The sequence below is a fragment of the Bacteroides sp. MSK.20.12 genome, from assembly GCF_019052435.1.
GTDB lineage: Bacteria > Bacteroidota > Bacteroidia > Bacteroidales > Bacteroidaceae > Bacteroides > Bacteroides xylanisolvens.
Window position 1 is genome coordinate 1 of sequence record NZ_JAHQVH010000035.1, and the last position, 57,671, is coordinate 57,671.

Consider the following 57,671-nt stretch of genomic DNA (forward strand, 5'->3'; position numbering starts at 1 on the left):
GTTAACTAACTTAGGTATAACAAACGAAGTTGTCAACTAAATCCAGTACAGTACAAACTATAGTTTCGTAGGCTTGAAACTTTTGTTTCTCTTGCTTGGAACTATTAGTTTCTTACTGATGAAACTATAGTTTCTCACCGATGGAACTGTAGTTTCTCGCCGATGAAACAACCTTTACTCTATAATAGCCTGATTATGTTGGAGTACTTTTGATAGTATAATAACATGATTGATTTCTTCAAAAATCATTAAAACAGAAAACTTTTCTTCGTTTGTATTGTCTTATAGCCATAAACTTTTAAAACGAGAACTTATGGATGATATGATTAACAGGCATGATTCGATAGCCGAAGAAAATATCGAACCGAATGGCCGTCCGGCCAAGGACCAGTTTGAAGAATGGAGCGGTGAGGTTGCCGACCGTGCGGATGACGTATTCAAGAATGACAAGAAAGACGGTCCTATTAAAGACCGCGAGAAACGTATAAAAGAAATGGACGAAGTGATAAAAAAGGACCTTGAGTAAAGGTCCTTTTCTTTTTTTCTTTAGTTTGCCGGAGTAACGATAGGTTCTTTGATAAAAATACTCCCTATCTCAATTGTTTTGTCATCAAATACATCTAGTCTAATATTTATCGATTCCTTTTCGGAAAGACTTATGAATTTTCCTTGAATATAATACTTCTGATTATCAATAAGATTGGAGGCTTCTTCCTCATCTAAAGCCGTTATAATTCTGAAAGAAATATTATACTTTCCGGTTTTTTGAAGGCTGCTACAGGTAAAGGATATAAGATATTTATATCCTTTATTATCGGTACTTTTAACTTTATCCATAGAAGCGAATTTGACTGCTATATCAGAAAGGAAATCAGGGTTATTCTCAAGTTCCTTTTCTAACAAAGAACGCAATTCTTTTCCTGCTTTTTTTCTTTGGATGTCATTGTTGAAACAATTAGGATGTCTAGATATATATGCGTCTAAAAAAGCATTTATTTTTTCTCCATCAGCGTTCCCTTCTTCTAGCATTGCGTTTACTGCTGCTATGCTATCATTGAGGCGTATATCATAGTCTGCATTGTTTGATTGTGTTGTTTTTGAAGACTTGTTTCCGTAGCAGGAAATTAAGCATGGGATGATTAGAAGAATAGTGGCAAATTTTGTGATGTTCATGTCCAGTACACTATTAAAGTTCAAAGTTGGGAGAGAAAAAAGTGGAGCGTATCGGACTCGAACCGATCACCTTAACACTGCCAGTGTTACGCTCTAGCCAGATGAGCTAACGCCCCTTTTTTGTCTTATATGATAACGTTTGTAAACGAATCCTTTTTTGTTGCCGCAAATATAATGCATTATTCTGAAATAATTGCTATGTTTGCGGTAAATAATAGTATGAAATTAAGATATGCTGATTTATAATACAACTTTTCAAGTGGACGATGACGTTCACGACAATTTCATGATTTGGATAAAAGAGAGTTATATCCCTGAAGTACAGAAACACGGTGCGTTGAAGGCACCGCGTATTTGCCGGATATTGAGTCATCGGGAAGAAGGAAGTGCGTATTCTTTGCAATGGGAGGTAGAAAGCAGTGGGTTATTACATCGCTGGCATTTGGAACAGGGGGTGCGACTGAATGACGAACTGGTAAAAATATTTAAAGATAAAGTGATCGGATTTCCGACCTTGATGGAGGTGATAGAGTGATTCAACCGGTAAAAGAAAAGATAATCCTGGGGATTGACCCCGGTACGACAATCATGGGATACGGGGTTCTAAGGGTGAGGGGAACCAAGCCCGAAATGATTGCGATGGGGATTATCGACTTACGTAAATTTGCCAATCACTATCTGAAACTTCGTCATATCCATGAACGGGTATTGAGTATTATTGAAAGTTATCTACCGGATGAGTTGGCTATTGAAGCACCTTTCTTCGGAAAAAATGTGCAATCGATGTTGAAGTTAGGTCGTGCACAAGGGGTAGCAATGGCAGTAGCGTTGAGCCGGGATATTCCAATCACCGAATATGCCCCTTTGAAGATAAAAATGGCTATCACCGGAAACGGGCAGGCATCAAAAGAACAAGTGGCGGATATGCTGCAAAGGATGCTACGATTCTCAAAAGATGATATGCCTACTTTTATGGATGCAACAGATGGTTTGGCAGCGGCTTATTGTCATTTCCTGCAAATGGGGAGACCGGCAGTGGAAAAAGGGTATAGTAGTTGGAAGGATTTTATAGCGAAGAATCCGGATAAGGTGAAATAAAGCATTTAATTTTATGGGGGGATAGATATGGTGTGTAGCATAGGGGGAGGTTTAGAATGAAGATAGGAAATAATTATTTAGCGATATTGGGTGTGACTACAGTGACAACAGTGATGAGTTGTTCCCCAACGAAGAAGGAATATACTTCTTTTGAATTATATCCGGTTCGTATGGGAAGCCTTACAGAGATGGAATATACGCCGTTGGCAACCAAATTTTTCCTTTGGTCACCGACTGCAGAAGAGGTGCGCCTGATGCTTTATGATGCCGGAGAAGGCGGACATGCTTACGAAACAGTAAAGATGGAACTCGGTGAGAATGGAACCTGGACGACATCCGTAGATAAGGATCTGCTCGGCAAATACTATGCTTTCAATGTAAAAATCAACGATAAATGGCAGGGCGACACGCCGGGGATTAATGCTCACGCTGTAGGAGTGAACGGAAAGCGTGCAGCTATCATCGACTGGAAGACTACCAATCCGGAGGGGTGGGAGAATGACCGACGTCCTTCTCTGAAATCTCCTGCTGATATGATTATCTATGAAATGCATCATCGTGACTTCTCTGTCGACTCTACTTCGGGAATAAAAAATAAGGGCAAATACCTTGCACTGACTGAACATGGGACGGTGAATTCCGGCAATCAACCAACAGGTATCGACCATCTGGTAGAGCTGGGAGTGACACATGTGCATCTTCTTCCTTCTTCTGATTATGCTTCTATCGACGAAACAAAATTAGATGAAAATCACTATAACTGGGGATATGATCCGGCGAATTATAATGTACCGGATGGTTCTTATTCAACTGATCCTTATCAGCCTGCTGTTCGCGTGAAAGAGTTCAAACAGATGGTACAAGCGTTGCATAGAGCTGGAATACGCGTGATAATGGATGTGGTTTACAATCACACTTTTAATACACTTGAAAGTAATTTTGAACGTACCGTTCCCGGCTATTTTTACCGTCAGAAAGAGGATGGCACATTGGCAAATGGTTCAGGGTGTGGCAATGAAACAGCAAGTGAACGGTCTATGATGCGTAAGTTCATGATAGAGTCTGTTCTTTATTGGATAAAAGAATATCATATTGACGGCTTCCGCTTTGACTTGATGGGGGTGCATGATATTGAAACAATGAACGAGATTCGAAAGGCTGTCAACAAAGTCGATCCTACTATTTGTATCTATGGAGAAGGTTGGGCGGCTGAAGCTCCTCAATATCCGGCAGATTCATTGGCGATGAAAGGGAATATTTCCCAGATGCCTGGAATTGCGGTATTCTCGGACGAATTACGTGACGGGCTTTGCGGTCCTGTATGGGAGAAGGACAAAGGAGCTTTCCTTGCCGGAGTGCCGGGGGGAGAAATGAGCGTAAAATTCGGAATTGTTGGAGCTATTAAGCATCCGCAAGTACGCTGTGATTCCGTAAATTATAGTCAGAAGCCGTGGGCGGAACAGCCTACCCAGATGGTTAGCTATGTTTCCTGTCATGATGGTTTGTGTCTTGTAGACCGATTGAAGGCAAGCATGCCGGGAGCTACTCCCGAACAGTTGGTTCGACTTGATAAGCTGGCACAAACGGTAGTCTTAACTTCACAGGGAATTCCTTTTATCTATGCAGGTGAAGAAGTGATGCGTGATAAACAAGGGATAGACAATAGTTATAAGAGTCCGGATGCCATCAATGCCATTGACTGGAGACGCAAAACGACAAACGGAGATATTTTCACGTACTATAAACGACTCATTGATCTTCGTAAGTCTCATCCGGCTTTCCGTATGGGAAATGCAGAAATGGTCCGGAAGCATCTGGAGTTCCTTCCGGTTGAAGGGCAAAACCTGATTGCGTTTCGCCTCAAAGAGCATGCGAATGGAGATAGCTGGGAAGATATTATCGTAGCCTTTAATTCCCGTACGACTCCTGCACGATTGGAAATTCCTGTTGGTAAATATACGGTAGTATGTAAAGATGGAGTGATAGATGTGCGTGGATTGGGTACGCAAACCGGACCGGAGGTGATTGTTCCCGGTCAGTCTGCGTTGATTATGTACAAGTAGTTTTTTTCTGTTTACTACAATTCCGAGATACTCAAGTTTTTTATGCAGTAGACTGGCTACCTGTTTCAGTCTAATGGAACAAATGAAATCATGTGCCGGCTGGTTAGTCGGCACTTTTTATTTATAGCATATATAACAACTCAACGTTGGTTGCCGGCATTTCTATCATCTTTAAATAGATAGAATGAATAACAATAACTACTGTAATCCGTTCTTTCTAAATCCTTCATTTTCCTCCTATTCATCGGCAATCTTAATTTGGATGTAACATTACGACAAGTATTTGTAACATACGTAAACGATGATGTAACAAGCGAGTAATGATTTGAATCAAAATCTTTGGGTAAGCGGAGAGAAACTTCCTAAGTTTGCAAAGTGGAATTCAGGATGGAGTGTTTTTCTTTCCGGATTACTAATAAAGACATAAAAGAAAAGATGGATAATGAATAAGTATTGGTTTTATAAGGTTGGGTTAGTAGTTGTGTTCCTTTGCTTCGCTCTGTTGGGTGAAGCAAAGGTTAAACTTCCCACTCTTGTTTCCGACGGAATGGTGCTTCAACGCGGGGAGCCTGTCAATATTTGGGGGACGGCTGATCCTGATGAAACTGTTAATATAACTTTTCAAAAAAAGAAATATAAGACCGTTGCCGATGCGCAAGGCAACTGGAAAGTGATCTTGCCTGCCTTAAAAGCTGGTGGTCCTTACACAATGATTATTAATGATATAGAGTTGAAGGATATTCTTGTGGGTGACGTTTGGGTATGTTCTGGCCAGTCGAATATGGAATTACCTGTTTTACGGGTTACAGACCGTTTTCGGGATGAAATATCTGCGGATAATGATTATCCGATGGTACGCTATATAAAAACTCCTCTATTGTATAACTTTCATGCTCCGCAGACAGATATTTCGGGAATCTTCTGGAAGGCTATGACTCCTGAAAATGTGATGTCTTTCTCTGCTTTGGTTTATTTCTTTGCTAAAGATTACTTTCAGAAAACAAAGGTTCCGGTAGGAATCATAAACTCCAGTGTCGGAGGTTCACCGGTAGAAGCGTGGATCAGTGAGGAAGGTTTGAAACCTTTTCCTTATTATTTGAACGAAAAACGTATCTACGAATCAGATGACTTGGTAGAATCAATGAAAAAAGAAGAGAGCAAGAAAAGCCGTGCCTGGAATGTAGCACTGTATCAGGGAGATAAAGGAATGCATGAAACCATCCCTTGGTATGCTGTCGGCTATGATGACAGTGATTGGACACCGACTGATTTGTTTGCTTCCGGTTGGGCTACTAACGGATTGAATACAATTAATGGTTCCCATTGGTTCCGTAAAGATTTTCAAGTGTCCGGGCAACAAGCGGGAGAGAAGGCAACTCTTCGCCTGGGATGCATCGTAGATGCAGACTCCGTCTATGTAAATGGTACGTTTGTGGGAACTGTTTCTTATCAATATCCACCACGTATCTATACCATTCCCGCCGGATTGTTGAAAGCTGGAAAAAACACGATAACCATACGTCTTTTCAGTTATGGCGGTTTCCCTCATTTTGTAAAAGAGAAACCCTATAAGATACTTTTCGGAAAAGGCCAGCCGGAAAAAGGAGAATCGGAGATTAGTCTCGAAGGTAATTGGAAATATCGTCTCGGTGCTCCCATGCCTGTTGCTCCGGGACAGACTGCTTTCCATTATAAACCCGTAGGACTTTATAATGCTATGATTGCCCCTTTGTTGAATTATACGGTATCCGGTGTTATCTGGTATCAGGGTGAATCGAATGTGTCTCGCAGAAATGAGTATAAAGACCTGTTGACGGCGATGATTGCGGATTGGAGACAGCATTGGAACCGACCTGATATGCCTTTCTATGTGATTGAACTGGCGGATTTCCTCTCACCCGAAGATAAAGGAGGGCGTGCTGCCTGGGCAGAATTCAGGAAAGTGCAGGCAGAAGTAGCCAATACAAATAAAAATGTCACTCTAATTAAAAATGGTGATTTAGGAGAATGGAATGATATTCATCCATTGGATAAAAAGACGTTGGGACAACGTGTTTCCCAGGCGGTCTTTCAACAAAGAGTCAAATAAATTAAAAAAGAGATTAGTACCATGAAAACACAGACTCAAAAAGTGTCGATGGCCGAGAAAATCGGTTATAGCTTGGGTGATGGTTCGGCGAACCTGATTTTCCAGATGATGATGATGTTCCAACTCTTCTTCTATACAGATGTGTTTGGAATCAAAGCAACAGCAGCAGGTATGATATTGCTGGTCGCACGCATTTTCGATGCGTTTGTCGATCCGGTGGTAGGTATCCTGTCCGACAGAACCAATACCCGTTGGGGTAAATACCGTCCCTGGTTGTTGTGGACAGCTATTCCTTTTGCCGTATTCTTCATTCTGGCATTTACGACACCCGATTTAAGTGAGCGTGGGAAGATTATTTATGCAGGTATCACTTATACCTTATTAATGTCTATTTACTCCTTCAATAATACCCCGTATGCCTCTTTGGGCGGTGTGATGACAAGTGACATCAAAGAACGTACCAGTATCTCGTCCGTCCGTTTTGTGACAGCTACAATCGCCACTTTTGTTGTGCAGGGGCTTACTTTGCCGTTAGTCTCCAAGTTCGGGCAAGGAGACGATCAACGTGGATGGTTCCTGACGATTACCCTGTTTGCCATCATCGGAGTTGTTCTTTTAGTAATCACATTCTTCTCTGCCAAAGAGCGTATCACGCCTCCCGTAGGTCAGAAAACTTCCGTGAAACAGGATTTTAAAGATATCGTAAGCAGCCGTCCATGGAAAGCGATGTTTATCTTAACTCTCTTTTTGTTTACGACATTGGCTATGTGGGGCAGCAGTATGTCTTACTACTTTAATTATTTCGTAGATAAAACAGCCCTTTTTGACTTCTTGCAAAATTTTGGATTAGTACGGATAGAAGGAGAAACTTATGGAATGTGGCACACTTTCCTTGATGCTTTCGGACTGATTGCGCAGCCCGATCATAGTAATGTGTTTGCTGTAGGTTTCAGTTTGTTCAATATGATTGGTCAGGTTATCACTTTGGCGGGTGTAATATTGCTTTCCGGATTTCTTTCCAATATCTTTGGCAAGCGGAATGTATTTTTGATCTGCCTGGCACTGACAGCCTTTTTTACAGCCCTGTTTTTTGTGGTAGATTCGACAAACATAAGTACGATCTTTATTATTAACTGTTTGAAGAGTTTGGCATACGCACCTACTATTCCATTGCTTTGGGCGATGATGGGAGATGTTGCCGATCATTCAGAATGGGTGAACCATCGTCGTGCGACAGGATTTGTATTTGCAGGTGTAGTCTTTGCCCTGAAAGCCGGACTAGGTATAGGAGGAGCTATTTGCGGTGCGATTGTTGATTCGTTCGGTTTTGTGTCTAACACAGTACAGACAGAAAATGCTATTTTCGGTATCCGTTTGACATCCAGCATAATTCCTGCTATCACTTTCTTTGTAGGAGTAATTGCTTTGTTCTTTTATCCTATTTCTAAGAAGTTGAATGAGCATATTCAGGACGATTTGGCAAAACGCCGTCTGGAAAACAATTGATTAATAACTATAACTAATAGATAGACTATATGAAGACTTCGACAAGAACAACCGTAGTTTCTTTGTTGGCTGCTGTAGCCCTGATAACTAGTACTTCGGTAGCTTTTGCACAAGAAACAAAGACTTTGAAAGAAGCTTTGAAGGATAAATTCCTGATAGGAACAGCAGTGAATACACGACAAGCATCCGGTCGGGATAAGGCAGGAGTGCGCGTAATTCAGGAACAATTTAATGCTATTGTAGCAGAGAATTGTATGAAGAGTCAGGAAATGCATCCGAAGGAGAACCGTTATAATTTCACACAGGCAGATGAATTTGTTGCTTTTGGAGAGAAAAATCATTTGGCAATCACAGGACATACGTTGATTTGGCATTCGCAGCTTTCTCCCTGGTTCTGCGTGGATGAGAATGGCAAAAATGTGTCTCCGGAAGTATTGAAGAAACGGATGAAAGATCATATCACCACTATTGTGAAGCGTTACAAAGGCCGTATTAAAGGTTGGGATGTGGTGAATGAAGCGATTGAAGATAATGGAGCATATCGTAAGACTAAGTTTTATGAAATTCTAGGTGAAGAATATATCCCATTGGCTTTTCAATATGCGCACGAGGCCGATCCGGATGCAGAGCTTTATTATAACGATTATTCAATGGCTCAACCGGGCAGAAGAGCTGCAGTTGTGAAGATGGTGAAAGACTTGAAGAAACGTGGTATCCGTATTGATGCGGTGGGGATGCAAGGACACATCGGCATGGACTATCCGAAAATCAGCGAGTTTGAAGAAAGTATGCTTGCCTTTGCCAAAGCGGGAGTGAAGGTAATGATAACAGAATTGGATCTGACTGTATTGCCATCACCCGACCCCAAGGTTGGTGCGGAAGTCTCGGCATCTTTTGAATATAAAAAAGAGATGAATCCTTATTCGGACGGATTACCGGAAGAAGTATCAAAAGCATGGACAGAGAGAATGAATGATTTCTTCCGTCTGTTCCTGAAACATCAGGATATCATAACAAGAGTTACTGTTTGGGGAGTAGCCGATCAGGATTCGTGGCGTAACGACTGGCCGATGAGAGGACGTACGGATTATCCATTGCTTTTCGACCGCAATCATCAGCCGAAACCGGTAGTTGATTTGATTATAAAAGAGGCTATGCAGAAATGATCATTTGGAGTTCACTTCACCACAGAGGACACGGAGGACACAGAGTTCTTCTCTCTCTCTTTCCGTAAGTAAAACAGAGCGATAAATATACGATTACGTGAGACTCTGTGTTACTCTATAGTGAATAAAAAGATTAAACCTCTGTGTCCTCCGTGTCCTCTGTGGTGAAATAGAAATTCCCATTTATAAAATTAATTTAGAACTGTTGCAATAAGAATAAAACCATGAAAACAGAAAAAAGATATTTAGTTCCCGGTGATTATATGGCTGATCCTGCCGTACATGTGTTTGATGGCAAACTTTACATTTATCCCTCGCATGATTGGGAGAGTGGTATTGCCGAAAATGATAATGGAGATCATTTCAATATGAAAGATTACCATGTGTATTCTATGGATGATGTAATGAATGGAAAGATTACTGACCACGGGGTTGTACTTTCTACAGGAGATATTCCTTGGGCGGGCCGTCAGCTTTGGGACTGTGATGTTGCTTTTAAAGACGGCAAATACTATATGTATTTTCCATTGAAAGACCAAAACGACATATTCCGTATCGGAGTAGCTGTGAGCGATAAACCATACGGACCTTTTGTTCCGGAAGCAAACCCGATGAAAGGAAGTTATAGCATTGATCCGGCTGTTTGGAATGATGGAGATGGTAATTATTATATGTATTTTGGCGGACTTTGGGGTGGACAGCTTCAACGTTACCGGAATAATAAAGCATTGGAATCAGCCATTTTACCCGAAGGAGAGGAAGAGGCCTTGCCATCCCGTGTCGTTCGTTTGAGTGATGATATGATGGAGTTTGCGGAAGAACCGCGTCCGTTAGTCATTCTGGATGAAAACGGTAAACCTCTGACAGCAGGAGATACAGAACGTCGTTTCTTCGAAGCTTCCTGGGTACATAAGTATAATGGGAAATATTATTTCTCTTACTCTACAGGCGATACCCATCTACTTTGTTACGCGATAGGTGACAACCCATACGGACCATTTACTTATCAGGGAGTTATCCTGACTCCGGTAGTGGGATGGACTACTCATCATGCTATTGTTGAGTTCAAAGGAAAATGGTATCTGTTCCATCACGATTGCGTACCTTCCGAAGGGAAAACCTGGCTTCGTAGCTTAAAAGTCTGTGAACTGCAATACGATGCTGATGGAAAAATCATCACGATTGAAGGACTGGATGAATAGTCGACAAATGATAATTTTGCGGAGTGCCCTGAAAGGGCTTAATTATATAGCGTAGGGCAACGCCCTACGAAAAAACGACAATCTGAATTTGCGCCCTGAAAGGGCATAATTTTGTATACGGTTCCGCCCTTTCAGGGCTTGTGGCTGGTGTGTCTTTTTCGTAGGGCGTTGCCCTACGCTATGTAATTAAACCCTTTCAGGGCACCCCAATAAATATATAATTGTAAGGCTTTCAGCCTAACTGCTAAATTCCCATTTATGAAACGAATTTTGAACTATTACTTATGAGGATTATATCTATATTGACATTTGTCCTGTTTTTCAGTCTTTTCTCTGTTTATGCAGAAGATGGGAGTGCTTTGTGGCTTCGTTATTCAACGGGAGCAAAAGCAATAATAATGAATAAGAAACAGTCTCCCACATTAAATATCGCCGTTTCCGAATTGCGGAACTTCTGGCAGGGAGGAATCCCCATAACGCTGGAAATACAGAAGAATAAGGAACTGCGTGCATTAGGAAATGACGGGTACATCATCCGCGCTTCTAAAGACGGTAACCATCTGACAATCACTTCTTCCGGTGAGCAAGGAATACTTTACGGAACTTATCATCTGCTTCGTCTGCAAGCCACCGGGCAATTATCCGAATCAACATTGAAGTCTTTAAATGTCTCCGAAAAACCGGATTACCGGATTCGCGTCTTGAATCATTGGGACAATCTAGACGGTACAATCGAACGTGGCTATGCCGGACATTCGCTTTGGAAATGGGACGAACTCCCGTCGGTTGTTTCTCCCCGTTATGAAGCTTATGCACGCGCCAATGCTTCCATCGGTATCAATGCTACTGTGATAAACAATGTCAATGCAAGTCCTAAGATACTATCTGATGATTATTTGCAGAAAGTCAAAGTTCTGGCAGACATCTTTCGTCCTTATGGTTTGAAAATATATCTTTCAATTAACTTTTCTTCCCCGGCAGCTTTAGGTGGTTTATCCACCTCCGATCCGTTGGATAAAGAGGTGATTGCCTGGTGGAAGAAAAAAGCCAAAGATATCTATTCGTTGATACCCGATTTCGGAGGCTTTTTGGTGAAAGCAAACTCCGAAGGACAACCCGGACCGTGTGACTACGGGCGTACTCATGCCGAAGGGGCGAACATGCTTGCCGATGTATTGAAACCTTATTGCGGCATCGTCATGTGGCGTGCTTTCGTTTACTCGCCCACGGACAGCGACCGGGCCAAGCAAGCCTATCTTGAATTTGAACCTTTGGACGGAAAGTTCCGCGACAATGTGATTGTACAGATAAAGAACGGCCCGATTGATTTCCAGCCCCGCGAACCGTTCAGCCCGTTATTCGGAGCCATGAAGAAAACACCCGTGATGCCGGAATTTCAGATAACACAGGAATATCTGGGATTCTCCAACCACCTCGTTTTTCTCGCTCCCATGTGGAAAGAATGTCTGGACAGCGACACTTACGTACAAGGCGCAGGCTCTACCATCGCCCGTGTGACGGACGGCTCCTTGTTCCCCCATTCATTGACGGCTATTGCCGGTGTCACCAATATCGGTGATGACATCAATTGGTGCGGACATCCTTTTGCCCAAGCCAACTGGTATGCTTTCGGTCGTTTGGCATGGAAACATTCACTTTCTTCCGAGCAGATCGGTGAAGAATGGTTGAGGCAAACTTTTCTTCCGCTTGCCTTACAGCCGTACAACGATTCCGTCAATGAAATATCTTCCAAAGAGAGACAACAACTTCACTCTCAACTCTCCCTTCTCAACTCTCAACTTCTCCAAGAGTCGAGGGAAGCAGTAGTAGATTATATGATGCCGTTAGGACTGCATCACATCTTTGCATGGGGACATCATTACGGGCCCGAGCCTTGGTGTGATATTCCCGGTGCCCGTCCCGACTGGATGCCTTCTTATTACCATAGGGCAGATGACGGCGGTATCGGATTCGACCGCAGCAGCAAAGGGAGCAATGCGACCGCACAATATCACTCTCCTTTATGCGAACAACTGGATAATGTAGATACCTGTCCCGAAAATCTGCTTCTTTGGTTCCACCATGTTCCCTGGAATCATCGGATGAAGAGCGGGCGTACACTTTGGGCGGAGTTGTGCTATGCTTATGACCGTGGGGTGCAAGAAACCAGAAACTTCCAGAAGTTATGGGCGCCTATGGAGAAATACATCGACCCGGAACGATTCCGTGACATACAGCACCGGTTGAAGATTCAGACACGTGACGCGGTGTGGTGGAAAGATGCCTGCTTGCTCTATTTCCAGCAATTCAGCAAGCAGCCGATACCTTATGAACTGGAACGTCCGGTGCATGAATTGAAAGATATGATGGAATACAAACTGAATATCACTAATTTTGAATGTCCGCCTTACGGATTTACTAAATAGACAAGAAAAGTGCTTATTCTGTGATAAAATTGTTACCTTTGCGGTCAAAAATAAAACAGAATATAAAAATATGAGCCAAAATACATTCTGCATGGCGGGGGGCGTAGCACGCAACCCGCTTGTGCGTTTAGCCAAACCTATCACGGCAACTATCGGAGCGAACGAACATATAGCCATTGTAGGTCCCAATGGGGGTGGCAAGAGCCTTTTTGTAGATACATTAATCGGAAAATATCCGCTACGTGAAGGAACACTCCAGTATGACTTTTCCCCTTCCGCTACTCAAACTGTTTATGATAATGTGAAATATATCGCGTTCCGTGATACTTATGGAGCGGCAGATGCCAATTATTACTACCAACAGCGTTGGAATGCGCACGACCAGGATGAAACGCCGGACGTCCGCGAAATGTTGGGAGAGATTAAAGACGAACAACTGAAAAATGAACTGTTCGAGCTCTTCCGCATCGAACCTCTTCTTGATAAAAAGATAATCCTTCTTTCAAGTGGTGAACTGCGTAAATTCCAGCTCACAAAGACACTGTTGACAGCCCCCCGCGTTCTGATAATGGATAATCCGTTTATCGGACTGGATGCGCCTACCCGCGAATTGTTATTCTCTTTGCTTGAACGTCTGACAAAAATGTCTTCCGTCCAGATTATTCTGGTACTTTCCATGATGGATGATATACCTTCCTTTATCACTCATGTTATCCCTGTTGATAAAATGGAAGTGTTTTCCAAGATGGAACGCGAAGCCTACCTGACTGCTTTCCGCAACAGAGACGCAGCTACTTCTTTCGATGAATTGCAGAAACGGATTATTGATTTGCCTTATGACGGCAACAACTATGACTCGGACGAAGTGGTGAAACTGAATAAGGTAAGTATCCGCTATGGCGACCGCACTATTCTGAACGAACTGGACTGGACAGTGCATCGTGGGGAGAAATGGGCGTTGAGCGGGGAGAATGGTGCAGGAAAGTCTACATTATTGAGTTTGGTTTGTGCGGATAATCCACAATCATACGCTTGCGACATCAGCCTTTTCGGACGCAAACGGGGAACTGGAGAAAGTATTTGGGAAATCAAGAAACACATCGGATATGTAAGTCCCGAGATGCATCGTGCTTATCTCAAAAACTTGCCGGCTATTGAAATCGTAGCCAGCGGACTGCACGACAGTATCGGACTGTACAAACGCCCCCAACCGGAGCAGATGGCTGTATGTGAGTGGTGGATGGATATATTCGGCATTGCCGATTTGAAAGACAAACCTTTCTTGCAGCTTTCCAGTGGGGAGCAACGTCTGGCTCTGTTGGCACGTGCTTTCGTCAAAGATCCTGAATTACTGATTTTGGACGAACCGCTTCATGGATTGGATACTTACAATCGTCGTCGGGTTAAAAAGGTGATCGAAGCCTTCTGCAAACGTAAAGATAAGACGATGATTATGGTAACACATTATGAATCAGAACTTCCGGATACGATTACAAACCGCATCTTCTTGAAAAGAAATGATACGTTAATATATTAGAATATGATTTCTAATATTTTTTAATGAATTGATTGCTTTTTGTGTTATTTGGCTATCTTTGTGCTTAATTAAATGCAAAAAGTAACCACAAAGATATGAATAGTAGCCAAAATGCCATAGCTGTATTGTATAGGAAATATTGGCAAAAGCTCTATATTCATGCATATAATCTGCTGAATGACGGAGAAAGCGCAAAGGATGTATTGAGTGATGTGTTTTGCTCAGTACTTGAAAACAGCGAGCAGTTTGAAGGGAAGACTGATTTGCTGCCTTTATTTTATGTCATGGTGAAAAACCGTTGCATTGACCACATACGTCATCAGAATGTAGTGAACCGGAATGCGGAAAGATACTTGGAAGAACTTTATAGCGGTTGGACTGCCAAAGAGTATCGGGACTACGAAGATAAAATAGACCGGATGCAGGAGAGTATCCGCCAGATGGCGCCGCAAATGCGCATAGTAGTGGAAGAGTTTTTTCTGAATGAAAAGAAATGTGCGGAAATTAGTGAAATATTAAATATCAGTGATAATACAGTCAGAACCCATATTGCCCGGGCTTTAAAAATACTCCGTAAACGATTGAGTGTCTTTTTACTTATTACAGTTTAATGTTGAATCCTGCTCTTCACTTGTTTTACACTTTAGCTGAATGGCTATAAATCAGATGTTTATGGTGAATGGAAGTAGGAAAAACAAAGTAAATAACCCTTCACACCCTTCACGCACTTATATGGATTTGTTGGGCATATATGTCTGACGTGTTGGATCTATATGTCTAGCATATTGGATCTATATGTCCAATACGCACGGCATATATCTCCTGTAAACAAGATATTAATACCTGATAATTTAAGAGTTAATACCTTATAGCTCAAGAGTTAATACTTGATAACTCAAAAGTTAATACCCAACGGGTCATTTGCTATAAGCTAATTTGTTTTAGCTTATAGCATATTCTTTTTTGCTTATAGCATATTTACTTTAGCTCATAGCATATGAAAAAAGAGGTGAAGGATGTGAAGGGTTGTTTGCTTTGTTTTTCTGCTTCCCTTCACCATAAATGTCTGATTTATAGTTGTTCATCTCAATGGTGAAACCTGTGAACCGTTGGAATAGTGCATTTGTGTGTTATCGTCATTGGTATACAGGCTTCATCTTTTGTTCTTCTGAATTTCCATCAAGAAAAAAAATCTCTCATAGGTGTCATTAATTTCGGTTGGCTCTACGTATTAAGATAAACAGTTGATTATTATGATGGAAAATCCAGACCAGAATTCAGATTATGCATTGCGTGCGATACAGGAACCGCGACTAAGGGAGACGGAAGAGTTCAACCAGTGGATTAGCGTACCTGAAAACAAGGAACTATTTCTCGACCTGATGGCTTGCAAGGAAGCTGTGATGCGTGAAAGCTTGGATAGGAGACGCAAGGCAAAAACGAAAACACGTATTTGGGTAACGGCTTCTGCTGTGGCTGCCGTTTTGGTTTTGACCTTTCTTATACCTTCTTTACTTCCTTCTTTCTTTATAAAAAAAGAGGAACCGGTGCGATTCTTTGCCGCAACTGTCAGTGGAGAACATGTGATGCTGCAAATGGACGGTCATCATGAACAACAACTGTTGGAAGACAGTGTGATGGACATCAAAGAATGGAAAACATTGACGCCGGATACCACCTGCTGCCAAACGTTGACTACACCACGTGGAAAAAGTTTCCTATTGGTACTGTCCGACGGGACTAAAGTGTGGATAAATGCTGAAAGTAGCCTGCGCTATCCTGTCGCATTCAACGGGAAGGAACGACGGGTAGAGTTGAAAGGTGAAGCCTGCTTTGAAGTGGCAAAGGATGAAAAATGTCCCTTTATCGTAAGTGCGGACGGCATGGATACCCATGTACTGGGTACTAAATTCAATGTACGTTCATACACAACAGAAGACCGCCACGTGACATTGGTGCAGGGAAAAGTGCAAGTGACCAACACGAACAGCCTTTCATCCGTAGTACTTCAACCCGGACAGGACTTGACTTATACGGAAACCGGAGAAGAGAAAATATCGCGTGTCAACATAGCTACCTATACGGCATGGACAGAAGGAATGTTCTATTTTGAAGATTCGTCACTGGAAGAAATTATGAGTTCTCTGGGCAGATGGTACAACGTGAACGTTGACTTTGAACGGGTGGAACTATACAATATCCGCCTGAACTTTTGGGCGAACCGCAACGCTCATTTGGACGAGGCGGTGGAACTTCTGAATAAACTGGAAAAAGTACGTGTAGAATATCAGGACGGGACTATTACAATTAAACATATATAACTTTACAAATACAACTCTTATGAAAAAGCAACAAATTACATTGTCTCGCAAAAAGGCAATGAGAAAGGTCGTATGGATGAAAGCCGCCTTCTTATTGCTGATGTTTGTAATTGCCCTGCATGGACGGGCACAAAATACGGACAGCAAATTGATTTCTTTGGAACTAAAGGAAGCGCCATTGGGAGAGGCTTTGAAGCAGTTTAGCAATGTGTCCGGTTATAAGGTGAATTTTCCTAGTGAAGATGTCGGAGCGTACCGGGTAAGCGTAAGCATACATCAGTTGGCACCTTTGGCGGCACTCCAGAAAATACTGGAAGGGAAACCTTTTGAATATGAGGTGAAACAACATTTTATCACTGTCCGTAAAGTGAAGCCTGCATCGACTACTCGTAAAGTCAGGAACATCGAAGGGCAGGTAGTGGATGAAAAAGGGGATCCGCTGCCGGGTGCGAATATCCGGGGAATCGACAGCCCGTTTGGAGCTATTTCCGATATCAAAGGAAATTTCACTTGTAAAGTGATGGAGGAAACCCATACACTGGAAGTTTCTTTTGTCGGTATGCAAACTGAAAAGGTATCTATTAAAGGGCGTACTCATGTCAATGTGGTTATGCATGAAGATAAACAGCAATTGGGAGATGTTGTAGTGACGGGTTATCAGCGTATCAGCCGTGAACGTTCTACTGCCTCTTTCGGCTTTATAGATTCCGAACAACTGACAAGGCAGATGCACACTGACCTGACTTCATCTCTGGAAGGACAAATAGCCGGCCTGCGTATGGATATCAATCCGAATAACGGGGATATGAGCCCCATTCTTCGTGGTATAGGTACATTCTCGAAGGAAGTAGGCTCACATCCGCTAATCGTAGTGGATGATATGCCGACTGACTTGACCCTGAGTGAGATAAATCCCTATAATGTAGAGAGTATTACTGTCTTGAAGGATGCGGCGGCAGCCAGTATTTATGGTGCTTTGGCTGCAAACGGCATTATTGTGGTAGTTACCAAACAGGCTAAAGAAGAGGGTGCGCATGTGAATATCAATGCTGATTGGTTCATCACCAGCAAACCGAATTTCAATAGTTTGAACCTGGCTTCTACAAGCGACATTATTGATTATCAAACAGCTGTGTTTGATGCGAATGTAGCCGAATCAGGCAGTGCGTCCGGTTTTTTGTCCAGCTATAAGGCAGGCTACTATAATCCGTTGTTCCAACTTTATCTGGATCGGGAGAATGGTACACTAAGTAATAATGAAGTCGAAGCTACATTGAATCAGTGGCGTAATAATGACTATTATAAAGAATATCGTGACAATGCCTGGCGCACGGCTGTAACTCAGCGTTATAATGTGTCCGTATCGCAGAAAGTCGGAAAAAACAATCACTTCCTTTCGTTCAATTATGAAAATGACAAGGGGCGTACGATAAATGATAAAAGGAATAAATTCTCCTTGTATTATAAGTCGAACTATGCCATAACCAGTTGGTTGAATGTGAATGCCGGGGTGGACGCCCGTCTGGGAAGTAGCGATACACCGAATACCCTGTTTACCAGTTACACTATGCAACAACGTTATGAAAGAATAATGGATGCCGATGGTAACCGTTATAATTCTCCTTATGTGAATGTAAGCGGATATTCGGGTGGAGCTTACAATGGCAGTGTCGTGAGCAAGGCGGAAGGTGTTTCACCTTATAAAACATTTGGTTTCAATGTGCTTGACGCATTGGGTGAAGGCGGTACCAAATCACGCAATGTCAGCATCCGCCCGTTTGTCAGTTTGCAGGCACGATTCCTGAAGATGTTTAAATATAACTTCATGTATCAGTATGAATGGAATCATAGCAAGAGTGAAGTGTTTGATGCGGAGGACTCCTATTTGATGCGTATGACGTACAATTCTATGATTGATACGAATGGAAATTCGGCAATGCCGAAAGGCGGACGGTTCTTTCAAAATGAGTTGAGCAGTAACCGTTATACTGTACGTAATCAGATAGACTTTGACAAAAGTTGGAAGAACCATGCAGTAACCGCCATTGCCGGACTTGAATTTAGGGAAAATAAGATTCCGAAACCTACCCGGCAATTAATGTATGGATACGATCCTCAGACACTGACTTCTGACATTATAGATTGGCAGGCATACCGTGACGGTGTAGGAACCAGTGCACTTTCCGGCAATACGATTACTTTGAGTAGCCTGTCGCCTACGTTGCAAGAATCACGCCATCGTTATGCATCTTTTTATGCCAATGCAAGCTATTCTTATCTGTCCCGTTATAATGTATCCGGAAGTATCCGCTGGGATCAGGCGGACTTGTTCGGACTTGATATCCGTAACCAGCGTCATCCCTTGTGGTCTGTCGGTGCGTCCTGGATTATGTCGGAAGAGCCATTTATGAAAGATATTGTTTGGCTCGACTTCCTGAAAGCACGTATGACCTATGGTATCAACGGTAATGTGGATCAGAGTTCGACTACCTATTTTGTAGTAAAGCAGAAGACCCAGAGCAATCCGATCAAGACGACTTACCTGACTTATGATGATGATGATCTTCCGAACCCGAAACTCCGTTGGGAGAAAACAGCCACTTATAATGTGGGACTGGATTTCCGTCTTTTTAATAATTTAGTCAATGGTAGCTTGGAGTATTACAACCGCCACTCATCTGATTTGCTTGTACGCCGCTACATGGATCCTACATTGGGAGCTAAATCACGTGTAGTGAACAACGGTGAGATGCGTAACCGGGGTATCGAATTTTCTCTTACTGCCAATCTCATCAGGAAGAAGGACTGGAACTTTGCCGTTGATTTCAACTTTGCCCATAACAAGAACAAGATGTTAAAGGTGGATCATAGTGATTCGGACACTTCGACAAGTTTCATTATGAGCCCGCAGAACTACTTTATGGAAGGAACCAGTTATAATACGCTTTGGGCTTACCGTATCGACCGCATTGAAAATGGATATCCGGTAGCGGTGGACAAAGATGGGAATGACCTGGTGACGTTCAACGAGGATGGTACGGTTGCCAATATTACTACCGGATCGTCACTGAAAGGTACTGAGAATCTTGTAAATCTTGGCTCGCTGACTCCGAAATTCAATGGAGCAGTGTCCTTGAGACTTAGCTACAAGGGAATTGCCTTGAATGCTTTCTTTGTGTATGCAGGCGGTAACAAACTGCGTAATAGTGTGGTAAGTATGAGTGACCAGGTGGGAAGCCAGACGTTGAAAGACATAACCAACCGTTGGAGTGCGGATGCGCCGGATGCAAATGTACGTATGTATATTGATATGCCCACAAAGGTTAAAACTTACGCAAGTACTTTCCAGGATTGGTGGCAATATGGTGATATCAATGTGAAAGATGCTGGTTATGTGAAATTGCGTAGCTTGAGTCTGGGGTATAGTTTGCCGTCTGGTATCTGCCGTCAAATCCGGCTTAATTCATTGAATTTGAAGTTGCAAGTGAACAACCTGTTTACTTGGTGTAAGGCAGGAAGCGACATTGACCCGGAAAGCTACGGATTGAACAGCGGCACACGCGGCATGGCTTCACCCAAGACTTATTCTATCGGATTATCAACAAGTTTCTAATTTATTAAAAAGAATATAGGATATGCGTAAATTGCTTTATATATTGTCGGTTCTGCTTATCTTGGGATTTGCAGCTTGCGAGAATTACGTGGATATTACCCCTACAGGAAAGAAGACTGTGGACTCTACCGAGACTTATTATGAATTGGTGGCTTTGCCGAACCGGAGTTATTATCCGTCGTCTTTTGCTTTGTTGAGTGATAATGTCTGGTCAAAAGAATCGAATATTATCGGCAAGGAATATCTTTCCTCTGATGGAATCAATATGACTTTTAATGAGGATGCCGATCGTAAAGAATTAAGTGATAATAATCTGTATGCCAACTGTTATCAATATATCTTACGCTCTAACATCGTGATTTCATTGGTAGATCATAGTACAGGTGACAAGGATGTGAAGGAACTGGCTAAAGCGGAAGCAAAAATCATGCGTGCGTGGGATCATTTTATTCTGGTGAATACATTCGCTAAAGCCTACAATCCGGAGACAGCAGCCACTGACGGTGGTATTGCTATTGTCAGCGAATATGACTTGGAAGCGACTCCTACCAAAGCTACTGTTGCCCAAGTCTATGACTTTATCATCAAGGATATCGAGGATGCGTTACCTTATCTGCAGGAAGAACCGGTGAATGTATATCATCCGTCGAAAGCATTCGGCTATGCATTGGCGGCACGCGTTTACTTGTTCCACCGTGACTGGAAAAAGGCTAAGGATGCGGCGGAGGAATCTTTGAAACGGAACAATGCCTTGATAGATTATATAGCTTTGGATGCCGTAGGGGGGCCGACTAAGGTTTCAACTTATGCCAAAGGTGGCAATCCGGAAGTGTTGAATTATGCTTATATGGGTAGCACTTCGGACAATCCTGCTTATACCTATGGCATGATTAGTCCGGAACTGGTACAGCTTTTCGGAGATAATGACGAGCGTTTGAACCTGTTCTTCAAAACGACCGGTAATCTTGAGTATTATTTTGACGAGGGTTCTGGAGCTGCTTTATGGAACACTGCCCTTACCTATTCTAAGTTTCAATACATGGCTGTAGGTATGCGTACAGCCGAAGTTTATTTGATTTTGGCAGAGGCGATGGCACGTTTGAACGATTTGTCCGGATCCGTTGAAGTGTTGAATCAGTTACGTGAAAAACGAATCAAAGGAAGTGAAGCTGTGCTTCCGGAACCGGCTACACAGCGTGAGATGATGCAGGAAATCATTAACGAGCGTCGTAAAGAGTTGCTCTTCGGATTCAGCCGTTTCTGGGATTTGAAACGGTTCAATACGGAAGCCGACTATGCAAAGACGATTACCCGTACTTTTCCGCTGGTAACTACGACCGTAGAACAGAAAATATATACATTGAAACCGGATTCACGTTTGTACATTATCCCGTTCCCGGTAGCTGCCCGTGAGAAGAATCCCAATTTGACACTAAATACTAACGAATAAAATAGATAGAAAAGCGATGCGAAAAATTTTAATGATGGCGGCATACATACTCCTTACACTGCAATGTGTTGGAGTGTATGCCGGTGGTAAACTTCCGCTGGAGTATGGAACCAAAAATCTGGTAGTTCATGAAGATACGGTCAAAAAAGACACTGTCAAGAAGGCTACCGCTTACGAGAAACTGTTGAAAGATGGAGGAAGTGAATGTGAGGGTATGTTTACGATCCGTCACATCAAAGATGACTGGTATTTTGAAGTACCGGATTCTTTATTGGGACGATTGTTATTGGTTGTTACCCGCTTTAAAGCTGTTCCGCAAGGATTTAAAATGCTTAGTGGAGAAGAAGTGAATCGAAGTGTGGTCTATTGGGAACAACATAATGATAAAACTCTCTTCTTACGTGAATATGTGCAGTCGCAGTTTGCTCGCCCGGGTGATAAGATAGCAGAGGCGTTGAAGCAGTCTACTGTAGATCCGGTTATCGGTAAGTTTGATGTTATCGGTAGAAATCCGGAGACCCGGGCACAGCTTGTCAACGTCTCCAAGTTCCTTTTAAGTGATAACAAGACCTGTGGCTTTACATCAAGTGACCGTTCTATTCTTGGTATTGGTTCTTTAGTTCAGGATCGTACATTTATGGATACTATAAAGACCTATCCTATTAATGTGGAAGTAGTAACTTTGCGTACTTACAACATAACTTCCGGCAAACTGCCGGCTGCGGCAACAGGATCAGTGACTGTGAAACTGAATACCAGTATGGTAATGTTGCCTAAAGAGCCGATGCAGCCGAGACTGGCAGATGAACGGGTCGGCTTTTTTCAGAATCCGGTGACAGAATTCTCTGATGAACAGCAAGTCACATCGCGTGGAGCTATCATTCAGCGTTATCGGTTGGAACCGAAAGACCCGGAACGTTATCGTCGAGGGCAACTCACTGAACCGAAACGCCCTATTGTATACTATATAGACCCGGTGACACCCAAGAAATGGATCCCTTATCTTAAAGCCGGTGTGAACGATTGGAATGTTGCTTTTGAAGCAGCCGGATTTAAAAATGCCATTATTGCCAAAGAGTGGCCGGACGATCCCACAATGAGCTTGGATGATGCACGTTATAGTGTATTGCGTTATTTGCCTTCGGAAACAGAGAATGCCTACGGACCGCGTATTGTAGATCCGCGTAGCGGAGAAATAATGGAAAGTCATATCTGTTGGTATCATAACGTGATGAACCTACTTAAGAAATGGTATATGGTGCAGTGCGGACCTTTGGATAAACGTGCGCAATCAATGACCTTTGATGACAAATTAATGGGAACTCTGATTCAGTTTGTCTCCTCGCATGAAGTAGGACACACACTCGGTTTGCGTCACAATATGGCTGCCAGTTCAGCTACTCCGGTAGAGAAGTTACGTGATAAAGCCTGGGTGGAAGCGAACGGTCACACGGTATCAATCATGGACTATGCACGATTCAATTATGTGGCACAGCCTGAAGACCGGATTTCAGAAAAAGGACTTTTCCCTCGCATTGGCGATTATGATAAATGGGCTATAAAATGGGGATATCAATATCGTCCGGAATTTAAAGACCCCTTTAAAGAGAAAGCGGCATTACGCGCCGAAGTTACCAAGAAACTGAAAGGAGACCATCGTTTATTGTTTATCGGTGATGAAGGAAAAGGCTCTGACCCGCGCAGCCAAAGCGAAGATTTGGGCGACAATAATATGAAGGCTAATGAATATGGTATCAAGAATCTGAAAAGAGTGATGGAGAACATTCTGACTTGGACGGCGCAACCTGACGGTCAGTATGACGATTTGAATACTATCTATAATTCAGTTCGCGTCCAATATCTGAAGTATACGCTGCAAGTACAGAAAAATCTGGGAGGCCGTTATACCAAAAATGTGCCGGATAGCAAAGGGCGTGATTATGTGCCGCGTAGTATACAAAAAGAGGTTGTTGAATGGTTGGGACGTAACTTGTTCGTAGCTCCCCTCTGGCTCTATCCGAACGAAGTGGTAAGTCGTGTAGGCCTGAAAGCGGTAGATGAAATTAGCGACCGTCAGAGTTCTGCGTTAGCTTTGTTGCTTGCGCCGGGAATGCTTCACAATATCTATTCAACTTCCTTCAGCGTACCCGAACCGTATTCACTGGACGAGTATTTGAATGACGTATTTGTCGCTGTATGGAAACCGTTGAACGATCCTAATGAGTTGGAGAACAATTTCCGTCGTCAAACACACCGGACTTATCTGTCGTTTGTAGAGCGTGTGATTAAACCTAATGAGAAAGATAATACAAGTTTGAATATGACAGTCACCCGTTCTGATATTCAACTCTTTATGGAGAAACATCTGGACAAGATTGAAGAGCATGTGAAGGAACAGTTGGCGACTTGTAAAGAAGGAGATATGAACTATCGCCACTATTCATCTTTGCTGCGGAACATCAAAAAAACGAAAGAAACCTATTATGGAAAAGATGCTGATGTGTAGACTTCAACAGTGGAACTTTTTAAAAAGAACAGAAAAGTAGAACAGATTTTCTTGTATATATAAACTCTCTCTTTTTTACTTTAACAGACTTACTCTTCTCTAACGATAACCTTGCTTTGATGAATCATCATCCATAATGCAAGCTTAGAATTAGAGGAGGGTATTTTTTATGTCCCTGATTACTGCATCCCGCTTCTTTGCAGAAAGAATCATTATTTCTAGGTATTGATAACTATTTATTTTCTAGTGAACTTTGTGAAGAAACAATCTGTTGTATATATAAAAAGAAGAAAGGAGAATTTTAGAAATGAAAAAGATAGTATTACTTCGTCACGGAGAGAGTGCATGGAATAAAGAAAACCGCTTCACGGGCTGGACAGATGTCGATCTGACAGAAAAGGGAGTTGTCGAAGCTGAAAAAGCCGGAGAGACATTGAAAGAATATGGTTTCAATTTCGATAAGGCTTATACTTCCTATTTGAAGCGTGCGGTGAAAACCTTGAACTGTGTTCTCGATAAGATGAATCTGGACTGGATACCTGTAGAGAAAAACTGGCGCCTGAATGAAAAGCATTATGGTGAATTGCAGGGATTGAATAAAGCCGAGACTGCCGAGAAATATGGAGAAGAACAAGTGCTCGTGTGGCGTCGTAGCTATGATATAGCTCCCAATCCGCTTTCGGAGAGTGATTTGAGAAACCCGCGTTTTGATTACCGTTATCATGAAGTGCCCGACGCCGAGTTACCTCGTACCGAATCATTGAAAGATACCATTGAACGTATCATGCCTTACTGGGAAAGTGATATATTCCCCAGTCTGAAAACGGCCCATACTTTATTGGTTGTGGCTCATGGTAATAGTCTGCGGGGTATTATAAAACATTTGAAAAATATCTCCGATGAAGATATCATAAAACTGAATCTGCCTACTGCCGTACCTTACGTTTTTGAGTTTGATGAAAACCTGGACGTGGTCAACGACTATTTCTTGGGAAACCCGGAAGAGATCAAAAAACTGATGGAAGCAGTAGCCAATCAGGGAAAGAAAAAATAGAAAAGTTACACATTAAAAAATGAAGTTATGAGTAAAGTAGTAGAATTATTAAGAGATAAGGCCTGTTATTATCTGGACCACACTTGCGAAACCATTGATAAATCACTGATTCACGTTCCGTCTCCCGATACAATAGATAAAGTATGGATTGATTCGGACCGGAACATCAGAGTATTGAACAGTCTGCAAACGCTGTTGGGACATGGCCGCCTGGCAAATACCGGTTATGTATCCATACTTCCTGTCGATCAGGACATCGAACATACTGCCGGAGCATCATTTGCTCCCAATCCGATCTATTTCGATCCGGAGAATATCGTGAAACTGGCTATTGAAGGAGGTTGTAATGGAGTCGCTTCTACCTTTGGTATCCTTGGTTCCGTAGCTCGTAAATATGCCCATAAAATACCTTTCATCGTCAAGTTGAATCACAATGAACTACTTTCTTATCCCAACACTTTCGACCAAGTACTGTTTGGTACAGTCAAAGAGGCCTGGAATATGGGAGCAGTAGCGGTAGGGGCCACCATCTATTTCGGTTCGGAACAGAGCCGCCGTCAGCTCGTGGAGATTGCCGAAGCTTTTGAATATGCTCACGAACTGGGGATGGCAACCATTCTTTGGTGTTACCTGCGTAATAATGATTTCAAGAAAGGTGCTGTCGATTATCATGCGGCTGCCGATTTAACAGGACAGGCCGACCGTCTGGGAGTGACTATTAAAGCTGATATCGTAAAACAGAAACTTCCTACTAACAATGGTGGTTTCAAAGCCATCGGCTTCGGCAAGGTAGACGAACGTATGTATACTGAACTGGCTTCCGAACACCCGATTGACCTTTGCCGTTACCAGGTTGCCAATGGCTATATGGGACGCGTTGGTTTGATTAACTCCGGTGGAGAATCTCACGGAGAATCAGATTTGCGTGATGCTGTCATTACAGCCGTTGTCAACAAACGTGCCGGTGGTATGGGATTGATTAGCGGACGTAAAGCGTTCCAGAAACCAATGAACGAAGGGGTGGAATTATTGAATGCCATTCAGGATGTATATCTTGATTCGTCAATTACGATTGCTTAATCAGGGATGAATAAAAATAAATTCTTATCTTTGACTATTAGATCGTTAACCATTAAAAATTAAAAGTATGAAGTTTTTTATTGACACAGCTAATCTGGAGCAAATCCAGGAGGCTTATGACCTCGGAGTACTTGACGGAGTGACTACCAACCCTTCGCTGATGGCGAAAGAAGGTATCAAAGGAACGCAGAATCAGCGTGAGCATTATATTAAAATATGCGAGATCGTCAACGGAGATGTAAGTGCCGAAGTGATAGCAACCGATTATGAAGGAATGATTCGTGAAGGCGAAGAACTTGCCGCGCTCAATCCGCATATCGTAGTAAAAGTTCCCTGTATTGCCGATGGCATTAAAGCTATCAAGCATTTTACGGAAAAGGGAATCCGCACGAACTGTACATTAGTCTTTTCAGTAGGGCAGGCATTGCTGGCAGCTAAAGCCGGAGCTACGTATGTTTCACCTTTTGTCGGCCGTCTGGACGATATTTGTGAAGATGGAGTAAGGCTTGTGGGAGATATCGTACGTATGTATCGTACGTATGACTATAAAACACAGGTATTGGCTGCTTCCATCCGTAATACGAAACACATTATCGAATGTGTAGAAGTAGGAGCTGACGTTGCTACTTGCCCGTTGAGCGCTATTAAAGGATTGCTCAATCATCCGCTGACTGACTCGGGATTGAAGAAGTTCCTGGAAGACTATAAAAAAGTCAATGGTTGAGTAAGCAATGAAACTTGCAATATATTAAAATGTTAGGCACGAATTACACGGATTTCACGGTTTTAAAAATGGTAGTTATCATAAAACAACTATAAAAAAAACGTGAAACCAGTGTAATCCGTGCCTAAAAAATATTTATTTTCCGGGTAGCTTCTTATTGCTCTTTTTTCCTTTCCTGTTTCTGCTTTTCTTTGTATTGAGTCGGCGTTTCTCCAGTATATTGTTTGAAAGCCGTACTGAAATAGCGTGAAGTAGTAAAACCGACCTTCTCGGCAATTTCCGTGAACGACAGGTCCGTACTGGTGATTAACGTGATTGCTTTTTCCATCCGGAATTTATTAATGTAATCATTGGCTCCCATATCGGTTAGAGCTTTCAACTTATTGTAAAGGGAGGCTCTGCTCATACCTATCTCTTTGCAGATAAAAGTGACATCCAGATGGCTGCTATCCAAATGCTCCAGGATAATTTTATTCAGTTTCAACAGGAATGTTTCATCTGCCTGGCTAAAGGTGCTTTCTTCCGGCGCAGGGACTAACCCTGTATTCAAATATCTCTTCTTGATAGATTCGCGGTTCTTCAACCGGTTGCGAATGATTTCCATCAGCATTTCTATCTCAAAAGGTTTAGTCAGATAAGCATCCGCCCCGTTCTTGTAACCACTCAACTGGCTTTGTTTATCATCTCTTGCTGTCAGCAGAACGATAGGAATGTGACTGATCGTAATATCTTCCTTTATATTTTTGCATAGTTCATATCCATTCATTCTCGGCATCATCACGTCACTGACAATAATGTCCGGAACATGGCTTTTGGTCAGTTGAAGGGCTTCCACACCATCCGAAGCAATCACTATCCGTTTGAAATATTCTCCCAGTGACTTTTTCAGGAAGTCCGTCAAGTCCGGATTATCATCCACTACTAAAACACTGTAAGGAGTCGTGTCGAAATTATCTTCCTCCGGTTGTTGTTCTTTACTATCGTCACTCATCAATTCGTTCAAATATGCTTTCGGTTGGCAGATAATCTCTTCCGATTGTTGTCTTAAGGGCAGTTCAAAGAAGAATGTCGCACCGGCATCCTGATTATCTTGCGCACCAATGGAACCTCCGTGTAGTTCCACCAGAATCTTGGAATAAGACAATCCGATCCCTGTGCCGCTCTGTTCTCCTGTACCCTGATAGAAACGGGTGAAGAGTTTCTGTGTATTTACTTGTTTCAATCCGTTTCCCCGGTCAATGATGGAGATACGTACACGATTCTTTTCGGAAAGCAACTCCGACATAATTATTATTTCTGCATCCTGCGGACTGTGTTTCAAGGCATTGATAAGCAGATTGCTTAGAATAATCTCACACTTATCTTTATCAAAACTTACAGTATCGATATGTGGATCAAGCAGATAACGGATATGGACGTTCTTTGCTTCCCCTTCACTGATGAAATCTTGGGATACATGTTCAATCCATTGATTGAGAGCATACGGTTGTATCTGTAATTTGCTTTCGCCAACCTCCATCTTGCGTACATCGAGTACCATATTAATAAGGTTTTTCATTCGCTGCGCTTGACGGTAGATCGCTTTTATTGGCAAATACTGTGTATCTTCGGTAGAAAGGGATTTCAACATCCGGTTAAGTGGTGCGTATATTAACGTTAAAGGTGTACGCAACTCATGACTGATATTAATAAGAAAACGTACTTTTTCTTCATATACCTGTTGCTCATGTTCTTTCATTGCCCACTTTAACTTCTCTTCTTTACGTTTCCATGCTCTTCGGAAAGCTTCGATAATAGCGACAGCAATAAAAACGGCGCAACAAAGAATAAACCACCATGTCCGATACCAGGGAGGAAGGATGGTCAATTCCAGTACTTCCTGACTGGGAATCCAATTACCATCCTTGGCGGTACAGGACGCCATGATTTTATAACTTCCCGGAGGAAGTGAACGTATGGCCAGTTCGGGATTGTATGATTCGATTTGCTGGTCATTCAGCCCCTCTATTTGGTATCTGTACACTTTCTGTCGAAAAATATCTTTCTCTTTCGACATGATTCGAATAGTGATATTACTATTCCAGGGAGCAGAAATCCCTGTTGGATGATTCGTTAATTCGTTATTTACTGACTCTCCATTAATGATGACATCTGATAATTGGAGTTGGGGAAGTTCGGAAGTGGTTAATGGTATTTTGCTGTTAATATGCAGTAACCCTTTCACTCCACCCATGTAGACGTCTCCCCGCATACTTAATAGACGAGGTTTGGAAAGATATTCGTTTTGGATTACACCGTCTGATTCACCGAATAGAACGAATTTTTTCTCTTTGATGAGCCAGGCGAAAAGCATACTGTCGGCTCCTATCCATACTTTTCCTTGCTGGTCGCATGCGATCAATGTGATTTCACTAAATAGAGAGGTCGGGATTGGTGTCTGTATTTTGGTGGCAGGATTGTAGTGTACCAATCCGTAGTTGTTTCCAATCCAGAAATTTCCCTCTTCGTCTCGTGCAACAGAGTTGATCGTTGTATCTTTCCAACATCTGTATAGGGCTTTCAGCCGGTTGGTATGGTTGTCCAGTTCATATATGTGCTTCGTATCATTTAGATAAGTGATATTCTTATAATTGTCGATCGGTAAGAGAGCACCGATAATTTCCTGCTCTTCTTGTTCTATAACGGTACTGAAAGTACGTGTATTCAAATCATAGATATAGATATGTTCTCCAAGGAACAGAATATTGTGATGAGTGTTCCGAAGTAGATTTACAGCCTTGCCTCGATTGCACAAGAGTGCTGTCGTTTTAGCGTCAACAATGGTGAAAGGCTGTTTTTCTCCTGTTGCCGGGTTGAAAATAAATACTCCCTGTGAGAAAAGAGAAATTAATAATTTGCCGGGAGTAAACTGGCAGATAGAGGCTACTTTGTCTTCCCAGGTGGAAGGGTAATGGATAAATTTCTCTGTGAGTGGGTTAAAGCTGTTGATGCCTCCTCCGTCTGTACCGACCCAAATTTGGTCTTGGGATTCTTGGAAAAGACTTAGAACGGTATTGTTGCTTAGTCCGCGGTCGTTGCCGGGAGGTACATCTGTATACGTTTTCATGGAAACTTCCCGGATGCTGATTAGTCCGTTACGGATGCTACCTGCCCACATATTATTGTTGCAGTCGTTGTACAGACATAAAATAGAGTTAGCGGGGAGTGAGTAGTTGTCACTTCCGGGCATATGCTCCAACAGCGAAAAACGTCTTGTTTCCGGGTCGAGAATATTAATGCCTCCTCCGTCTGTTCCAATCCAGATTTCTCCTTCCCGTTCGGCGAGACTTAGTATGACATTGTTGCTTAAAGAGGAGTTGTGGGTAGTATATGTAGCCAGTAGTTTACCGTCGCGTGTCAGACAGTTCAGCCCTCCATTGTAGGGAGCTACCCAGATTCTTTTTTGTGAGTCTATGAGTACATTCATGATTTCTTTTCCGCAATCGAAAGGAGGACGTCGGCATTTTCCGGTATTCAGGTCGAGCAGGAGTAGTCCTTGCCACCGGCTGCAACAGAGTAATGTGTGTTTGTCCCATAGATTTAGTAGAGTCACATTATAATTGGGTTCTAAGTCAAATGTTTGTAGGAGGCGTAAAGAGGTATCCTGATAATTATAGAAAAAGATTTTATTTTTTGAACCGAATAACACTCCGTCATCAGTCAGGCAGGCGGAATAGGCGATGATATTATTTCCTGTCTCATCAGTCGGTATAAAAAAGTCATCGCTTTGCCTCTGATAACGTGTCACTCCTTTGTCTGTCAGAATCCAGATATTGTTTTGTTCGTCTTCTATCATCTGGTAGATTAAATTGTGAGGAATGGAATGAGGGTTATTTGCCTGATGAATATATTTTTTAAGTTCGTGTCCGTCATATCTCCCTAATCCGGAACGGGTTCCAATCCATACAAAACCTTGTTTGTCCGTTAAAATACATCTCACGGTGGAAGGAAGGCCATCTTTTAGGGAGATTTGCTTATAGTAATAATGACCGGCTTGAAGAGTGGAAACGCCGATAAACAGTGTGATAAATGCAATGCATAGTAGTAAAAAGGTTTTTGTTCTCATGAGATCAGGTCAGTTAAACTGAAACAAAGATAGTGTATTCGGATGAATATTAGTTAAATCCCCTCTCTTATTTTTTGGTTTTTATGCTTATCTTTGCTCGAAAATATACGACTATGATTACCGAAGAACTACAGAAACTTTATCAGTCATATACGGGCGTTCCCGCTGAAAACATAACAGAATTACCGTCTTCCGGTTCCAACCGCCGTTATTTTCGGTTGGCGGGTATAGAAACATTGATTGGAGTCTACGGGGCTTCTATTGATGAGAATGAAGCTTTTCTTTATATGGCAGGACACTTCCGCAAATGTGGACTGCCTGTTCCCGAAGTGCGCATTGCCTCGGAAGATAAAACCTATTATTTGCAGGAAGATTTGGGCGATACTCTGTTGTTCCATGCCATAGAGAAAGGACGTGCTACCAGTGTTTTTTCCGAAGAGGAAAAAGAGTTGCTTCGCAAAACGATCCGTCTGCTTCCTGCTATTCAATTTGCCGGGGCGGATGGATTTGATTTTTCCCGTTGTTATCCTCAACCGGAGTTCAACCAACGCTCCATTCTGTGGGATTTGAATTACTTCAAATATTGCTTCCTGAAAGCTACCGGTATGGAGTTTCAGGAAGACAAACTGGAAGATGATTTCCAGAAAATGAGCGATGTCCTGCTCCGCAGTTCTTCCGCTACTTTCATGTATCGTGATTTTCAAAGTCGTAATGTGATGATAAAAGACGGGGAACCGTGGTTTATCGACTTTCAGGGCGGACGCAAAGGCCCGTTCTATTATGACATAGCCTCTTTCCTGTGGCAAGCGAAAGCGAAATATCCTGATAGCCTCCGTAAAGAACTGCTGCAAGAATATATGGAAGCTCTTCGCAAATACCAACCGATTGACGAATCCTATTTTTATAGCCAGCTTCGCCACTTTGTCCTTTTCCGTACGCTGCAAGTGCTGGGAGCCTACGGTTTCCGTGGTTACTTTGAAAAGAAACCGCATTTTATCCAAAGCGTTCCTTATGCCATCGAAAACCTGCGTGAACTGTTGAAAGAAGAATATCCGGAATATCCGTATCTCTGTAACGTTTTGCGGGAGCTTACTGGACTGAAACAATTTACGGACGACCTGAAAAAGCGGCAGCTAACCGTCAAAGTAATGAGCTTTGCCTATAAGAAAGGAATTCCTGATGACTCTACCGGCAATGGAGGAGGTTATGTATTCGACTGCCGTGCCGTGAATAATCCCGGCAAGTATGAGCGTTACAAACCTTTCACCGGACTGGATGAACCTGTAATCACTTTCTTGGAAGAAGATGGCGAAATACTTCGTTTCCTCGATCATGTCTATGCTTTGGTAGATGCCTCCGTGAAACGTTATATGGAACGCGGATTCAGCAATTTGTCCGTCTGCTTCGGTTGCACCGGCGGACAGCATCGTTCTGTTTATTCTGCCCAGCACCTGGCAGAGCACCTGAATCAGAAGTTTGGTGTGAAAGTCGAACTGGTGCATCGGGAACAGAACATTGAACATACGTTTGAGGCAACAATCTAAGAAGAGTAAATATAAAGAAGAAAGTGACCGAAAGAATGAAAGCAATGATATTTGCAGCCGGTTTGGGTAGCCGGCTGAAGCCACTCACCGATACCATGCCGAAGGCTTTAGTTCCCATAGCCGGACGTCCGATGTTGGAACATGTGATTTTAAAACTGAAAGCTGCCGGATTCACAGAAATAGTGATTAACATCCACCATTTTGGCGAACAGATACTTGACTTCCTGAAAGCCAATGAAAATTTTGGACTCATCATACATATTTCCGACGAACGCGACTTGTTGCTCGACACCGGTGGGGGAGTTAAGAAAGCCCGTTCTTTCTTTGAAAATTCCGATGAACCTTTCCTGATACACAATGTAGATATTCTTTCAGACGTGAACCTGAAAGAACTATATGACTATCATCTACAAAGCGGTGCTGTTGCCACTTTACTGGCCAGCCAACGTAAAACCTCCCGCTATCTTCTTTTTGATACAGACAAAAGACTTTGCGGATGGATAAACAAGGATACGGAACAAGTGAAACCGGAAGGTTTTCAGTATGATCCTTCTCTTTATCGGGAATATGCATTCAGTGGTATCCATGTACTTTCGCCCGCCATTTTTCAATGGATGACCTCTCCCCGTTGGGAGGGTAAATTCTCTATTATGGATTTCTATCTTGCCACTTGCCGGCAAGTAAACTATGGTGGTTATTTGAAAGAAAAGTTACACCTGATTGATATAGGCAAACCGGAAACATTAGCGAAAGCAACAGACTTCTTATACCAAAATGCGAAATAAAGATACTGAAAGAGGCTAAAAAGCCTCTTTCTTGCTATGTAACAAAATATTTAAGTAACTTTGCTTGGATAAACAATCAATATTGTAATACTATACAAATTTTGCTGCATGGAACAGACTTTGGAAAATGGGATAGCTGACAACTTATTGCACAACATCTTTAATGACCTGTCTGTAGGCTTGGAGTTGTATGATAAGGACGGTCTCATGATAGATGTCAATTATTCGCGGTTGAGATCAATGGGGATAAAAGACAAGAAGGATATTCTGGGCTATAATCTATTTAATTACACTAGTTTCTCTGATGAAATCAAAGAACAGGTCAGAAAAGGAGAAACAGTGCGTTTCATGGCAAAATATAATTTTGATGACGTGCGTCATCTTTTTCCTACTAATCTGTCCGGTATAAAATTCTTCGAGATTACCGTTTCTTTCGTACATAATGAAAAGTCGGAAATTACGAATTATATGGTGATTAGCCAGGATGTCACCGAACGTGTTCTGTGGCAAAACAAATATGATAATCTTTACGAAGAAGCGGTGCGCTCAAAAAAAGAACTCCTTGAGAGCGAACAAAGAATGATCCAATTGATTCGTCAGAATGAGTTGGTATTGAACAATATTAATTCGGGATTGGCATATATTGCGAACGACTATATCGTACAATGGGAGAATATCTCGCTTTGTAGTAAAAGCCTTTCTTATGAGGCTTACAAAAAAGGGGAGCCTTGCTATCTGACAGCCCATAATCGCACCACTCCTTGTGAGAATTGTGTGATGCAACGTGCCCGGAGATCCGGTCAGGTAGAGTCTATCTTGTTTAATTTGGATAACAAGCATGTCATAGAAGTTTTTGCTACTCCCATATTTAATGAACAGGGAGATGTTGACGGTGTCGTGATTCGCGTAGATGATGTTACCGAGCGACAGCACATGATAGGTGAACTTGAAACGGCAAGGAGCCGTGCTGAACAATCCGATAAGTTGAAATCCGCCTTTCTGGCAAATATGAGCCACGAAATCCGTACACCGTTAAATGCTATCGTTGGTTTTTCCGATTTATTGATGGTGACGGAAGATCAAGAAGAAAAAGAAGAATTTATTCAGATTATCAATGCCAACAATGAGTTGCTTTTGAAACTAATTAACGACATACTGGATCTTTCGAAAATAGAAGCCGGCTCGGTAGAACTGAAATACGAAGATTTTGATTTGGCTGTTTATTTCAACGAATTAGCTGCTTCGATGCATCGTCGTGTAGTAAATCCGCAGGTTCGGTTAGTTTCCGTGAATCCTTATGAAACCTGTACCGTTCGTTTGGATAAAAACCGGTTAGCGCAGATTCTCACTAACTTTGTAACTAATGCTATCAAATATACCTCCAAAGGAACTATTGAAATGGGGTATGAAAAGATAGACGGAGATATTCGTCTTTACGTTCGCGATACAGGTATTGGTATATCGGAAGATAAAAAAGACAAGGTGTTCCATCGTTTTGAGAAACTGGATGAATTTGCACAGGGAACCGGACTGGGACTGTCTATTTGTAAAGCCATCGTTGAGGCTTGCAGGGGAGAGATAGGCTTTGAGTCGGAATTTGATAAAGGGTCTTTATTTTGGGCGGTTTTGCCATGCCAGTTCGATTCGGTTGACAGCGAGCCGACTTCTTCACGTCGGAATAATGAGAAGGATGCAGATAATGAAAGCGTTCTTGAGTCCGAAGAAACAAAGAAAGTACCTAAAAGAGTGCTGGTCGTTGAAGATATTCAAAGTAACTTCTTTTTGGTATCTTCTATCTTGAAAAACAAATGCCAGTTGTTACACGCACCGAATGGACTGGAGGCAGTTGAGATTGTCCGTACCCAACCGGTGGATTTGGTACTGATGGATATGAAGATGCCTGTTATGGACGGGCGTACTGCAACCTCGGAGATCCGGAAGTTTAATGCTGAAATTCCGATTATCGCCCTGACTGCTCATGCCTTTGATGCCGACCGGGTAGCTGCGTTGAAAGCCGGTTGTGATGATTATCTGGTGAAGCCGATCAATGGTGCGAAGTTGATGCAGACTTTGAAAGAGTATGGTTGTTGAAAGGATGGGATTAAAAATGTGCTGATCTGAAAAAGGGTATATCCTATTCTTTCTGTTTTTAATATATCGGTCACTTGTTTGTGGTGAAGGAAAAAACGCTCTGCATTTTGGATGAAAGAATGTAGGGTTGTTTGTTGTCCTGGATAATTCCTGTCTAAAAATAAATAATTCCTCTGTATTGCTATCTATATGCTTACTGTTTGCCCGTATGTAGTTTGCTTTATCATTTTTCTTTTGTGCGCTTGTGATGATGAACTAGCCTATAAACGGGCCTTTCCGAGGGCTTTTATAACTTGGTCGGTGAGTATGGAAGGCTTTCTCGGTGAGGAAGGATGTGTTCCTCACCGAGGAATGGCTTATTGCTCACCGAGGAACATCATTTATTTCTTTAAAGAAAACGCATATCATCTGAAAATATATGCTGTATTGTGGCGGTAATATGCATATATATGTGATAATATGGATGCTTTTTATTCCGGATTACCATCTTCAATAGTTTTGTTTTCTTTCTTAATCTGAAAAATAGAACATTTCTCTTGTTTGTTTGGAGGAATTGAAAGGGAGACAGCTTACTATAAAAGGCTATAAATCTGTAAAGTTTGGGATTGTTTTTTATGTTTATGGATTTAAATAGTTACCTTTGCTAAAAATAGAATATCATGTCCAAATACGTCAATCCTTTTACTGATATAGGATTTAAAATTATTTTTGGTCAACCGGCCAGTAAGAATTTGCTCATCACTTTGTTGAACGAATTACTTGCAGGTGAACATCATATTACAGAACTTACTTTTCTGGATAAGGAAGATCATGCAGACAATGTGAGTGATAAAGGTATCATTTATGATCTTTATTGCCGTACAGCAAGTGGTGAGTATATTATCGTGGAGATGCAGAATCGTTGGCACAGTAATTTTTTAGATCGTACACTTTATTATGTTTGTCGTGCTGTGAGTCGGCAGATAGAATCTCCTTCTTCAAAAGAAGTCCCTGTCCCTGAAGATCCGATGACTGCAAGAGAACCACTTGTCTCTTATGGAAAGCAGTATAGACTACCTACTATATATGGAATTTTCCTGATGAATTTCAAAGAGGAAAATTTAGAGGCTAAATTCCGTACGGATACGGTTCTTTCCGACCGTGATACAGGGAAGATTGTTAATCCGCATCTCCGGCAGATTTATTTGCAATTTCCTTATTTTACAAAGGATTTGTCGGACTGCCATACATTATATGATAAATTAATTTATGCACTGAAGAATATGAGCAATTGGAATAGAATGCCGGATGCTTTGAAAGAACAAGTGTTTGAACATCTGGCGAGATTGGCAGCAGTTGCCGATCTTTCGGAAGAAAACCGTATCGCTTATGATAAGGCATTAGATCGGTATAGGGTCAACCAAATTGTAGAGGAGGATGAACGGCGTAAAAACGAAGAGATGCGGAGAAAAGCGGCTGAAGAAGGGTTAAAGGAAGGGATGAAGGAAGGGATGAAGGCCGGGTTGGAGAAAGGAGAGCAAAAGAAGCAAATTGAAATTGCTCGGAAGATGAGAGAGGACGGAATATCCATTGATATAATTATCAAATATACGGGTCTTCAATCTTCTGATATAGAAAACCTATAATATATCTTCATAGGAAAATTGTTGTAGTTATATTAGGATAAAATATAAAGTAGGCGGGAATATTCAGGAATGGATACTTCCGCTTTCTTTTTTTGATTCGTAAGATGTTCAAAGATGTCTGTGATTCCATAATTAATCGATGAAATGGACGATTTTAGACAAATTTGGAAGAATCGTAGCTAAAATAGAACATTCTTTGCCTTTAATATAGCTTACATTTGTGGTAGTGATTGTCAAAAGGGACAGCACAATTATTAAATAAAGCTAATCTTAATTATTAAATTTATGAGAAACAAATTCCTATTTCTTTGTCTCCTCCTTTTTGGAACGTTGACAGCTTGTAAAGACACAAAATGGGTAGACGTTCCAACTGGTACTCCTCCTGAAGGTGCAATCACAGGAAAACCTGGTGAACCGGAAGAACCGGATGATCCTACTGTAAAATCATTCATTAATTGCTCTTACATTCGGGGGGATTTTTTTGAAACAAACCGTATTTCAGCAGCCAGTATGGGTGCTTGTACAGATTTGATTTATTTGGCGGCGCGTCCTTATGCAAATGGTGAGGTAGCTTTTGAATTGCCGTTGAATGATGCGACGATGACAAACGTATCTCATACTGGCACTTTTCAAGGTCGTAATGGAGTGGTTAAATTTGAAGGAACAAGTCTTATGAATGGCGGTGATGGATTACTTCACTCTGCTGATGGGGCCTTTAATAAATTCACCTTTGGTACCTATATATATATAAGTGAATGGGTGGACGGAGCTTTTCTCTTTAAGAAAATGGATGGAAATTCCACGATCATTGCTTTTCAAATGGGTGCGACAGCTAATAGTTTGAAACTGTCTATTGGAAGTTCGGTTGCAACCGTTACCACTCCTGATCTGGCAACAGGCTGGCACTATATTGGGTTGACTTATGAACAGGGAACGGCGAAACTTTATGTGGATACAAACAATACTGCAATAAATTTTGTAGGTGCTCTCCCTAATGAAATACCTAATACACGTACTGATTTTTTGATTGGAGATAAATTTAAAGGTTATTTAGATGAAACTTTTGTAAGCAGTCTGGTAGTAGGTACATCAGGTAGAAACCCTATCACCTTTGACAATTGGAATAATTCAAAAATACTTGCTTACTGGAAATACGATGATGCCACGAAACCTGGCAAGGATTCACATTCCTGGCTGGGGCGTTTGAATAATATACGTACCGCTTTACAGGGACAACAGGGAGATAGAAGATTGCGCTTGGGCATTGCTGGTGGAGAATGGAAAAAGATGATGGCTGATGCCACTGCCCGTACAAGATTTGCTTCCGAGGTGAAGAAGATTATCGAACAATATGATTTTGATGGAGTTGATTTTGATTTTGAATGGCCTACAAATGCCAGTGAATATAATAATTATAGTGCAACTGTAATCCAAATGCGTTCTACATTAGGAAAGTATGTTTACTTCACCGCATCGTTGCATCCGGTTTCTTTTAAAATTTCCCCGGAAGCTATTGATGCTCTGGATTTTATCTCTTATCAATGTTACGGCCCTGCAGTGATGCGTTTTCCTTACGAGCAATTTGTAAAAGATGGAGAAGCAGCTGTGGCATATGGAATCCCTAAGAATAAGCTGGTGATGGGAGTGCCTTTCTATGGTTCTACGGGTAGTCTGATTGCTGCCTATTGTGATTTCGTGAATGATGGTTTGGCTACTACGAATGAAGATACATATACATATAAAGGAAATACATATACTTTCAACAGTATAGGAACGATTCGTAAGAAAGCGAGGTATGTCTGTGAAGAAGACTATGCAGGCATTATGAGTTGGGATTTGGCAACAGATATTGACATAACCAATAACAAGTCTTTGTTGAAGGTCATAAAAGAAGAGTTTGAATATTATGCGAATCCGACGGAATAAAAGAGAATCTAAATTAATCAAATACAATATTATGGAAAAAAAGAAGTTCATGCGAGTACAGAAATTTTTGATTCTGTTTCTGATACTCCTGCTATCATTTCCTTTAAGTGCGTTGGCACAGCAACAAATGATAAAAGGACAAGTGGTAGATGATAAAGGTGAAACCATTATCGGTGCCACAGTGATGGTGAAAGGTTCTAAAGATGGGACGCTGACTGACATTGACGGTAACTTTTCCGTGAAAGGGAAAGTAGGTAACACATTGGTTATTTCTTATGTCGGTTTTACTCCCCTTGAAATAAAGGTGACAAAAGCAGAAGGCAACCGATTTACGTTAAAAGAGGATACAAAAGTATTGGATGAAGTGGTAGTAGTAGGTATGGACAAACAGAAGCGAAGCACCATCACGGCGGCTGTGGCTACTGTGGGTTCCGATGCTATTGCCAACCGTCCGGTTACTGACCTCACGAGTGCCCTTCAGGGTAACGTAGCCGGTTTAAACTTCTCTTCTGATGCGGTTGCTAATGGTGTAGGCGGTGAGACCGGTGCCGAAATTAAATTCAATATTCGTGGTATCGGTTCTATCAATGGAGGCGAACCTTATGTATTGGTAGACGGAGTGGAGCAAAGTTTGCAGAACGTGAATCCTGCCGACATCGAAACCATCAGTGTATTGAAAGATGCTTCTGCTGCTGCCGTTTATGGTGCACGTGCCGCCTATGGTGTGGTTATCGTCACTACCAAAAGTGGTAAAAAGGAAAAAACACGTATATCTTACAGTGGTACTGTAGGATTCAGTTCTCCTATTAATATGCCCCAAATGATGAATTCCATTGAATTTGCCAATTATCTGAACGAACGAGATGATAATGATGGAGTAAAACACTCGATTCCTGATGCGCTCATCGAAAAGATGCAGGGCTTTATGGAGAATCCTTATTCGGAAAAGTTCCCGGGCATAGGACCTAATGCGGACGGTACCGGTTGGGCAGGTTCTAAAGATGCTGTGTATGCCAATACCGACTGGTATGATTACTACTTTAAAAAAGCTTCCATCCGCCATTCTCATAATCTGAGCGTAACGGGAGGTTCTGATAAATTTAATTATTACGTGGGTTTGGGATATATTTACCAAGAAGGATTACTGGATCAAGTAGACGATAACTTGAGTAAGTACAATGTAAACTCGAAGTTTCAGATCCAAGCCAATAAATGGTTGAAGTTTAATTTCAATAATAACCTTTCACTGAATATACTGAAGCGTCCGATGGCTAACCAGACCATTTTTTATGGAACTATCGGAAGCAGCTTTCCGAATTCTCCGACCCATCTTCCTGTAAAGTCGGAATATAATGACAATTCCGAATACCGTTATCTGAAACAATCGCATTATGTGCAGAACAGAATTTCTGATGCGATGTCGTTTGCCGCTACGATTACTCCGCTGGAAGGGTGGGATATTGTAGGTGAAATGAAAGTACGCTTCGATGTGGAAAACAATGACTTCAAACGCGGATATCCTACTGCCGAAAAACCTGACGGAACGTTGGATATAAGCAAGGGAACCAAACAGGGATATCAATATCCGGGCATGAACTGGAAAAACTCAAATTGGGGCTCTTATACACGCGGTAATACATTCAACTACTACCTGTCTCCAAACGTATCATCATCCTACACACATGCTTGGGGCGACCACTTCTTTAAGGCGATGGCGGGTTTCCAGATGGAACTGCAAGAAAATTCGAATGGTTATACTTATAAAGACGGATTGCTGACTAGTGATATATTCTCTTTTGTGAATGCTAACGGGCAAGTATTGGCAGGTGAAGACCGGACGCATTGGGCTACAATGGGTATGTACGCTAAACTGAATTGGAATTACAAGGAGATTTATTTTCTGGAATTCAGTGGACGTTATGACGGTTCTTCCCGTTTTGCTCCGGGAAATCGCTGGGGATTGTTCCCCTCTTTTTCAGCCGGTTATGACATTTCTCGTACCGACTATTTCAAAGCGCTGAATCTGCCGGTTTCTCAATTGAAAGTACGTGTTTCTTACGGTCGCTTGGGTAATCAGAACGGAGCGGGACTCTACGATTACCTCGGGATTCAGAGTTTGACCTCTGATTCACCTAATGCTTGGCTGTTACCCGGTGTGCAAGCTACTCCTCAAAAAGGAACTTTAGCCACTACGCCTAAGATGATCAGTTCGTATATTACGTGGGAGAAGGTAGACAATGCCAACTTAGGTCTCGACTTGATGTTGTTGGATAACAGATTGTCTGTTACTGCTGATATCTATCAGCGTACCACACGCGACATGATTGGTCCTGCTGAAGCTATTCCGAATCTCGGAGGTATTAGTACGGCTGACCGTGCGAAAGTTAATAACGCTACTTTGCGAAATCGTGGTTGGGAATTGTCTGTAAACTGGCAGGATCAGCTAAAATGTGGCTTTAGCTATGGCATAGGATTCAATGTATTCAATTACAAAGCTGTTGTTACTAAATACAACAATCCGGAGGGATTGATATACAACAATCATACCGGTTTGGCAACTAATAAAGGATATTATGAAGGAATGGACATAGGTGAGATTTGGGGATATGAAGCGAATGATCTTTTTCTGTCCAATCGCGAAGTGGACGCATACCTCAGACAAGTAGATCTTAGTTTCTTTAAGTCCGGCGACAAATGGCAACGAGGCGACTTGAAATACATTGATTCCGACGGTGACGGTAAAGTGGACCCGGGTAAGGGTACATTGGCCGACCATGGTGATTTGAAAATTATCGGTAATGCTACTCCCAAATACAGTTTCGGTATCAATCTAAACGTAGGATATAAGGGATTTGAAATATCCACTTTACTGCAAGGAGTTGCCAAGAGAGATTTTCCGATGGCCGCCAGTACTTACCTATTCGGTGGTAAAGAATGGTTCAAGGAGCATCTCGATTATTTCAGTCCCGAGAATCCCAATGGATATCTACCTCGACTGACGACCGATGCCCAGACAACGAATGCCAATACGGGATATAATACTACCCGCTATATGCTGAATGCGGCATATATGCGTATGAAAAACTTGACAGTATCCTATACTTTTAAGCCTCAATTGTTGAAGAATATTGGACTAAGTAACCTGAAAGTATACTTTACATGCGATAACCTGTTTACCATCAGTAAACTGCCGAATCAGTTTGATCCGGAAACCCTTAATCAGGTGAACGCGTGGGCAGGCGGAAGTAATGCGGCTGCTCCGGGACTTACCTCGGCTCAAAATCAGAATGGTAACGGAAAGGTGTATCCGATGAACCGTAATTTCGTGTTTGGACTTGATTTTACATTTTAATTAAAGAGGAACGCTATCATGAAAAATAAAATAATTATCCTGACTGTTTTTGCAGGCTTACTGTTGTCGGCGTGTTCCGACTATTTGGACCGTAAACCCTATACGCAGCCTAACAATGAAGATTTCTTGAAAACCAGAGAGAATGTAGAAAGCTATATAAATAATTTGTATACTTCTCTACCGGCTCCGGCTCAATATGGTATTGGTGTCAGAGGAGAAGAGGTGAACAGTGACAATATCCTTTCGGAAAAGTATGATATGCGCCTGAATGGAGAGAATAATCAATTCAGTGGCTCTGACGATTGGAATAAAGGCTATAAAAACTTGCGTATGGTGAATTACTTTTTCCATTATTACGCAGTTTCCGAGGTGGACGAAACGGACGAAGTGCTTTCATTGAGAGGGGAAGCGTATTTCTTCCGTGCTTATTGGCACTTCTATCTGCTCACACGTTTTGGTAATATTCCCATTATGGATGATTTCTGGGACGGTAATGCTACATTGGGTGGTTTACAAATTCCTGCGACAAAACGTGCGGATGCAGCTCGTTTTATCCTGAACGATTTGAAAGCGGCTATTGGGTTGATACCGGAGGCTCGTGCTAATTTGCATTCTCGCAGTAAATACAGTGGATTGCGTGTCAACAGAGAAACGGCCATGATTCTGGCTATGCGAGTCGCTTTGTACGAAGGTTCGTGGGAGAAGTATCACAAGGGAACTGATTTTGCAACGGAAGATAACTCTGAAGAGTTTTTTAAGGAAGTGATGAATTGGGGGGATCAATATTTGTTCCCGGCCGGACTGACTTTGCATATGACAGCAACCAATCCGAAAGCTACCAATATAGATGATGCTTTTTCGGAGCTATTCAATTCAAACGATCTTTCCAACATTAGTGAAGTGACTTTTTGGAAAAAATATTCAATAGCTGATGGCGTGTTCAATACCGTTACTCAACAGCTTAGCGGTGGAGTAACAGATAATGTGAAGCCTTCGGGACTATCCAAGTCTTTGGTGGATAACTTTCTGAATGTGGATGGTACGCCGGTTGATCCGACCGATGAAAAGTATAAGGACTTTAATGAGGTATTTAAAGATCGTGACGGAAGACTTTTGGCTATGGTGATGCATACTGGTTGTAAGTTCAAATCTAATAGCTTGATGAATGTGAGAGTGTATGACGAGACAGGGACCGAAGCAGAACAAAAGGAAAAGAATAAAGATATTTCATCTCCGCGCTTGAATGGGGATGGTATTTACAAGAACGTGACCGGATTCCATACTCGCCTTGGCATTGATACGACCTATGTAACCGGCAATTGTGAAACGGCTCATGTCATGTTCCGCTATGCCGAAGGGTTGCTTTGTTATGCTGAAGCTGCTGCCGAATTAGGGCAGTATAACGATAACGTGGCAGAGAAAACATTAAAGCCATTGCGTCAAAGAGCCGGTGTGGCCTATGTTACTCCGGTGGCTGATCCTCACTTCCCTTTCCAAGGCCTGCCACCGGCAGTGCAGGAGGTACGTCGGGAAAGACGTTCAGAGCTATCTCTGCAAGGTTTTCGTTTGGATGATCTGATGCGTTGGAGGGTAGCCGGAACGTTGAAAGGTGTGGAAGGACGCGGACGTGGCGCTTATCTGGGCAAAGACGGTGTGCTTTATCTGAGCTTTTCGCCTTCATTGCGGAAAGAAGGACTGAATCATGTACTGACAGATAATGAAGGATGGATGGATCCGTTGAAAGAGTACTTGCCTGAAGGCTACAAGTTTAATGAAGATCGTGATTACTTGTTACCCATACCACCGGATGAAATCCAGATGGACCATGAGCTGAATCAGAATCCGGGATGGCCGACTAAGTAAGGGAACTGAATAAAATTCATTTATGATAATTAGATAGATAAAGATATGAAGAACATATTATATAAAATATTTCCGATATGCTTGTTGACCATGGGGTTGACCGGGTGTGAGGAAGAAACGAAATATCGTCCTCTACCGGAAATCGTGCCATTAACGATGAGCATCAATGACAACGCATTTGCGATGGGCGAACACTTGAAAGTGAATATTAATGTGGAACCGGATGCTGATGGCAAGGAGGTTGTAGCAAATGAAGATTTTGATATTTACTTTACGGCGAAAGCCGGAGCGGAAGATGCTTCGAATGTATTCGAACAGTTCAATGGAATCGTTACTTTTCCGAAGGGGGAGAAACAGATTCAGGTGGATTTTCCGATAAAGGCATCCGGACTGACGGGGAGTACTGCTATAAACTTTACGGCTTTTGCCCGTGGTTATAAAATGGAAGGCTCCAGTCAGGTTATCAAAGTTTCCGATTATTATCGGATAATGGCATCATTGGAGAACAATGCGGAGAATGTAGTAATGGAAGGTGGTAAGTTTGTATTAGTTGCAAAGATTGAAAAACCAAGTTCCGTACCTCTTAATATGAAAATTACTCCGAAAGAAGGGGAAGGAGATAGGTATGAAAATTTACCGTCTACATTAACAATTCCTGCAGGAAGAACTTCAGCAAAAAGTGATGCTGTGACTATTAAACAGGATTTTGAAATGACAGGGGATTTGCAACTGGTATTGAATCTGGAGAGTGATTCTCCTGCGAATCCGATGATAAATTCTACTCTGACTATAACTATGACTGATTTGGAATCTATGGGAGATCCTAATCTGTTTGATATAACGAAGGTGTATGAATTCCCGGATAGGCCGTTTATGTCTGATAAAAATAAAACTGCAATTGAAAGTTGGTTTACGGGAGATAAAACAGCTATGAATAAGAATAGCGCTCATCCCACTTCGGCTTTGAAAGATAAAGATTGGGTATTATGCAATGCGATAGAGTTCCATTATATTAATAATAGTTTTAGTGGCGGAAATAATACCCCTAATGTTTTCGGACATCGTATTTCTTGGGCCTTTTCTGATATTAATGATGCACCGTCACAGAAAATACAAGCTGTGAATAATGCAAAATGTACAAATATAACCAATGAAGGTATTTTAAATATGTGGGTGGATAAAAATGTTCAGGGGACTGGTGCCATGACAGCTACCAAAGAGTACGGTGTCGCCGCATTGCAATGTTCTAAATTTGGTGGTATTTTTGCCCCACAACATACTCGGTTCTTCCCTGGTATGAGAATTGAAGTGAAGGCGCGTTTGAGAGGAATACGGACTGGGTTTGTTCCGACAATCGGACTTAAAAATCAGAAAAATTCCCTTCCGAACACGAAAGATGAGATCGATATTCTCAAGAACACTCAAGGTTCTGTAATTACTCAGGCTGTAACTGTTGATAATGAGATAGGTTCAAAGAGTGTAGCAATACCTCAAGCGAATGAATGGAATATATATTGGGTGGAACTTGTGGATGAAAATATAATCAATTTAGGTATTAATGGAGCAACCAATCTGACCGTTAATCGTACACAATCTCCTGACAGGTGGCCATTCGACAAGGCTGGGACTCCTGCTACTGCTAATCCTGATCCTGCTACTGCTGCCGGTGGAAGTGCCGGTCTCTACTTCTTTATGAGATTGGCTGAAAGCTCGGAACGGGCTGCTGGTAAAGCGCCTGAAGGTTGGGATAATGTACTGAAAAGTATTGCCAATTGTGAAACGGATGATAATACGCCTCGAATGGAAATTGATTGGATTCGTATCTATACAAATAAGAATTATGTACAGACTGACGCTGAAAAAGTCTGGGCTAATCAGTTATTTTATTAATGCTATCTCTTTCAATTAGCTTTCAATAGTGTGAAATGAATTTTATGCCGGAAGCTATCGTTAGAAGGCGATATACTTCCGGCTATTTATTAGCCAATCACACGGAAATGGAGAATATTGGAAATTAATTGGTTATTTGTGAACATGGATTTTGTTGACAGGTCTCTACCTTTGTCACTACAATCTAATATAAAGTTGTTTTATGGAAAAACTGCAATCAAACTTATTCTTTCCTTTAGCAGGAATAGCTGCCGTAGCTTCCCTTGCTTCCTGCTCAAACAAGCAAAAGTCTGCGGAGCAACTCCCTTTGAATATCGTCTACATTATGACAGACGACCACACAGCTCAAATGATGAGCTGTTACGACACACGCTACATGGAAACCCCCAACCTCGACCGCATTGCTGCTGACGGTGTACGTTTTACTCAAAGCTTTGTTGCCAATTCTTTAAGCGGCCCCAGCCGTGCCTGCATGATAACGGGCAAACATAGTTGTGCCAATAAATTCTATGATAATACCACTTGCGTATTCGACAGTTCGCAACAAACTTTTCCGAAACTGTTGCAGAAAATCGGTTATCAGACAGCATTGGTGGGTAAATGGCATCTTGAAAGCTTGCCTTCCGGCTTTGATTACTGGCAGATTGTTCCCGGACAAGGAGACTACTACAACCCGGATTTCATCACACAAAACAATGACACTATTCAAAAACATGGATACATCACGAATCTTATTACCGATGACGCCATTGACTGGATAGAAAACAAACGCAATCCGGAAAAACCTTTCTGCCTTTTGATTCACCACAAGGCAATTCACCGTAATTGGTTGGCGGATACTTGCAATCTGGCTTTGTACGAAGATAAAACCTTTCCGCTACCGGATAATTTCTTTGACGATTATGAAGGACGTCCCGCCGCTGCCGCGCAAGAGATGAATATTGTGAAGGACATGGACATGATTTATGACCTCAAAATGCTTCGTCCTGATAAAAACACCCGTCTGAAATCCTTATATGAGAAGTATATCGGACGTATGGACGAAGGTCAACGTGCTGCATGGGACAAATTCTACACGCCGATTATAGATGATTTCTACAGGCAGAACCTGCAAGGCAAGGAACTTGCCAATTGGAAATTCCAGCGTTACATGCGTGACTATATGAAGACCGTAAAATCACTGGACGACAATGTTGGTCGTGTACTCGACTATCTGAAAGAGAAAGGCTTGCTGGATAACACACTTGTCGTCTATACTTCCGACCAAGGATTCTACATGGGCGAACACGGTTGGTTTGATAAACGCTTCATGTACGAAGAATCCATGCGTACACCGCTTATCATGCGTCTGCCGAAAGGATTCGACCGCAGGGGTGATATCACAGAAATGGTACAGAATATAGACTATGCACCCACCTTCCTCGAATTGGCAGGAGCAGAGATTCCTTCTGATATCCAAGGTGTATCCCTCGTTCCTTTACTGAAAGACGAACATCCGAAAGACTGGCGGAAAGCTCTCTACTATCATTTCTACGAATATCCTGCCGAACACATGGTGAAACGCCATTACGGGGTACGTACAGACCGCTATAAATTGATTCATTTCTATAATGATATCAACTGGTGGGAACTCTACGACTTGCAGGCAGACCCGTCGGAAATGCACAACCTCTACGGACAACCAGAATACGAACCGGTAGTGAAAGAACTGAAAGAAGAAATGCTGAAACTTCAGGAGCAATACAATGACCCTGTCCGCTTCTCACCGGAAAGAGACAAGGAATAACACCAACGTATATACACCATGAAAAGATACATCTTAATCATTCTCATACTGCTTTCTCCACTGACAGTGTTCTTGCAGGCTGATAACTTAACATCCCCTTTAATTTCAATAGTACCACGCCCGACACAGATTGTGCCGGGTAGTGGTAACTTCACCTTTTCTGCAAAAACGGCATTTGCGGTAGAAAATCAGGGGCAAGCTGCGATTGCCCGCAATTTTATCGACTTGTTTACCCGTGCTGCCGGAATAACTCCGGCTTTGAATGTCGGCAGCAAAGAAGGACAAGTCCGTTTCGTGACGGATTCTTCTTTTAAACCCGAAGCATATCTGTTGGAGATTACACCGCAACAGATACTCATTAAAGCTTCGGATACAAAGGGTTTCTTCTATGCCCTGCAATCTATCCGCCAACTCCTGCCTGCTGCCATAGAATCAGAGCAACCGGTACAGAATATCGCTTGGAACGTTCCCGCAATGATAGTTCGGGATGAGCCCCGTTTTGGTTTCAGAGGATTACTTTTGGACCCGGTACGTTGCTTTATTCCCAAAGAGAACGTACTGCGAATCATCGACTGTATGGCGATGTTGAAAATAAACAAACTTCATTTTCATCTGACGGACGATAACGGCTGGCGGATTGAAATAAAGAAATATCCTCGTTTGACAGAAGTAGGAGCGTGGAGAGTAGACCGTACGGATGTACCTTTTCACTCACGCCGTAACCCGGAGCGTGGAGAGCTTACTCCAATAGGTGGTTTCTATACACAGGAGGAGATTCGGGAAATTGTAGCTTATGCTGCCGACAGACAAATAGAAGTCATTCCGGAAATAGATGTACCGGCACACAGTAACGCTGCTTTGGCTGCTTATCCCCAGTTTGCTTGTCCGGTTGTGAAAGACTTTATCGGTGTACTTCCCGGCTTGGGAGGACGAAATTCCGAGATTATCTACTGTGCGGGAAATGATAGCGTATTTACATTCTTGCAGGATGTCTTTGACGAAATTCTGGCACTTTTCCCTTCCCGCTATATTCATGTCGGAGGAGATGAAGCGCGAAAGACGAACTGGGAAAAATGTCCGCTTTGTCAGAAACGGATGAGAAAGCAGCATTTAGCCAATGAGGAAGACTTGCAAGGTTATTTCATGAAGCGTATTAGTGATTATCTGCGTAAGAAAGGACGCGAGGTGATTGGCTGGGATGAATTGACAAACAGCTCTTTTCTTCCCGAAGAATCCATTATTCTCGGTTGGCAGGGAATGGGAACGGCTGCCCTGAAAGCTGCTGAAAAAGGACATCGTTTCATCATGACTCCGGCGCGTATCATGTACCTGATTCGCTATCAGGGACCGCAATGGTTTGAACCGGTAACGTATTTCGGTAACAACACCCTAAAAGATGTTTTTGATTACGAACCTGTACAGAAAGACTGGAAACCGGAATACGAATCATTGCTAATGGGTATACAGGCCTGTATGTGGACGGAATTCTGTAATAAACCGGAAGATGTGGATTATCTTTTGTTCCCTCGTCTGGCTGCCTTGGCAGAAGTGGCTTGGACAGCTGCAGGAACGAAGGACTGGACTGGATTTTTGAAACGAATGGATGTATACAATTCGCATATTGCAGAAAAAGGAATTGTTTATGCCCGCTCAATGTATAACATACAACAGACGGTGACACCAGTGGACGGACATCTGGAAGTGAGTTTGGAATGTATCCGTCCGGATGTGGAAATTTATTATACACTGAATGGGAGTAATCCGGCAATGTCTTCTCATCGTTACGACGGACCTATCTGTGTGACGAAAACGCAAATGGTGAAAGCCGCTACCTTTATGAACGGCAAGCAAATGGGAGAAACCTTAGAGTTGCCACTCACATGGAACAAAGCTACGGCAAAACCTTTGCTTGACAATAAGAAGAACGAAATGTTATTAGTCAATGGATTGCGGGGAAGCTTGAAATATACTGATTTTGAATGGTGTAACTGGAGCCGGAATGATTCTATCTCTTTCACAATAGATTTGCAGAGTCAGGAAAAACTGAATAAATTAACCATTGGTTGCATTACGAATTATGGAATGGGAGCGCACAAACCGAAAATGATTCGCGTAGAAGTTTCTGATGATAATCGTACCTACCATGCCATAGGAGAATTGAACTTTTCTCCGGAAGAAATCTATCAGGAAGGAACTTTCAGAAATGACTATTCGATAGACATGGGCGGAGTATCTGCTCGTTATGTCCGGGTGACGGCAGAAGGTGCGGGGATATGTCCCGACGAGCATGTCCGCCCCGGTCAGGAAGCGAGAGTCTATTTTGATGAAGTGATTATAGAATAGTAATCAAGTAGTTAAAAATAGCAATTAGGTGCTTTGTAAAACAATCTTGTATAAACTAATTATGATGACATGCTTATGAACATTAGCTTTAAGAAACGAACTTCTTTAATCTTATCAGCAGTACTGGCTGCCACTACTTTCACGTTAGCGCAGCAACAACCGTTACCCGAATGGCAGAGCCAGTATGCGGTGGGACTGAACAAACTCGCTCCTCACACATACGTATGGCCTTATGCCAACGCTTCCGACATTGAAAAGCCGGGAGGGTATGAACAGTCTCCTTTTTATATGAGCCTGAACGGAAAGTGGAAATTCCATTGGGTGAAGAATCCCGATAACCGTCCGAAGGACTTTTACCAACCTTCTTATTACACAGGAGGATGGGCGGACATCAATGTGCCTGGCAACTGGGAACGTCAGGGTTATGGCACAGCTATCTATGTCAACGAAACGTATGAATTTGACGATAAAATGTTCAACTTCAAGAAGAATCCGCCGCTGGTACCGCATGCGGAGAATGAAGTCGGCTCATACCGCCGTACCTTCAAAGTGCCTGCCGACTGGAAAGGACGCCGGGTAGTACTTTGTTGTGAAGGGGTCATCTCTTTCTATTATGTATGGGTGAATGGAAAATTGCTTGGATACAATCAGGGGTCAAAGACAGCTGCCGAATGGGATATTACTGACGTCCTCAATGAAGGCGAAAATGTGGTTGCTTTGGAAGTGTACCGATGGAGTGCGGGTGCTTACTTGGGATGTCAGGATATGTGGCGTTTGAGTGGTATCGAACGCGATGTGTATCTTTACAGCACTCCCAAACAGTACATTGCCGACTACAAACTGAATGCATCTTTGGACAAAGAGAAATACAAAGATGGAATTTTCGGACTTGAAGTGACCGTAGAGGGACCTTCTATTACACCTGGAGCCACTTCTATTGCTTACACCCTGAAAGACGCCGAAGGCAAAGCTGTCCTGCAGGATGCCATCCGGATAAAATCCCGTGGATTGAGCAATCTTATCACGTTTGATGAAAAGAATCTACCTGATGTAAAGGCTTGGAGCGCAGAGCATCCTTATCTTTACACATTGATACTCGAACTGAAAGATGAACAAGGCAAGGTCACCGAACTGACGGGTTGCGAAGTCGGCTTTCGTACCTCGGAAATCAAAGACGGACGTTTTTGCATCAACGGTGTTCCGGTATTGGTGAAAGGAACTAACCGTCACGAACACTCCCAGCTGGGACGTACCGTGAGCAAGGAACTGATGGAACTGGACATCAAACTGATGAAACAGCACAATATCAACATGGTGCGTAACTCGCATTATCCGACTCACCCTTACTGGTATCAGCTTTGCGACCGCTACGGATTATACATGATTGATGAGGCAAATATCGAATCCCACGGCATGGGATATGGGGCTGCTTCTCTTGCCAAAGACACTACCTGGCTGACCGCACACATGGACCGCACCCACCGGATGTACGAACGTTCCAAGAATCATCCCGCTATCGTCATCTGGTCGTTGGGAAATGAAGCCGGCAACGGAATCAACTTCGAGCGTACCTACGACTGGCTGAAATCGGTAGAAAACACTCGCCCCGTGCAATACGAACGTGCCGAATTGAACTATAATACGGATATTTACTGCCGTATGTACCGCAGTGTGGACGACATCAAAGCATATCTTGCGAAGAAAGACATCTACCGTCCTTTTATTCTTTGTGAATACCTGCACGCGATGGGCAACAGTTGCGGCGGACTGAAAGAATACTGGGATGTATTTGAAAACAATCCGATGGCACAAGGTGGCTGCGTTTGGGACTGGGTGGACCAGTCATTCCGCGAAATAGACAAAAACGGTAAATGGTATTGGACGTATGGCGGTGATTACGGGCCGGAAGGAATCCCGAGTTTCGGTAACTTCTGCTGTAACGGTTTGGTAGGCGCCAATCGTGAACCGCATCCGCATTTGCTTGAGGTAAAGAAAGTATACCAGAATATAAAAGCGACTTTGGCAGATCAAAAGAATCTGACTATCCGTGTCAAGAACTGGTATGACTTCTCTAATCTGAATGAGTATGTACTGAACTGGAATGTGACGGCAGACAATGGCAAGATTTTGGCAGAAGGTACGAAAACGATTGATTGTGCACCGCACGCTACCGTAGATGTAGCTTTAGGCGCTGTCAAACTTCCGAATACAATTCGTGAGGCTTATCTGAATATCAGCTGGATGCGTCGTGAAGCATCTTCAATGATCGATAAGGACTGGGAAGTGGCATACGATCAGTTCGTGTTTGCCGGTAATAAGAATTACACAGGCTACCGTCCGCAAAAAGCAGGTGAAACGACTTTCACCGTTGACAAGCAAACAGGGGCGCTGACTTCATTGAACCTGAATGGCAAAGAATTATTAGCTGCTCCGCTGACATTGAGCCTTTTCCGCCCGGCAACGGATAATGACAACCGGGATAAGAACGGTGCACGTCTGTGGCGTAATGCAGGATTGGATAATCTGACCCAAAAGGTCGTTTCACTGAAAGAGGGCAAGACTTCGACCACTGCCCGGGTGGAAATTCTAAATGCGAAAGCGCAAAAGATAGGAACTGCCGACTTTGTTTATTCATTGGATAAAAACGGTGCGCTGAAAGTTCTTACTACTTTCCAGCCCGACACGACCATCGTGAAATCAATGGCACGTCTGGGATTGACATTCCGTGTGGCGAACACCTACGATCAGGTTTCTTACCTCGGACGTGGAGAGAATGAAACATACATTGACCGCAATCAGTCCGGCAAAATCGGTGTATATCAGACCACACCGGAACGGATGTTTCATTATTATGTTGCTCCGCAATCTACGGGCAACCGTACCGATGTACGTTGGGCGAAGTTGGCAAATACTTCCGGCGAAGGCCTCTTTGTAGAATCAAATCGTGCTTTCCAGTTTAGTATGATTCCTTTCTCGGATGTATTATTGGAGAAGGCCCGCCATATCAATGAACTGGAACGTGATGGATTGCTGACAGTACATCTGGATGCCGAACAGGCAGGTGTGGGAACGGCTACTTGTGGTCCCGGAGTGTTACCGCAATACTTGGTTCCATTAAAGAAACAGAGTTTTGAATTTACCCTTTATCCGGTGAAATAGATACTAAATCAATAGGTTATTTAGATTATATATAAAGGTGGGGGTTACACTGATTGAATGGAATATCGTAAGAAAGTATTCCATGAGAATCGTGAAATCCGTACCTTTATTTTATTTTTGTAAAACTGCAATAATTTATAGGCTATGAATAAACTACTAATCTCTCTCTTATTGTCTTCTACCCTCATCGGTGGAGTGCAGGCACAGAAAAAAGAAAACTACTACGTGAAGCATGTTGAATTTCCTCAAGATGCAACGCTCGAACAGAAAGTCGATATGGCAGCGCGGCTGGTACCCACTCCGCAACAATATGCCTGGCAACAAATGGAACTGACCGCTTTTCTTCATTTCGGTATCAACACTTTTACCGGACGTGAATGGGGAGACGGAAAAGAAGATCCCGCACTCTTTAATCCTTCAGAACTCGATGCTGGACAATGGGTGAAGAGTTTGAAAAATGCAGGTTTCAAAATGGTTATTCTGACCGCAAAGCATCACGACGGTTTCTGCCTGTGGCCTACAGCTACAACGAAACATTCTGTAGCCTCTTCTCCTTGGAAGAACGGACAGGGGGATGTCGTAAAAGAACTTCGGAAAGCCTGCGATAAATATGATATGAAGTTCGGCGTCTATCTTTCTCCGTGGGATCGGAATGCGGAATGTTATGGAGACTCTCCCCGTTACAATGAATTTTTTGTCCGTCAATTGACAGAATTGCTCACCAATTATGGTGAAGTGCACGAAGTATGGTTCGACGGAGCGAATGGGGAAGGCCCGAACGGAAAGAAACAAATATATGACTGGGACGCTTTCTATAAAACCATTCAACGCCTTCAACCGAAAGCTGTGATGGCGATTATGGGAGACGATGTCCGTTGGGTAGGAAACGAGAAAGGGATAGGCCGTGAAACGGAATGGACTGCCACCGTACTGACTCCGGGAATTTATGCCCGCTCGACAGAAAACAACAAACGTCTGGGTGTCTTTAGCAAAGCGGAAGATTTAGGAAGCCGCAAAATGCTGGAGAAAGCTACGGAATTATTCTGGTATCCTTCGGAAGTGGATGTGTCCATCCGTCCGGGATGGTTCTATCATGCGGAAGAAGACGCGAAAGTGAAATCCTTGAAACATCTGTCGGATATTTATTTCCAGTCGGTAGGATATAACTCCGTGCTTTTATTGAATATACCGCCCGACCGCAAAGGCTTGATTAATGAAGCGGACGTGAATCGTCTGGAGGAATTTGCAGCTTACCGTGAACAGATATTTGCCGATAACCGGGTGAAGAAAGGGAGAAACTACTGGAATGCCATTTCGGGCAGTGAAGCCGTTTATTCTTTGGAACCGGGTTCGGAAATTAACTTAGTGATGCTTCAGGAAGATATCACAAAAGGACAGAGAGTGGAGTCTTTCGTTGTAGAGGCTTTGACTGATAACGGTTGGAAAGAAGTAGGCAAGGGTACGACAATCGGATATAAACGTATGCTGCGTTTCCCGGTCGTGAAAGCCAGTCAGTTACGGGTGAAGATTGACGAATGTCGTCTGACTGCTCATATTAACCAAGTGGCCGCTTATTATGCAGCTCCTTTGCAGGAAGTGGTTCAGGGTGAAGATTGGAATAATCTGCCTCGTGCCAGCTGGAAACAAGTCGCTGATTCTCCGTTGACGATTGACTTGGGCAAATCGGTGACATTAGCCAGCTTTACTTATGCCCCTTCGAAAGCGGAAGCGAAACCGACGATGGCTTTCCGTTATAAATTCTTTGTGAGCATGGACGGAAAGCACTGGAAGGAAGTTCCTGCCAATGGTGAGTTCAGTAATATCATGCACAACCCGCTGCCGCAAACGGTCACTTTCGGGCAGAAAGTACAGGCGCGTTATATTAAGTTGGAGGCTACTACACCTACCGCAACAACCGCGAAAGTAGGAATGGATGAAATAGGAGTGATAACAACTCCCTGATGGGATTGTTATCGCTGAAAGATATGCTTAGAGAATAGCAGTGAAGACTGGCAGTCCCGATTTCTTGTGAATCGGACGCCAGTCTTTTTTTCTAAACCAAATGAATCTTTTGCTGTTATTAATAAAAAAGGACAGAAGTTATGCTTGTACTAGATTTAGGAAAATGGATGAACAAAATCCTGATAGATTGGGGAATAGACCCGACAGTTGCCGACCGTTTTGATGAGACTATTATTGCTGTGCTGATGATAGCAATTGCTATCGGTCTGAATTATCTCTGCCAGGCGATTCTTATAGGAGGAATGAAGCGGTACACCCGTCGGAAACCGCACCTTTGGAATACGTTGCTGATGAAGCGCAAAGTGTTTCACAACCTGATTCATACGGTTCCGGCTTTTCTGGTTTATTCTTTACTGCCAATGGCTTTTATTCGTGGCAAGGACTTATTGCTTATTTCCCAGAAAGCTTGTGCCGTTTACATAATCTTTTCTTTGCTGTTGGCCATTAATGGGATTCTATTGATGATAATGGATATCTACGACGGGAAGGAGTCAATGAAGAACCGTCCGATGAAAGGATTCATTCAGGTGTTGCAGGTGCTTCTGTTCTTTGTCGGTGGAATCATTATCATTGCCATTATTGTGAATAAGTCCCCAGCCAGTTTGTTTGCGGGATTAGGGGCTTCGGCCGCCATACTGATGCTGGTATTCAAGGATTCCATACTAGGATTTGTGGCGGGGATCCAGCTTTCCGCCAATGATATGGTTCGTCCGGGCGACTGGATAACGCTTCCTTCCGGTGCTGCCAATGGCACAGTGCAGGAGATTACTCTGAATACAGTCAAGATTCAGAATTTCGATAATACGATTTCTACCGTTCCCCCTTATACCTTGGTTAGCAGCCCTTTCCAGAACTGGCGGGGAATGGTGCAATCAGGAGGACGAAGGGTAATGAAGAATATAACCCTGGATTTGACTACGCTCCAATTCTGTACGCCCGAAATGCTCGACCGTTATCGGAAGGAAATCCCTTTGATGGCGGATTATCAGCCTGAAGAAGGTGTAGTACCTACCAATTCCCAGGTTTATCGTGTATATATCGAGCGTTATTTGTGCAGCTTGCCTGTGGTGAATCAAGATTTGGACTTGATTATCAGCCAGAAAGAAGCCACGATGTATGGAGTACCTATTCAAGTTTACTTCTTCTCCCGAAACAAAGTTTGGAAAGAATACGAACGTATCCAGTCGGACATCTTCGACCATTTGCTGGCAATGGTTCCCAAGTTTGACTTGAAGGTTTATCAGTATTCGGATTAATATAACAAAATTCGTTTTATAATGTCCGGAATCGTTTGTATTTATGCCTGTTTTCACGTATCTTCGTCTAGTGATTCATAAAAAGCCGATAAAAAGATGAAATATCCTATTGGAATACAGAGCTTTGACCGCCTTCGTGAAGACGGTTTTGTTTATGTAGACAAGACTGCCTTAGTTTACAACCTTGTGCAAACGGGTTCAATCTATTTCTTGAGTCGTCCCCGTCGTTTTGGGAAGAGTCTGTTGGTGAGTACACTTGCCTGTTATTTTCAGGGGCGGAAAGAACTTTTCGACGGACTGGCAATTGCTGACCTTGAAAAAGACTGGTTGCAATATCCTATTTTCCGCATTGACTTTAACGGTGGGCCATACACCCAACCGGGAGTGCTCGAAGCAACTATCGAAGGGTATTTAGGCAATTGGGAAGACATCTATGGCAAAAATCTGAACTATACTACCACAGGTGACCGCTTCAAGGAACTGCTCCGCCGTGCTTATGAACGGACAGGGCAGCGTGCGGTAGTACTGATTGATGAATATGACAAACCAATTCTCGATGTGTTGGATACCGGAACTTACACCTGCAACCATGTAGGAGAGAAACTTTTGCTTGAAGACCATCACAGGGAAATTCTGAAATCTTTTTATTCCACCTTCAAAGGAGCTGACGAATACTTGAAATTCGTACTGTTGACGGGAGTTACGAAATTTTCGCAAGTAAGTGTGTTCAGTGGCTTCAACCAACCAAAAGACATTAGTATGGATGAACGCTACGAATCACTATGCGGAATCACTCAGGAAGAATTGGAGAAATACTTCGCAGAACCCATCTCGCGATTGGCAACTAAATACGAATGTACGGTGGAGGAAATGAAGGACTGGTTGAAACGGCAGTACGATGGCTATCATTTTAGTA

At 42.6% G+C, this 57,671-nt stretch carries 34 protein-coding genes and 1 tRNA gene (1 of these 35 running past the window's edge); 32 read left to right on the plus strand and 3 right to left on the minus strand.

The window, feature by feature from the left end; all coding sequences use genetic code 11:
• Positions 1–313 precede the first annotated feature (313 nt).
• Entirely contained in the window at positions 314–526 is a 213-nt protein-coding gene (locus KTR06_RS17040; protein WP_004312688.1) for a hypothetical protein, read from the plus strand.
• 20 nt (positions 527–546) lie between these two features.
• Here the strand turns inward: KTR06_RS17040 and KTR06_RS17045 are convergent, their stop codons facing one another.
• The gene (locus KTR06_RS17045; protein WP_008026027.1) at positions 547–1,173 is read right to left on the minus strand and encodes a hypothetical protein; all 627 of its coding nucleotides are present in this window, start codon (positions 1,171–1,173) and stop codon (positions 547–549) included.
• A 42-nt stretch (positions 1,174–1,215) separates the two neighbouring features.
• A tRNA-Ala gene (locus KTR06_RS17050) sits at positions 1,216–1,289 on the minus strand.
• Positions 1,290–1,405: 116 nt separating this feature from the next.
• Here KTR06_RS17050 and KTR06_RS17055 point away from each other — a divergent pair.
• From KTR06_RS17055 to fsa, 17 genes are all read left to right on the plus strand, one after another.
• Positions 1,406–1,708 carry a DUF4286 family protein gene (locus KTR06_RS17055; protein WP_004312687.1) on the plus strand — a complete coding sequence of 101 codons (303 nt, stop codon included), beginning with the start codon at positions 1,406–1,408 and terminating at the stop codon, positions 1,706–1,708.
• The gene (gene ruvC / locus KTR06_RS17060) at positions 1,705–2,271 is read left to right on the plus strand and encodes a crossover junction endodeoxyribonuclease RuvC (RefSeq protein ID WP_087322446.1); all 567 of its coding nucleotides are present in this window, start codon (positions 1,705–1,707) and stop codon (positions 2,269–2,271) included. Before KTR06_RS17055 ends, ruvC begins: the two co-directional genes overlap by 4 nt.
• A gap of 56 nt (positions 2,272–2,327) precedes the next feature.
• A complete protein-coding gene (pulA, locus tag KTR06_RS17065; protein ID WP_151921904.1) occupies positions 2,328–4,334 on the plus strand; it encodes a type I pullulanase in 2,007 nt (668 codons plus the stop codon).
• Between the two features lie 442 nt (positions 4,335–4,776).
• Positions 4,777–6,423 carry a sialate O-acetylesterase gene (locus KTR06_RS17070; protein ID WP_217290602.1) on the plus strand — a complete coding sequence of 549 codons (1,647 nt, stop codon included), beginning with the start codon at positions 4,777–4,779 and terminating at the stop codon, positions 6,421–6,423.
• Between the two features lie 21 nt (positions 6,424–6,444).
• Positions 6,445–7,929, plus strand: coding sequence for an MFS transporter (locus KTR06_RS17075; protein ID WP_217290603.1), 1,485 nt, complete (start codon positions 6,445–6,447; stop codon positions 7,927–7,929).
• A 29-nt stretch (positions 7,930–7,958) separates the two neighbouring features.
• Positions 7,959–9,095 (plus strand): endo-1,4-beta-xylanase, encoded by a 1,137-nt coding sequence (locus KTR06_RS17080; RefSeq protein WP_008644893.1) that lies wholly within the window; start codon positions 7,959–7,961, stop codon positions 9,093–9,095.
• A 224-nt stretch (positions 9,096–9,319) separates the two neighbouring features.
• Positions 9,320–10,297 carry a glycoside hydrolase family 43 protein gene (locus KTR06_RS17085; protein WP_087322439.1) on the plus strand — a complete coding sequence of 326 codons (978 nt, stop codon included), beginning with the start codon at positions 9,320–9,322 and terminating at the stop codon, positions 10,295–10,297.
• 284 nt (positions 10,298–10,581) lie between these two features.
• Positions 10,582–12,723 (plus strand): alpha-glucuronidase family glycosyl hydrolase, encoded by a 2,142-nt coding sequence (locus KTR06_RS17090; protein ID WP_217290604.1) that lies wholly within the window; start codon positions 10,582–10,584, stop codon positions 12,721–12,723.
• Between the two features lie 70 nt (positions 12,724–12,793).
• Positions 12,794–14,260, plus strand: a complete 1,467-nt coding sequence (locus KTR06_RS17095) for an ATP-binding cassette domain-containing protein (RefSeq protein ID WP_121960188.1) — start codon at positions 12,794–12,796, stop codon at positions 14,258–14,260.
• 95 nt (positions 14,261–14,355) lie between these two features.
• Positions 14,356–14,871, plus strand: coding sequence for an RNA polymerase sigma factor (locus tag KTR06_RS17100; RefSeq protein WP_008026044.1), 516 nt, complete (start codon positions 14,356–14,358; stop codon positions 14,869–14,871).
• Between the two features lie 642 nt (positions 14,872–15,513).
• Positions 15,514–16,581, plus strand: coding sequence for a FecR family protein (locus KTR06_RS17105; protein WP_087317779.1), 1,068 nt, complete (start codon positions 15,514–15,516; stop codon positions 16,579–16,581).
• A gap of 19 nt (positions 16,582–16,600) precedes the next feature.
• A complete protein-coding gene (locus tag KTR06_RS17110) occupies positions 16,601–20,194 on the plus strand; it encodes a SusC/RagA family TonB-linked outer membrane protein (protein ID WP_087317780.1) in 3,594 nt (1,197 codons plus the stop codon).
• A gap of 22 nt (positions 20,195–20,216) precedes the next feature.
• Positions 20,217–21,644 (plus strand): RagB/SusD family nutrient uptake outer membrane protein, encoded by a 1,428-nt coding sequence (locus KTR06_RS17115; protein WP_087317781.1) that lies wholly within the window; start codon positions 20,217–20,219, stop codon positions 21,642–21,644.
• 16 nt (positions 21,645–21,660) lie between these two features.
• A complete protein-coding gene (locus tag KTR06_RS17120; protein WP_217290605.1) occupies positions 21,661–24,150 on the plus strand; it encodes a zinc-dependent metalloprotease in 2,490 nt (829 codons plus the stop codon).
• Between the two features lie 307 nt (positions 24,151–24,457).
• On the plus strand, positions 24,458–25,204 hold the full coding sequence (gene gpmA / locus KTR06_RS17125) for a 2,3-diphosphoglycerate-dependent phosphoglycerate mutase (protein ID WP_087317783.1): 747 nt from the start codon (positions 24,458–24,460) through the stop codon (positions 25,202–25,204).
• Positions 25,205–25,231: 27 nt separating this feature from the next.
• The gene (locus KTR06_RS17130; protein ID WP_087322421.1) at positions 25,232–26,284 is read left to right on the plus strand and encodes a class I fructose-bisphosphate aldolase; all 1,053 of its coding nucleotides are present in this window, start codon (positions 25,232–25,234) and stop codon (positions 26,282–26,284) included.
• Positions 26,285–26,351: 67 nt separating this feature from the next.
• Positions 26,352–27,008 (plus strand): fructose-6-phosphate aldolase, encoded by a 657-nt coding sequence (gene fsa, locus KTR06_RS17135; RefSeq protein WP_004312675.1) that lies wholly within the window; start codon positions 26,352–26,354, stop codon positions 27,006–27,008.
• Between the two features lie 154 nt (positions 27,009–27,162).
• Here the strand turns inward: fsa and KTR06_RS17140 are convergent, their stop codons facing one another.
• On the minus strand, positions 27,163–31,113 hold the full coding sequence (locus tag KTR06_RS17140) for a two-component regulator propeller domain-containing protein (protein ID WP_217290606.1): 3,951 nt from the start codon (positions 31,111–31,113) through the stop codon (positions 27,163–27,165).
• Positions 31,114–31,226: 113 nt separating this feature from the next.
• Here KTR06_RS17140 and KTR06_RS17145 point away from each other — a divergent pair, with 113 nt between their 5' ends.
• From KTR06_RS17145 to KTR06_RS17210, 14 genes are all read left to right on the plus strand, one after another.
• Positions 31,227–32,657 carry a phosphotransferase gene (locus tag KTR06_RS17145; protein WP_118407317.1) on the plus strand — a complete coding sequence of 477 codons (1,431 nt, stop codon included), beginning with the start codon at positions 31,227–31,229 and terminating at the stop codon, positions 32,655–32,657.
• Between the two features lie 35 nt (positions 32,658–32,692).
• The gene (locus KTR06_RS17150; protein WP_217290607.1) at positions 32,693–33,442 is read left to right on the plus strand and encodes a nucleotidyltransferase family protein; all 750 of its coding nucleotides are present in this window, start codon (positions 32,693–32,695) and stop codon (positions 33,440–33,442) included.
• Between the two features lie 108 nt (positions 33,443–33,550).
• On the plus strand, positions 33,551–35,533 hold the full coding sequence (locus tag KTR06_RS17155) for a response regulator (protein ID WP_217290608.1): 1,983 nt from the start codon (positions 33,551–33,553) through the stop codon (positions 35,531–35,533).
• Between the two features lie 659 nt (positions 35,534–36,192).
• Positions 36,193–37,158, plus strand: coding sequence for a PD-(D/E)XK nuclease family transposase (locus KTR06_RS17160; RefSeq protein WP_217290609.1), 966 nt, complete (start codon positions 36,193–36,195; stop codon positions 37,156–37,158).
• A 285-nt stretch (positions 37,159–37,443) separates the two neighbouring features.
• The gene (locus KTR06_RS17165) at positions 37,444–39,084 is read left to right on the plus strand and encodes a glycosyl hydrolase family 18 protein (protein WP_217290610.1); all 1,641 of its coding nucleotides are present in this window, start codon (positions 37,444–37,446) and stop codon (positions 39,082–39,084) included.
• Between the two features lie 31 nt (positions 39,085–39,115).
• Positions 39,116–42,436 (plus strand): TonB-dependent receptor, encoded by a 3,321-nt coding sequence (locus KTR06_RS17170; RefSeq protein WP_217290611.1) that lies wholly within the window; start codon positions 39,116–39,118, stop codon positions 42,434–42,436.
• Between the two features lie 18 nt (positions 42,437–42,454).
• Positions 42,455–44,299 carry a RagB/SusD family nutrient uptake outer membrane protein gene (locus tag KTR06_RS17175; protein ID WP_217290612.1) on the plus strand — a complete coding sequence of 615 codons (1,845 nt, stop codon included), beginning with the start codon at positions 42,455–42,457 and terminating at the stop codon, positions 44,297–44,299.
• 45 nt (positions 44,300–44,344) lie between these two features.
• Positions 44,345–46,189: a DUF5006 domain-containing protein gene (locus KTR06_RS17180; RefSeq protein ID WP_212135672.1), complete on the plus strand. Its 1,845-nt coding sequence runs from the start codon at positions 44,345–44,347 to the stop codon at positions 46,187–46,189.
• A gap of 202 nt (positions 46,190–46,391) precedes the next feature.
• Positions 46,392–47,975 carry a sulfatase gene (locus KTR06_RS17185; protein WP_008026070.1) on the plus strand — a complete coding sequence of 528 codons (1,584 nt, stop codon included), beginning with the start codon at positions 46,392–46,394 and terminating at the stop codon, positions 47,973–47,975.
• Between the two features lie 18 nt (positions 47,976–47,993).
• Positions 47,994–50,318, plus strand: a complete 2,325-nt coding sequence (locus tag KTR06_RS17190; protein WP_008026072.1) for a glycoside hydrolase family 20 protein — start codon at positions 47,994–47,996, stop codon at positions 50,316–50,318.
• Positions 50,319–50,387: 69 nt separating this feature from the next.
• A complete protein-coding gene (locus tag KTR06_RS17195; RefSeq protein ID WP_182422579.1) occupies positions 50,388–53,477 on the plus strand; it encodes a glycoside hydrolase family 2 TIM barrel-domain containing protein in 3,090 nt (1,029 codons plus the stop codon).
• Positions 53,478–53,621: 144 nt separating this feature from the next.
• Positions 53,622–55,439 (plus strand): alpha-L-fucosidase, encoded by a 1,818-nt coding sequence (locus KTR06_RS17200; RefSeq protein ID WP_217290613.1) that lies wholly within the window; start codon positions 53,622–53,624, stop codon positions 55,437–55,439.
• Positions 55,440–55,579: 140 nt separating this feature from the next.
• Positions 55,580–56,755 (plus strand): mechanosensitive ion channel family protein, encoded by a 1,176-nt coding sequence (locus tag KTR06_RS17205; RefSeq protein ID WP_008017581.1) that lies wholly within the window; start codon positions 55,580–55,582, stop codon positions 56,753–56,755.
• Between the two features lie 96 nt (positions 56,756–56,851).
• On the plus strand, positions 56,852–57,671 hold the 5' portion of the coding sequence (locus tag KTR06_RS17210; RefSeq protein WP_004316226.1) for an ATP-binding protein. The gene runs 791 nt beyond the window's last position; only the first 820 of its 1,611 coding nucleotides appear in the window; it begins with the start codon at positions 56,852–56,854; its stop codon lies beyond the right edge, outside the window.

What these genes read in the sequence shown, in the direction of transcription:
- KTR06_RS17040 (WP_004312688.1), top strand. Translation starts at nt 314, where the DNA reads ATGGATGATATGATTAACAGGCATGATTCGATAGCCGAAGAAAATATC.
- KTR06_RS17045 (WP_008026027.1), bottom strand. Translation starts at nt 1,173, where the DNA reads ATGAACATCACAAAATTTGCCACTATTCTTCTAATCATCCCATGCTTA.
- KTR06_RS17055 (WP_004312687.1), top strand. Translation starts at nt 1,406, where the DNA reads ATGCTGATTTATAATACAACTTTTCAAGTGGACGATGACGTTCACGAC.
- pulA (WP_151921904.1), top strand. Translation starts at nt 2,328, where the DNA reads ATGAAGATAGGAAATAATTATTTAGCGATATTGGGTGTGACTACAGTG.
- KTR06_RS17070 (WP_217290602.1), top strand. Translation starts at nt 4,777, where the DNA reads ATGAATAAGTATTGGTTTTATAAGGTTGGGTTAGTAGTTGTGTTCCTT.
- KTR06_RS17075 (WP_217290603.1), top strand. Translation starts at nt 6,445, where the DNA reads ATGAAAACACAGACTCAAAAAGTGTCGATGGCCGAGAAAATCGGTTAT.
- KTR06_RS17080 (WP_008644893.1), top strand. Translation starts at nt 7,959, where the DNA reads ATGAAGACTTCGACAAGAACAACCGTAGTTTCTTTGTTGGCTGCTGTA.
- KTR06_RS17085 (WP_087322439.1), top strand. Translation starts at nt 9,320, where the DNA reads ATGAAAACAGAAAAAAGATATTTAGTTCCCGGTGATTATATGGCTGAT.
- KTR06_RS17090 (WP_217290604.1), top strand. Translation starts at nt 10,582, where the DNA reads ATGAGGATTATATCTATATTGACATTTGTCCTGTTTTTCAGTCTTTTC.
- KTR06_RS17095 (WP_121960188.1), top strand. Translation starts at nt 12,794, where the DNA reads ATGAGCCAAAATACATTCTGCATGGCGGGGGGCGTAGCACGCAACCCG.
- KTR06_RS17100 (WP_008026044.1), top strand. Translation starts at nt 14,356, where the DNA reads ATGAATAGTAGCCAAAATGCCATAGCTGTATTGTATAGGAAATATTGG.
- KTR06_RS17105 (WP_087317779.1), top strand. Translation starts at nt 15,514, where the DNA reads ATGATGGAAAATCCAGACCAGAATTCAGATTATGCATTGCGTGCGATA.
- KTR06_RS17110 (WP_087317780.1), top strand. Translation starts at nt 16,601, where the DNA reads ATGAAAAAGCAACAAATTACATTGTCTCGCAAAAAGGCAATGAGAAAG.
- KTR06_RS17115 (WP_087317781.1), top strand. Translation starts at nt 20,217, where the DNA reads ATGCGTAAATTGCTTTATATATTGTCGGTTCTGCTTATCTTGGGATTT.
- KTR06_RS17120 (WP_217290605.1), top strand. Translation starts at nt 21,661, where the DNA reads ATGCGAAAAATTTTAATGATGGCGGCATACATACTCCTTACACTGCAA.
- gpmA (WP_087317783.1), top strand. Translation starts at nt 24,458, where the DNA reads ATGAAAAAGATAGTATTACTTCGTCACGGAGAGAGTGCATGGAATAAA.
- KTR06_RS17130 (WP_087322421.1), top strand. Translation starts at nt 25,232, where the DNA reads ATGAGTAAAGTAGTAGAATTATTAAGAGATAAGGCCTGTTATTATCTG.
- fsa (WP_004312675.1), top strand. Translation starts at nt 26,352, where the DNA reads ATGAAGTTTTTTATTGACACAGCTAATCTGGAGCAAATCCAGGAGGCT.
- KTR06_RS17140 (WP_217290606.1), bottom strand. Translation starts at nt 31,113, where the DNA reads ATGAGAACAAAAACCTTTTTACTACTATGCATTGCATTTATCACACTG.
- KTR06_RS17145 (WP_118407317.1), top strand. Translation starts at nt 31,227, where the DNA reads ATGATTACCGAAGAACTACAGAAACTTTATCAGTCATATACGGGCGTT.
- KTR06_RS17150 (WP_217290607.1), top strand. Translation starts at nt 32,693, where the DNA reads ATGAAAGCAATGATATTTGCAGCCGGTTTGGGTAGCCGGCTGAAGCCA.
- KTR06_RS17155 (WP_217290608.1), top strand. Translation starts at nt 33,551, where the DNA reads ATGGAACAGACTTTGGAAAATGGGATAGCTGACAACTTATTGCACAAC.
- KTR06_RS17160 (WP_217290609.1), top strand. Translation starts at nt 36,193, where the DNA reads ATGTCCAAATACGTCAATCCTTTTACTGATATAGGATTTAAAATTATT.
- KTR06_RS17165 (WP_217290610.1), top strand. Translation starts at nt 37,444, where the DNA reads ATGAGAAACAAATTCCTATTTCTTTGTCTCCTCCTTTTTGGAACGTTG.
- KTR06_RS17170 (WP_217290611.1), top strand. Translation starts at nt 39,116, where the DNA reads ATGGAAAAAAAGAAGTTCATGCGAGTACAGAAATTTTTGATTCTGTTT.
- KTR06_RS17175 (WP_217290612.1), top strand. Translation starts at nt 42,455, where the DNA reads ATGAAAAATAAAATAATTATCCTGACTGTTTTTGCAGGCTTACTGTTG.
- KTR06_RS17180 (WP_212135672.1), top strand. Translation starts at nt 44,345, where the DNA reads ATGAAGAACATATTATATAAAATATTTCCGATATGCTTGTTGACCATG.
- KTR06_RS17185 (WP_008026070.1), top strand. Translation starts at nt 46,392, where the DNA reads ATGGAAAAACTGCAATCAAACTTATTCTTTCCTTTAGCAGGAATAGCT.
- KTR06_RS17190 (WP_008026072.1), top strand. Translation starts at nt 47,994, where the DNA reads ATGAAAAGATACATCTTAATCATTCTCATACTGCTTTCTCCACTGACA.
- KTR06_RS17195 (WP_182422579.1), top strand. Translation starts at nt 50,388, where the DNA reads ATGCTTATGAACATTAGCTTTAAGAAACGAACTTCTTTAATCTTATCA.
- KTR06_RS17200 (WP_217290613.1), top strand. Translation starts at nt 53,622, where the DNA reads ATGAATAAACTACTAATCTCTCTCTTATTGTCTTCTACCCTCATCGGT.
- KTR06_RS17205 (WP_008017581.1), top strand. Translation starts at nt 55,580, where the DNA reads ATGCTTGTACTAGATTTAGGAAAATGGATGAACAAAATCCTGATAGAT.